Genomic DNA, 57,671 nt, shown 5'->3' with positions numbered 1-57,671 from the left:
AAAAAATAGTTTTGTTAAAAAGCAAGCAGCGCTATACGGAAGAAGAAATTGAAGCGGCGTATGCGTATATCAAGAAATTGCGCGGCTATGTGTACAGCCGGGCTTAAATGGTCGAGAGTGTCCGAAAAAGGACACTCTCGATCACTAAACACGTGGAGAGGAGGAACGTTTAGCTTCGAGAGCTAGACAGTCGCCTCCGCTTTTCGTGTCTAGCTGCGGCTTCTAGCCCCTCGGGACGTTTCGATCCTGCTGCGGCGGCGACAGCCTCCTCGCAGGCCCTCCAACGCCTTTCGGGGCTGAACAGTCGCCTCCGCTTTTCGTGTCTAGCTGCGAACTAACATCCTCCTCCGCGGCCCGCTTTCTCCGTCGACGTGCAACGCACGTCTCGTCGAAAGCTTGCGCTTCCGTCGGATGTTTCCTTGGCTACGCCAAGGACCGTTCTCCGCTTTTCTTATTTTATTCGTCGCTTAGCCGTTTTCCGCCGACGGCATAATGGTTTTTCGACATTTCTTCAATAAACACGACAATTTTTTCTTTCGGCGCGCCGGTTGTTTCTGCCACTGCTTCTGTCACTTTTTCGACGAGCGCTTTTTTCTGTTCCTCTGTCCGTCCTTCGAGCATCTTGACCGTTACGTAAGGCATGTCCATTCCTCCTTGTTTGACGTTTCACTGTTATTGTACCACGAAACGAATAGGAGAGTTCTACTTTTTCAGGCGAATCGTGGTATACTGAGTAATAAAGATGAAAAAAAGGGGTTTGTAGCGTGGATCAATTGTTACCGTATTCACTGAGTGAAATTCCATATGTGTTTATGGCGCTGGCGATTGCTTTTTCTGTCCATGAATTTGCCCATGCGTATGTCGCCTATAAGTTCGGTGACCCGACGGCGAAAAATCAAGGGCGTTTGACATTATCGCCGTTTGCTCATTTAGACGTGTTAGGAACGTTACTTATTTTTTTGGCTGGCTTTGGTTGGGCAAAACCGGTGCCTGTCAATCCGTATCATTTCAAAAATCCGCGTTTAGCGGGGATTCTTGTATCAGCGGCTGGGCCGCTCAGCAATCTTCTCTTGACTGCCATCGGCTTTCTCGCTTGGTACAGCATGGTTCGCTTTGGCGTCATGGACATCATTCCGGACTGGTTCGCGGCGGGGTTTGATTTGTTCTTTCAAATTTTTATTGGATTAAATGCGCTATTGTTTGTGTTTAACTTGTTGCCGTTTCCGCCGCTCGATGGCTATCGAATTATCGAAGATTTGGCGCCGCGTCATTTGCGGGCGAAAATGACGCAGTGGGAAAATTACGGTGCGCTTATTTTTCTCATTCTCGTATTGACGCCGCTTGATCGGTATACGATTCATCCGATTTTTAACGTGGCGGTGCCGTTTGTGCTTGACCGGATGCAATCGTTCTTTTCAACAATCTTTTTTTAGAGGGGTGGTTCGATGGAGCAAAAAAAGAAACCGATTGGGTTTAATATTATTAAAAGCGATCCGACGGCTGGACACGGTGGATTCGGCACCGGCGTTCTTAGCTTAGACAACGTATCACCAGTCATTATCGATGTGGATGCCGGCGAAGCGTTCGTTGATGTTGGCGCAATGCATGCGCGGAGCGCCGTTGAAAAAGGCATTAAATTTACGCCAAACCGCGACGAAGTACCAAATGGGAAACCATATTGGCTCGTCTGGGTGACGATCGACCGCAACGAAGAAGGACCTTATTATGCCGGCGTGACGGCGTGCGAAATGACGGTCGACCGCGAAGCGCGCCGCGGATATAAATTACTCCCAGATCATGTAAACAAACTCGATAAATCGTTGAAACGGCGCATTATCGTCGATCATATGGACGAAAAATCGAAACGGGTGTTGGCGTCGTTTTTACAGAAACATGATATCGGGATGTGGAACCGCTCGAGCGCAGAACTAAAGGCAGGTTTGGGAGAATAGGGATATTTATCCATAAGTGTGACGGTTTTGTGAACGTATACGAGTGGGGACTTGAGCTTTTTTTGGAAACGGAGTAAACTAAACCTACATGCATAACACAATAAAACTAGGACGGGAAAACCCTCAAGCGTTCATCGCTTGAGGGTTTTCCTTATTCCCATATTCAAAACCATTCAAAAAGTTTTTCGAACCAGTTGTTCGGCTTGTCTTTAGGCGGTTTCTTTTTCTTCTTTTTCTGTATGTGATCGGTGCAATATTCGGTCGGTTCGGTGCCAGCGATGTAGTAAGTGAACCGTTTGACGGGACATGCTTCAGTGGCAAGTTTTCCGTTGTCGGGATTAATGTACACGCCGACGACGCCTTTTGTTGGTTTAAACATTTTTACCGGTTCGTTTTGCAAGCTTTTCTCCATGAACTGCACCCAAATTTTTTTCGCATATTGTTTTTCCGCCATTTTCGTGATTTTTTCGCCGCGATCGTAACCAGTCCAGACGCCGGCAACAAGCTGTGGAGCATAGCCGATCATCCAACTATCCGTTTCTGTCGTTCCTGATTTGCCGGCATAAGGGCGAGTGATGTCATTTGCGATCGTTTGCCCAGTGACGGTTGTGTAGTCGTTCAGTTTCGGGTCGAACATGCCTGTCATCAACTCGGTTGTCACAAAAGCAGCGTCTGGATCGAGCACTTGCTCCTCGCTTTGTTTCGCTTCATAAATCGTTTCGCCGCGATAGTTGACAATTTTTTTAATAAAGACGGGTTCGACTTTTTTGCCGCCGTTGGCGAGAATGCTGTAGGCGTTGACCATTTCGATCACTTTGACAGGCGACGTTCCGAGCGCGAGCGACGGTACTTTTTTTAGCTTGCTTGTAATTCCGAGTTTTTTTGCCGTTTGTACAAGCTGCTCTTCACCGATAAATAAATGCGTTTTGACGGCAAACACGTTGTCGGATAAAGCGATCGCTTGCGCCAACGTAATTGTATCATTGGCGTAGTAGTTGTTATAGTTACGCGGTGTATAGGTCGAGCCGTCATCAAGCGTAAACGTCGTCAGTTCGCTGCGCATTTCGGTTGACGGTGTAAACCCTTGTTTAATTGCTGCATAATAAAGAAACGGCTTGAACGTTGACCCTGGCTGCCGCTCGGCTTGCACGGCTCGGTTATATTGACTTTTGTGATAGTCTCGTCCACCGACGAGCGCCTTTACTTCTCCTGTACGCGGATTCATCGCAACTAACGCCGCTTGAATCGCCGATGATGGGTCAATGATTTGCTGGATTTGTTGCTCAGCGATCGTTTGCATCTTCGGGTCTAGTGATGTATAGACGCGCAATCCGCCCATTTCAATCGTTCGTTCATCCAGCCCGACTTTTGTCCGCAATACGTATTTCACGGCCTCTTGAAAATAAGGAGCGATTGGTTTTTGAACGATTTCGTGATGGCGCGAGTACACAAGCGGTGTTTGGTATGCCCTTTCCGCTTCTTTTTGGCTAATATAGCCGCTTTCGACCATCGCTTGTAACACCATTTTTTGTCGCTGTTTCGCTCGCGTTTCATTGACGAATGGCGAGTAATACGAGGGACCTTTCGGAATGCCAGCTAACATGCTCGCTTCGCTTAACGTCAGCTGTTTCGCTGGTTTTCCAAAATAATAACGGGCAGCGGCTTCCACTCCATATGCTCCGTGACCGTAATAAATGGTATTTAAATAGCCTTCTAAAATGTCTTGCTTGCTGTAGTTCACTTCGAGGCGGATCGTATATAATGCTTCTTGTAGCTTCCTTAGCCACGTTTTATCTAACGTTAAAAAGAGATTGCGCGCATATTGTTGGGTGATCGTGCTCGCCCCTTGCACTTTTCGCATCGCTTTGACATCGGCAATGATCGCTGCGACGATACGTTTCATATCAAAGCCGTGATGCGAAAAAAACTTTCGATCTTCTACTGCGACCGTCGCGTCGATGACGACAGGGGACATGTCGTGTAGGCTCACCCAATAGCGCGTTTGTCCGTTATCGCTTTCGCCGATTTTCGTGCCGTCATCGGCATAAAACACGGTTGTTTGCGGCACTGCTAATGGCGGCGCGCCTTCCCATTTTGCTAGCGCGATGATGGCGGTAATACAGACGGCAAATAAAACGGCGAGGATGAGGCTAATAAAAATGAACGCCCGAATATATTTGACTGTTCCGCGAAACCGGCTACCTGGAATGAGCTCCAACGTCCTCACCTCATCAATCGTTGTTTATATTAGTATGAAAAGATTTTTCCCATTTTAAACATTTTTCTAGCAACTTTTACTTGAAATTTTGCTAGATTGCTCTATACTTTTTCATGTTTAGTTTTTCTTTGTAAGGCTAAAATAAAGGCATGTGAATGAATAAAAGAAAGGGTGTTCGAACGATGGAATTATGGTTTACCGAGAAGCAAACAGAACATTTTGGAATTACAGCACGAATTAAACGCACTTTACATACAGAACAGACAGAATTCCAAAAACTTGACATGGTGGAAACAGAAGAATTTGGAAATATGCTTATTTTAGATGGCATGGTCATGACGACGCAAAAAGACGAGTTCGTCTATCACGAAATGGTTGCCCATGTGCCGCTCTTTACACATCCGAATCCGGAAAACGTGCTTGTCGTTGGCGGCGGGGACGGCGGCGTGATTCGCGAAGTGTTGAAACATCCGAGTGTAAAAAAAGCGACGCTAGTCGAAATTGACGGAAAAGTGATCGAGTATTCGAAAAAATACCTTCCAGAAATCGCTGGGAAGCTAGACGACCCGCGCGTCGAAGTAAAAGTCGATGACGGATTTATGCACATTGCCCAAAGCGAAAACGAATACGATGTCATCATGGTCGATTCGACAGAGCCAGTCGGCCCAGCTGTGAATTTGTTTACGAAAGGCTTTTATGCGGGCATTGCGAAAGCGCTAAAAGGGGACGGCATTTTCGTGGCACAAACAGACAACCCTTGGTTTAAAGCGGATTTAATTCGTAAGGTGCAGCGCGATGTACGTGAAATTTTCCCGATTACGCGCCTTTATATCGCGAACATCCCGACATACCCGAGCGGCATGTGGACGTTTACGATGGGGTCGAAAAAATACGATCCGCTTGCGGTAAGCGATGAGCGCTTCCATGATATCGACACGAAATATTACACGAAAGAGCTGCATAAAGCGTGCTTTGTGTTGCCGAAATTTGTCGCTGATTTAGTGAAATAAGGGGGATTTTGCATGCGATTCGATGAAGCGTATTCTGGCAACGTCTTTATTAAAAGCCATCCAAACTTTGAAGAAAGCGAAGCGGTCATTTACGGCATGCCGATGGATTGGACGGTGAGCTATCGCCCAGGTTCTCGCTTCGGTCCGGCGCGCATTCGCGAAGTATCGATCGGTCTCGAAGAGTACAGCCCGTATTTAGACCGCGAACTTGAGGAAGTGAAATATTTTGATGCCGGCGATATCCCGCTTCCGTTCGGCAACGCGCAACGCAGTTTAGACATGATTGAGGAGTTCGTGGACCGCATTTTAGCGGCAGGTAAATTTCCGCTTGGTCTTGGCGGCGAGCATTTAGTGTCGTGGCCGGTGATGAAGGCGGTATATAAAAAATATCCGGATTTAGCGATCATTCATATGGATGCGCACACCGATTTGCGCGAGCATTACGAAGGCGAGCCGTTGTCGCACTCGACGCCGATTCGGAAAATTGCCGAGTTGATCGGGCCGCAAAACGTATACTCGTTTGGCATTCGTTCCGGTATGAAAGAAGAGTTTCAGTGGGCGAAAGAAAACGGCATGTATATTGCAAAATTTGAAGTATTAGAACCGTTAAAAGAAGTGTTGCCGACGTTAGCCGGCCGTCCGGTCTACGTCACGATTGATATTGACGTGTTAGATCCAGCGCATGCGCCGGGAACTGGGACGGTAGACGCTGGCGGCATTACGTCAAAAGAATTGCTCGCAGCAATTCACGAAATCGCCCGCTCAGGGGTCCACGTCGTCGGCGCGGACTTAGTCGAAGTCGCTCCGGTATACGACCATTCTGAGCAAACGGCGAACACCGCAAGCAAACTCGTTCGTGAAATGATTCTCGGTTGGGTACAAAAACGGAAATAACCGCGATCCCCGTCTTATAGGCGGGGATATTTCTTTGACATAGGACAAGGAACGTGCTCAAAAACTTAAAAGCATAAGTAAATAGGCGGTCTCTTTCTAGAGGCCGCCTATTGCATGTGTTGCAGGCTTTTCTTATACTTAATGAGAGTTCATATAGCAAGGTGTGAAACGATGGAGAGAACGAACGGAACGCCGATTTTGCTGAAGCAAGTGACGGAAATTCGCGACGGTTTGCGAAAAGAAACTGTTGTCATTGAAACAAATGGTTTATACTACATAAAAGGGGATACGGTCTATTTAACATTTGACGAGCAATATGAAGGTCGAACGGTAAAAAATGTGCTAAAAATCCACGAAGACGAAGTCGTTGTCCTTCGTTCTGGCGCGGTGCAAATGCGCCATACGTTCCGAAAGCATAAAGAAACAGTCGGGACGTATGAAAACGACATGGCGCGGTGGTCGTTGAAAACAAAAACAGATGAAGTGCGGTACGAATACAATGAAAAAGCGAAAAAAGGCCAACTATTTTTTTCTTACATATTGCAGCTAGCAGAACGCGATGCTGGCCGGTATAAAGTAACGATTTTATTTAGGGAGGAACGAAAAAGATGAATATTGTCGAACAAATGAAAGAAAAGATGAAGGAAGAAATTAAGCAAGCCGTCATCAAAGCAGGACTTGCGGCAGAAGCAGACATACCGAACGTCATTTTAGAAGTGCCGCGCGAAAAAGCGCACGGTGACTATTCGACGAATATGGCGATGCAATTGGCGCGGGTGGCGAAAAAAGCGCCGCGCATGATCGCGGAAGAAATCGTCCGCCATTTCAACCGCGAAGCTGTTTCGGTGGAAAAAATCGACATTGCCGGACCGGGCTTTATTAATTTTTACATGGACAATCGCTATTTAACGAACCTCATTCCGACGATTTTGCAGGCAGGGGCGTCATACGGCGAAACGAACGTCGGCAACGGACAAAAAGTGCAAGTTGAGTTCGTGTCCGCCAATCCAACGGGGAGCTTGCATTTAGGCCATGCTCGCGGCGCAGCGGTCGGTGACTCGTTGTGCAATATTCTAGAAAAAGCCGGATTTGACGTGACGCGCGAATATTATATTAACGATGCCGGCAACCAAATTGCCAACTTGGCGAAGTCGGTTGAAGCTCGCTATTTCCAAGCGCTCGGTATCGAGAAAGAGATGCCGGAAGACGGCTATTACGGCGAAGATATTATCGAGTTAGGGAAAAAGCTAGCGGCAGAACATGGCGATAAGTTCGTTGGAATGGAGGAAACGGAGCGGTTGCAGCAGTTCCGTGAATACGGACTCGCCTATGAAATGGAAAAAATTAAAAAAGATTTAGCCGATTTCCGCGTAAACTTTGACGTATGGTATTCCGAAACGTCGCTGTACCATAACGGAAAAATCGAAAAAGCGTTACAAGCATTGCGCGAAAAAGGACACATTTACGAACAAGACGGGGCGACATGGTTCCGCTCGACGACGTTTGGCGACGATAAAGATCGCGTATTGATTAAACAAGACGGCACGTATACGTATTTATTGCCGGATATTGCGTACCATCAAGACAAGCTGGAGCGCGGATTTACAAAGCTGATTAACATTTGGGGTGCGGACCATCACGGCTACATTCCGCGCATGAAAGCAGCGATTGCCGCGCTTGGCTATGACCCAGATATCTTAGAAGTAGAAATTATTCAGCTCGTTAGCTTGTATCAAAACGGCGAAAAAGTGAAAATGAGCAAACGGACCGGCAAAGCCGTGACGATGCGCGATTTGATGGAGGAAGTCGGATTAGACGCCACTCGCTATTTCTTTGCGATGCGTTCAAGCGATACGCATTTAGATTTTGATATGGATTTAGCGGTTTCGCAATCGAACGAAAACCCAGTGTATTATGCGCAATATGCACATGCGCGCGTGTGCAGCATTCTTCGCCAAGGAGAGGAGCAAAATCTATCTTATGAAGGCGAATTGCAGCTAGAGTATATCCAGTCGGAAAAAGAAATCGAGCTGTTGAAAAAACTTGGCGAATTTCCAGCAGCGGTAGCGGAAGCTGCGCTTAAGCGCACCCCTCATCGCGTGACAAACTATATTTTTGAGCTGGCGTCGGCGTTGCATAGCTTCTACAATGCGGAGAAAGTCATCGACCAAGAAAACGTGGCAAAAAGCCAAGCACGCCTAGCGTTAGTGAAAGCGGTGCAAATCACGCTGCAAAACGCCCTTGCATTAATCGGTGTTTCTGCACCGGAAAAAATGTAGGCACACAGTTATTTTTAAGATATAATAATAAACAGGGGAAGTGGGTATATTTGTTTTAGGCAAATATATCCACTTTTTTTGCCTCCCCATTTGAAAAAGAGTATGATAAGATGGGTAATGGCTGTCGATAGGAGTAGATATTTGTCGAAAAAGTGTGACAGCGGAAAAAATGGAGGAGATGCTTTCACATGAAAGAAATTATTTTATCATTATTGACCGGTATGGTCGTTGGCTTTTTGTTTACTTTATTCCGCTTGCCGATTCCGGCGCCGCCAGCGCTTGCAGGCATTTCCGGCATCGTCGGCGTCTATTTAGGAATGAAAGCGTTTGAATGGATTAGCACGTTATGGAAGTAAAATGTTGGGGAGAGTCCCCAACATTTTTCTATAGCCATTGCGAAAGAAGACTAGAGAGCGATTGTTTTCCCCGCTCCCATATGGACCGCTTTTTCCACCAGTCGAGCGTCAATGGCTCGGAGCGCGATAATTCATGGCGAATGACATGTTTCATTTGTTGGGTAAATGCACGATCGTAAATGAAACAGTTCATTTCCCCGTTAAGAAAAAAACTCCGTTTGTCAAAATTCGCCGTGCCGATATCGCATACATCGTTGTCAATAATAATCGTTTTGGCATGATAAAATCCTTGGTAAAACCGATAAATGCGCGCGCCATGTTTCAACAATCGATAGAAGTACGGAAACGCCGCTTCTTTTACAAACGGATGGTCCGCTTTTAACGGAACGAGAATCGTCACTGTTACTTGGCGTTTCAGTGCATCTAGCAGCGCATCCATCACGTTTTTCCCGGGAATAAAATAAGGAGAGCCGATCATAATTTCTCGCTGCGCTTGGCGAATGAGGCGAGAAAAATCTTCCTCCAGTCCATCGCCGTTTGTTGCGATGAACCGATGAGCGATCGCGCCGTTTGGCAATGGCGGAAAATATCGTTCCTCATTTTGCACAGTTTCTCTTGTTGTGGCTTTCCAATCCTCCAAAAATTGCGCCTGCAAATCCGCCACTCCTTCCCCGCTTACTTTTAAATGGTAATCGCGCCAATCGCCAAAATCGGTATCTTGCCCAATATATTCTTTCCCAATATTAAATCCGCCGATATAGCCAACTTTGCCGTCAATGACCGTAATTTTTCGGTGATTTCTACGATTGAGTTGATAAAAAAAATACGGGAATGACGGTTTTTGACTGAACGCAAACCGCACGCCGCTTTTCTTTAATGAGCGAATCGTTTTCCGCGGCAGCCCGAAACTGCCGATCCAATCGACAAGAAGCCGCACCTCCACTCCTTCTTTTGCCTTTTGCTGTAAAATCGACAAAAACTGTTGACTAATGTCATCCGTTTTGACAATATAGAACAAAACGTGAATATGGTGCGTTGCCTGCTTCATCGCTTGGAAATAATCGGCGAATAAATGCCTGCCGTTTGTAAACAACGTCATGTCGCTTTGCCGCATCGGATATTCCTTTTTTGGATCAGGCCGCTTTCGTTTGCGACCAAGCCGCTCATCGAGAACGATAAGCAACAACAAAATGGCAACCACCCCTATCACCATACGTCCCTCCTGCATCGTAAGTCATTATGTAGTTAATGTACCCGTTATGAAAAAAATTAACATGCTCTCCAGCAAAAACGTTGTTGACTGAATGCTCATTCATACTTAAAATAAAAACAAGGGGTATAATTCTGAAAATTTATTTTGTTATTAATATTTTTTCTTTATCGTCATAAAGGGGGAAAGGGGAGTTAGATGGTGAATTCGTTACTCGTTCTTAATTTTCTTGCATTTTTGTTTGTAACCGCTTACGCAGTTCATTTGTTTGTGTATTTGGTGAAAACGCGCATCGCCTATATTAAGCTAGGCAAAAAAGTCGAGTTTGACCAAAAAGTAAAAGAGCGCCTCGAAAAAATTTGGGTGAATGTATTTGGCCAGAAGAAACTGTTGAAAGACAAAAAAAGCGGCTTGATTCACGTCATCTTTTTTTACGGGTTTATTCTCGTTCAGTTCGGCGCGATTGATTTTATTATTAAAGGACTCGTTCCGGGCGGCCATCTTCCACTAGGATCGCTTTATCCGGGCTTTACGTTTTTTCAAGAAATTGTGACATTACTTATTTTGATCGCTGTCTTTTGGGCGTTTTACCGCCGCTACATCGAAAAGCTCGTCCGCTTAAAACGCGATTTTAAAGCAGGGCTTGTGTTAATTTTTATCGGCGGATTGATGCTTTCCGTGTTATTCGGAAACGGCATGAGCATGATTTGGCATGGCGAAGACGCGACATGGAGCGAGCCAGTTGCTTCCCTTGTTGCCGGGGCATTTTCATGGGTCGGAAAAACAGGAGCGGCTGTTCTCTTTTACGTCGCTTGGTGGGTACACTTATTAATTTTGCTTACTTTCTTAGTGTACGTTCCACAATCGAAGCACGCACATTTAATTGCTGGTCCGGTGAACGTCTTCTTCAGCCGTTTGTCGCGACCAAAGCTTGAAAAAATCAATTTTGAAGATGAAACGCAAGAGTCGTTTGGTGTGGGTAGAATTGAAGACTTTAAACAAACGCAGCTCATTGATTTATATGCCTGTGTCGAGTGCGGTCGCTGTACAAGCATGTGTCCGGCGACGGGAACAGGAAAAATGTTATCGCCAATGGACTTAATTTTAAAAATGCGTGACCACTTAACAGAAAAAGGGGCAGCGGTCACGTCAAAAGCGCCTTGGGTACCAGTATTTGCGTTTAAACATACAAAAGGCAACCAGCTTGCCTTTGCGGGATATGGAGAGCAAGCAGCTACGGTGGAAATGCCAAGCTTAATTGGCGATGTCATCACAGAAGAAGAAATTTGGGCCTGTACGACATGCCGCAACTGCGAAGACCAATGTCCGGTCATGAATGAACATGTCGATAAAATTATCGACCTTCGCCGCTACCTCGTGTTAACGGAAGGAAAAATGAACCCAGATGCGCAACGGGCGATGACCAATATCGAACGCCAAGGCAACCCATGGGGACTCAACCGAAAAGAAAAAGAAAATTGGCGTGAATTGCGCGAAGACGTGCATATTCCAACGGTAAAAGAAATGCAAAAGGCTGGCGAAGAATTCGAATACTTATTCTGGGTTGGCTCGATGGGGTCGTTTGATAACCGCAGCCAAAAAATTGCCTTAGCTTTTGCCCGTTTGTTAAACGAAGCAGGCGTCAAATTTGCGATTTTAGGCAATAAAGAGAAAAACTCTGGCGATACGCCGCGCCGTTTAGGGAACGAATTTTTATTCCAAGAATTAGTGACGAATAACATCGCCGAATTCGAAAAAGCCGGCGTGAAAAAAATCGTCACGATCGACCCGCATGCATACAACACGTTTAAAAACGAATATCCGGATTTCGGATTTGAAGCAGAAGTGTACCATCATACCGAATTGTTAGCAAAGCTTGTCGAAGAAGGACGGTTAGTGCCGAAATACGAAGTAAACGAAACGATTACTTTCCACGATTCTTGTTATCTTGGCCGCTACAACGAAGTGTACGAGCAGCCGCGCAACATTTTGCGAGCGATTCCTGGAGTGAAACTTGTGGAGATGGAACGCAACCGCGAAAAAGGAATGTGCTGCGGTGCGGGTGGTGGCTTAATGTGGATGGAAGAAACGACAGGTACGCGCATTAACGTCGCACGCACGGAGCAGGCGTTAGCGGTCAACCCAACCGTCATCAGTTCCGGCTGTCCGTACTGCTTAACGATGTTAAGCGATGGAACGAAAGCGAAAGAAGTCGAGGACAAAGTCGCGACGTATGACATTGCGGAACTGCTTGAAAAAGCCGTGTTTGGGGACAAAAAAGAAGTTGCTTCATAAAAAAATTGCATAAATAATTCGTATTTTTTAAAATAGTTGGTATAATAGAAAGGAAGGTGTGCAAAACACCTTCCTCCTAAACGACATACACTGAGCGAACGTTCAGTCGGTGATTTGTAATCGCTTTCTTTCGCTCACGCCGTTGCCGTTTTGGTAGCGCTTGGGCATCTATATATTTTTTAAGGGGGAGAGGACGATGGGGAAAACGGTCATTTTAAGCGGAGTACGCACACCATTTGGGAAATTTGGTGGAGGTTTAAGCACGTTTACTGCTGCTCAGTTAGGAGGAATCGCAGTAAAAGAAGCGTTAGCGCGCGCAAATGTAAGCGCTGAACAAGTAGACGAAGTCATTTTAGGCACGGTGTTACAAGGAGGGCAAGGGCAGCTTCCTTCGCGGCAAGCGGCTCGTTATGCAGGGATTCCGTGGGAAGTGCGCACCGAAACGATTAACAAAGTATGCGCTTCTGGCATGCGCAGTGTCACCTTAGCAGATCAAATTATTCGTGCAGGCGACGGCGAAGTAATCGTCGCTGGTGGGATGGAGTCGATGAGCAACGCACCGTATGTGTTACCGAAAGCGCGTTGGGGATTGCGCATGGGTGATTCGACGGTGAAAGATTTAATGATATATGACGGATTAACGTGCAGCTTTACTGGGGTGCATATGGGCATATACGGCGGAGAAACAGCAAAAGAACTAGAAATTTCTCGTGAAGCGCAAGATGCGTGGGCATATCGGAGCCACCAACGGGCTATCGCGGCAATGGAGGCAGGCGTATTTGCCGAAGAAATCGTCCCAGTCGAAATTCCGCAACGAAAAGGCGAATCGCTCGTTGTCGCAGACGATGAATCGCCGCGCAAAGACACATCGCTTGAAAAATTAGCGAAGCTCTCTCCAGTATTCGACCCGACAGGAACAATTACTGCCGGAAACGCCCCAGGCGTCAACGACGGAGCTGCTGCGCTTGTGTTAATGAGCGAAGAACGGGCGCTGCGTGAAGGGAGAACGCCGCTAGCAACGATTGTCGCCCATGCATCGATCGCTGTCGAAGCGAAAGATTTCCCGAAAACGCCAGGGCTTGTCATTAACGAGCTATTACGAAAAACAGGCAAAACAGCGGCAGAGATTGACTTATTTGAAATTAATGAAGCGTTCGCCGCAGTCGCATTAGCGAGCATCCAAATCGCTGGGCTCGACCCAGAGAAAGTGAACGTCAACGGCGGAGCCGTTGCGCTAGGACACCCAATCGGCGCAAGCGGTGCACGCATCATTATCACGCTCATTCACGAATTAAAACGCCGCGGCGGCGGTCTTGGCATTGCAGCAATTTGTAGCGGTGGCGGCCAAGGCGATGCCGTCATGGTTCAAGTCGATTAACGAATACAACAGGAGATGGGGGATTTGCGGATGGACGTTCAAAAAGTAATGGTAGTCGGTGCCGGTCAAATGGGATCCGGCATTGCCCAAGTATGTGCGATGGCAGGGTATGATGTGTTTCTACACGATTTACAAGAAACATATGTCGAGCGTGGACTGTCGACGATTACGAAAAACTTAACACGCCAAGTCGAAAAAGGAAAAATGACAGAGGAAGAAAAAGCAACCGTTTTACAACGTATTACGCCATCGGTCGATTTACACAATGCACGCGCCGTCGATTTAGTCATTGAAGCGGTTGTCGAAAACATGGAAGTAAAAACATCGTTGTTTGCGCAACTCGATGAAATCACACCGCCGCATGCGATTTTAGCGACAAACACGTCATCGCTGCCGATTACAGAAATTGCCGCTGCGACGAAGCGGCCGGAAAAAGTCATCGGCATGCACTTTATGAACCCGGTTCCAGTGATGAAGCTTGTCGAAATTATTCGCGGGCTTGCGACAGCGCCGGAAGTGTATGAAACAATCGAAGCGATGACGCGCAAGTTAAATAAAGTGCCAGTCGAAGTGAACGATTTTCCAGGCTTTATTTCGAACCGCATTTTAATGCCGATGATTAACGAAGCCATTTACGCGTTATACGAAGGAGTAGCGACGAAAGAAGCGATTGACGAAGTGATGAAGCTCGGCATGAATCATCCGATGGGGCCGCTGACGCTTGCGGATTTTATCGGGCTTGATACGTGTTTATATATTATGGAAACGCTTCATGAAGGATTTGGCGACGACAAATATCGCCCGTGCCCATTGTTGCGTAAATACGTGAAAGCCGGCTGGCTAGGCAGAAAAACAGGCAAAGGATTTTATACGTACGAATAAACGGACAGCAAAGAAGGTGACATAGATGAACTTACGTTTCACAGAAGAGCAAGAAATGATGCGCAACATGGTGCGTGAGTTTGCGGCGAGCGAAATCGCCCCGTTTGTCGAGCGGATGGAAAAGGGAGAGTTTCCGCGGCCAGTTTTAAAAAAAATGGCGGAACTCGGGTTAATGGGAATTACGATTCCAGAAGAATACGGCGGCGCCGGCATGGACTTTACGTCATACATTATTGCCATTCATGAAATTTCCAAAGTCAGTGCAACCGTCGGCGTCATTTTATCGGTGCATACGTCCGTTGGTACAAACCCAATCCTCTATTTCGGAACAGAAGAGCAAAAACGGAAATACGTGCCGAAGCTTGCGAGCGGAGAATATCTTGGCGCCTTTTGCCTCACCGAGCCAAGTGCTGGATCGGATGCGAAAAGTTTGAAAACGAAAGCTGTTCGCCAAGGCGACTATTACATTTTAAACGGCTCGAAAGTGTTTATTACAAACGGCGGAGAAGCGGATACGTACATCGTATTTGCCCGCACGAATCCAGACGAAACAGGAAGCCGCGGCATTTCTGCCTTTATCGTCGAAAAAGATACGCCAGGATTTATTATCGGCAAAGACGAAAAGAAAATGGGCTTGCACGGTTCACGAACAGTACAAATTTCGTTTGAAGATGCAAAAGTGCCAGCAGAAAATTTATTAGGCGAAGAAGGGCAAGGATTTAAAATTGCGATGGCAAACCTTGACGTCGGCCGCATCGGCATCGCTGCCCAGTCGCTTGGCATTGCCGAAGCCGCATTGGAATACGCGACCGCCTATGCGAAAGAGCGGATTCAGTTTGGCAAACCAATCGCCGAGCAGCAAGGAATTGCATTTAAACTAGCCGATATGGCGACAGCGGTTGAAGCTGCGAAACTATTAGTGTATCGCGCTGCCTTTTTGCGAACGAAAGGACTTTCCTGCAGCAAAGAAGCATCGATGGCGAAATTGTTCGCATCAAGAGCAGCGATGGAAAATGCGATTGAAGCGGTGCAAATTTTCGGTGGCAACGGCTACACCGAAGACTATCCGGTGGAGCGCTTATTCCGCGATGCGAAAATTTGTGAAATTTACGAAGGAACGAGCGAAATCCAGCGCTTAGTCATTAGCAAGCAACTATAAAAGAAACGGGGGAGAGGACGATGAATTTTCAATTAACCGAAGAGCATGAAATGATACGAAAAATGGTGCGCGAATTTGCGAAAAACGAAGTAGCACCGACAGCGGCAGAGCGTGACGAAGAAGAGCGGTTTGACCGCGAAATTTTCGATAAAATGGCGGAACTCGGGCTAACCGGTATTCCATGGCCGGAAGAATATGGCGGCATCGGTAGCGATTATTTAGCGTATGTCATCGCTGTAGAAGAACTATCGAAAGTATGCGCATCGACAGGGGTAACGTTATCGGCGCACATTTCCCTTGCGAGCTGGCCGATTTATAAGTTTGGCACAGAGGAACAAAAACAAACGTATTTACGGGCGCTAGCGACAGGAGAAAAGCTTGGTGCATACGGTCTTTCGGAACCGGGCGCAGGGTCAGACGTTTCCTCGATGAAAACAAGAGCGGTATTAGACGGCGATCATTACGTCATTAACGGCTCGAAAGTATGGATTACAAACGGTGGCGAAGCGGACATTTACGTTGTCTTTGCTGTGACAGACCCGGAAAAAAAACATAGAGGCATTAGCGCCTTCATTATTGAAAAAGGCACACCAGGCTTTTCGATCGGCAAAAAAGAGAAAAAACTAGGCATTCGTTCGTCACCGACAACGGAGCTCATTTTCGAAGATTGCCGTGTTCCGAAAGAAAACTTGCTTGGGCAAGAAGGGGAAGGATTTAAAATTGCGATGATGACATTAGACGGCGGCCGCAACGGCATCGCGGCGCAAGCGGTCGGCATCGCTCAAGGGGCGCTCGATGCAGCCGTCGAATACGCGAAAGGGCGCGTGCAATTTGGCAAACCGATCGCGGAACAACAAGGGGTAGGATTTAAATTAGCGGACATGGCAACGGCAGTCGAAGCGGCGCGGCTATTGACATACCAAGCAGCATGGCTCGAATCGAACAACCTTCCATACGGAAAAGCGTCGGCGATGGCGAAGTTGTTTGCAGGAGATACGGCAATGAAAGTCACGGTCGATGCGGTACAAATTTTTGGCGGATATGGCTATACGAAAGATTATCCAGTAGAGCGGTTTATGCGCGACGCGAAAATTACGCAAATTTATGAAGGAACGCAAGAAATTCAGCGGCTTGTCATTTCACGGATGTTAACGAAAGAGTAATGGAGCGGTTGACGATGAATATGAAAAAGCGGGAAGTGCCGGCTTCGGTCAAAGACGAACGGCTCGTCAAAAAGCGACGCAACGAAATGATTAAAGGCGCGATCGCTCTGTTTAAACAAAAAGGGTTTCATCGGACGACAACGCGGGAAATTGCCAAAGCATCAGGGTTTAGCATCGGCACGCTGTATGAATATATCCGCCAAAAAGAAGATGTACTTTACTTAGTGTGCGACCGCATTTACGATGAAGTATACGAACGGCTCGAAAAAGATATCGGTACGCACCATGGCACGATTGAAAGCTTAAAGCTTGCCATCGCTCGCTACTTCAAAGTCATTGACGATTTGCAAGACGAAGTGCTCGTCATGTACCAAGAAGTAAAGTCATTAACGAAAGATTCGCTGCCGTACGTCTTGAACAAAGAGTTACAAATGGTGAAGATTTTTGAAAACATTTTGCGAGAATGTGTCGAAAACGGAGCGTTCTGCCTAACCGAGCGGGAAATTCAGCTGTTTGCTCACGATATTTTCGTACTCGGACAAATGTGGGCGTTCCGCCGCTGGGCGCTTCATAAAATGTATACGTTAGAGGAATACATCGAACTGCAAACGCAATTGTTGTTAAGGGGTATTTTGGAGAAACGGTCATAACGACAAAGGGGGAGAGAGAGGATGGCACACATTTATCGGCCGAAACATCATGTTCGTTTTGTGACAGCCTCCAGCTTATTCGATGGCCACGATGCCTCGATCAATATTATGCGCCGCATTTTGCAAGCAAGCGGCGCAGAAGTTATTCATTTAGGACATAACCGTTCGGCAGAGGAGATTGTCAATGCCGCCATCCAAGAGGATGTGCAAGGCATTGCCGTCTCTTCTTACCAAGGCGGCCATATGGAATTTTTTAAATATATGTACGACTTATTAAAAGAACGCGGCGCCTCCCATATCCGCATTTACGGCGGCGGGGGCGGCGTCATCATTCCAAAAGAGATCAAAGAATTGCACGACTACGGCATCGCCCGCATTTTTTCACCGGAAGACGGGCGCGTGCTCGGGTTGCAAGGCATGATTAACGTCATGTTAGAAGAGTGTGATTTCCCGACGGTAAAGCAGTTGACGGACGAACTCGACCGCCTGCCGAACGGCGATGTGCAAGCGGTCGCTCGGCTTATTACCGTTTGTGAAAACTTGCTAGATGCAGACGATGAAGCAGCCGCAACTATTGAACGCGTCCTTGGGAAAGTAAAAGAAATGGCAAAACACGTGCCAGTCGTCGGCATTACCGGAACGGGCGGCGCAGGAAAAAGCTCGTTAACCGATGAACTCGTCCGCCGCTTTTTAAACGAAATTCCGGAGAAAAAAGTGGCAATTTTATCGGTTGACCCGACAAAGCAAAAAACAGGTGGTGCGCTACTTGGCGACCGCATTCGCATGAACTCCATCAACTCGCCGCGCGTCTACATGCGCAGCTTAGCGACGCGCCATTCGCGCTCGGAGTTGTCGCTCGCGATTAAAGAAGCGATTCAAGTCGTGAAAGCGGGTGGATTTGACTTAATCATCGTGGAAACAAGCGGCATCGGTCAAGGCGATGCGGCGATTACCGAAGTGAGCGACATTTCTATGTATGTCATGACGAGCGAGTTCGGGGCGCCGACACAGCTAGAGAAAATCGACATGATTGACTATGCCGACCTTATCGTCATTAATAAATTTGAACGAAAAGGCTCAGAAGATGCCAAACGGCAAGTACAAAAACAATATCAACGCAGCCACCAACTATTTGATAAAGAGTTATCAGAAATGCCGGTGTACGGAACGATTGCAAGCCAATTTAACGACCCGGGCACGAATACGCTTTTTGTCGCTTTGATTGATTTAATTAATAAAAAAGCAGGTACGAACTGGACGACGACGCTCGAAACCGTCGCAGACGTGCAAAAACAAAATGTCATTATTCCGAACGAACGCCGCCATTATTTGCGCGAAATTGCCGATACGGTGCGCAATTACCATAAATATGTGGAAAAACAAAGCGAACTTGCTCGCCGTTTGTTCCAAATCGAAGGGGCGATTGCGGCAGCGAAAGAGCGCGGGCAAGAAGAAGTGATTGCGTCGCTAGAGACGTTAAAACAGCATTACGAAAACGAGTTAACTGCGGAATCGAAGCGAATTCTCGGGTCGTGGGAAGACGTGAAAGCGAAATATCGCGCGAAACAATTTGTTACAAAAATTCGCGACAAAGAAATCGTCACCGAATTGACGACGAAAAGCCTTGCGGGGCTAGACATTCCGAAAGTCGCGCTGCCGAAATTTAAAGACTACGGGGAAATTTTGCGCTGGGTGTATAAAGAAAACGTTCCTGGCTTTTTCCCATACACCGCCGGCGTCTTCCCATTTAAGCGGCAAGGGGAAGATCCGAAACGGCAATTCGCTGGGGAAGGAACGCCAGAGCGAACGAACCGCCGCTTCCACTATTTATGTAAAGACGATCCGGCGAAGCGTTTAAGTACAGCGTTTGACTCGGTAACGTTATACGGCGAAGACCCACAATACCGTCCAGACATTTTCGGAAAAGTCGGCGAAAGCGGCGTCAGCGTCTGTACGCTCGACGATATGAAACGATTGTATAAAGGCTTTGACTTATGTCATCCATCGACGTCTGTGTCGATGACGATTAACGGACCAGCGCCGATTATTTTAGCGATGTTTATGAATACCGCCATCGAGCAACAAGTCGAAAAACGCGAACAAGAGCTTGGCCGCCCGCTGACGAAAGAAGAATATGAAGAAGTGAAAGCATGGACGCTACAAACGGTGCGCGGCACGGTGCAAGCCGATATTTTAAAAGAAGACCAGGGACAAAATACGTGCATTTTCTCAACGGAATTTGCGCTGAAAATGATGGGGGACATTCAAGAGTACTTTATTCAACATAAAGTACGCAACTATTACTCTGTCTCGATTTCCGGCTACCATATTGCCGAAGCGGGGGCAAACCCGATTACGCAGCTAGCGTTTACATTAGCGAACGGCTTTACGTATGTCGAATATTATTTAAGCCGGGGCATGCATATTGATGATTTTGCGCCAAACTTATCGTTTTTCTTTAGCAACGGCTTAGACCCAGAGTACTCGGTCATCGGCCGCGTCGCTCGCCGCATTTGGGCGGTTGTCATGCGCGAAAAATACGGGGCAAATGAGCGGAGCCAAAAATTAAAATATCACGTGCAAACGTCCGGCCGCTCGCTCCATGCGCAAGAAATTGACTTTAACGACATCCGGACGACGCTACAAGCGTTAATGGCGTTGCATGATAACTGTAACTCGCTGCATACAAACGCCTACGACGAAGCGATTACGACACCAACCGAAGAGTCGGTCCGTCGGGCGATGGCGATTCAGCTGATCATTACAAAAGAGCACGGGTTAACGAAAAACGAAAATCCGCTGCAAGGCTCGTTTATTATTGAAGAGTTGACGGACTTAGTCGAAGAAGCGGTATTGCAAGAATTTGAGCGGCTCAACGACCGCGGCGGCGTATTAGGCGCGATGGAAATGCAATATCAGCGCGGCAAAATTCAAGACGAATCGATGTATTATGAAATGAAAAAGCATAGCGGTGAACTGCCGATCATCGGCGTCAATACGTATTTAAACCCAAATCCGCCGTCGGAAGAAGAGTTAAACAACATTCAATTAGCGCGCGCTTCTTACGAAGAAAAAGAATTGCAAATTACGAATTTACGAGCGTTCCAAGAGCGAAACAAGGACAAAGCCGACGAAGCATTGAAGCGATTGAAACATGTCGCGGTGAGCGGCGGCAACATTTTCGCAGAATTGATGGAAACGGTTAAAGTAGCGAGCCTCGGGCAAATTACAAAAGCGTTATACGAAGTCGGCGGGCAATACCGCCGCAATATGTAAGGCTGGTCGATTATCGATCAGCCCCTTTTTCACGAAAAAGCAACAATTTTTTATGAAACGCTCGTCGAAGACCTAGCATAAACAAAGGGAAATTGTTTATAATGAATGGTATGTATTTCATGCATTCATTTATTTATTCGGAATATTACATAGAAAGGGAGTGCCGGATGTGAGTTTGCAGCAATACTCTCCAGAAGAATTGCAAGAAATGTCGCTTGTGGAACTCGCTTATTTAGTCATGAGCGATAAAAAAGAAGCGATGCCTTTTCCACAGCTCGTCCAAGAAATTGCTGCTTTGGCGAATTTGACGGAGGACCAAGTGCAAGCGCGCCTTGCGCAATTTTATACAGATTTAAATATTGATGGCCGTTTTATTTGTGTGAGCGAGGATCGTTGGGGGTTACGTTCGTGGTATCCGTACGACCAAACAGAAGATGAAAACGTCACAACGTTCAAGCCGAAGAAGAAGAAAAAGTTGGATGATGAGTATGAAGATTACGATGAAATTATCGATGAAGAAGAGTTGGATTACGACGTTCTTGACGACTATGACGATGTCGAAGATGTTTTAGATGATGAATTGCTCGATGAAGAGGAATTTGATCTCGATGATGCCGATGAGCTTGAGGACGAACTGCTTGATGAAGAATTTGATCTAGGGGAAGAAGAATTAGAAGAAGAGCTAGACGACGAGCTAATCGACGATTTTGAAGAAACAGAGGAAGAAGAATAACAATCCCCTTGACTTTGTCAGTTTAGCTATGTAGAATCTTATTTGGGCTCTTTCAAAATAGAACCGATAAAAAATATCGCTCCCTTACACCGGTAAGCGGAGCGTTTTTTATTTGTATTTTGCACAAACTTTAACTGTCTATATTCAGCAGGGGGGAAGAAGATGACGAAGTATATTTTTGTAACGGGTGGCGTCGTTTCATCGCTAGGGAAAGGAATTACTGCAGCATCATTAGGTCGGTTGTTAAAAAACCGCGGCTTAAACGTGACGATTCAAAAATTTGATCCATACATTAACGTTGACCCAGGCACGATGAGTCCATACCAACACGGGGAAGTATTTGTCACAGACGACGGAGCGGAAACCGACTTAGATTTAGGTCACTACGAGCGTTTTATCGACATTAACTTAAACAAATATAGCAACGTGACGACCGGGAAAATTTATTCTACCGTCTTGAAAAAAGAGCGCCGCGGCGATTATTTAGGCGGCACCGTGCAAGTCATTCCGCACATTACAAACGAAATTAAAGAGCGCGTCTTCCGCGCAGGACGGGAAACGAACGCGGACGTCGTGATTACCGAAATCGGTGGCACGGTCGGCGATATTGAGTCACTGCCATTTTTAGAAGCGATTCGCCAAATAAAAAGCGACATCGGCCGTGAAAACGTCATGTACATTCATTGTACGCTCGTTCCGTACATTAAAGCAGCGGGGGAAATGAAAACGAAGCCGACGCAACATAGCGTCAAAGAATTGCGAAGCCTCGGGATTCAGCCAAACGTCATCGTCGTTCGTACCGAAATGCCGATGTCCCAAGACATGAAAGATAAAATCGCTCTTTTCTGCGATATTGATCCGAAAGCGGTCATTGAAGCGCGCGATGCGGATACGCTTTATGCGGTACCGTTAATGTTGCAAGAACAAAAATTGGACCAAATCGTTTGCGAGCATTTAAAACTGAATTGCCAAGAAGCAGATATGACCGAATGGAAAGCGCTCGTCGAAAAAGTGCGCAATCTTTCACGGAAAACAAAAATTGCGCTTGTCGGCAAATATGTCGAATTGCAAGATGCGTATATTTCCGTCGTCGAAGCACTTCGCCATGCAGGGTATGCGTTTGATGCCGAAGTGGAAATTCAATGGATCAACTCCGAACAGGTGAACAATGACAATGTTGCGACCCTTTTACAAGAAGCGGACGGCATTCTCGTCCCAGGCGGATTTGGTGACCGCGGCATTGAAGGGAAAATTGCAGCGATTCGCTATGCGCGCGAACAACGCATCCCGTTCCTCGGCATTTGCCTTGGCATGCAGCTAGCGTCTGTGGAGTTTGCCCGCCATGTCGTTGGGTTAGAAGGTGCACATTCGTCCGAAATCGATCCAACGACGCCGCATCCGATTATTGACTTATTGCCGGAACAAAAAGATGTTGAAGACTTAGGCGGCACGCTTCGCTTAGGGCTATATCCGTGCAAATTAGTCGAGGGCACGCGCGCGTACGAAGCGTACGACGATGAAGTCATTTATGAACGCCATCGCCATCGCTATGAATTTAACAACCAATATCGTCAAGTGATGGAGCAGCACGGCTTCATCTTTTCTGGGACAAGTCCAGACGGTCGCTTAGTGGAAATTATTGAATTAAAAGACCATCCGTGGTTTGTCGCTGCGCAATTCCATCCGGAATTTACGTCGCGCCCGACAAGACCACAGCCGCTGTTCCGCGACTTTATTAAAGCTTCGTTACAATAAGAAAAGCGCCCGCCTATCGGCGAAGATCGCTCAAGCCCAAGAGGAAACGATGTCGCTAGAAGCTAGACGCTTTATCCAATCGCAAAAGTTTATAAATAAAAAGACGATCCCACGCGGATCGTCTTTTTACTCATACTCCTCTAAAATTTCATGTACCGTAAACAATAAGCAATAATAGGCAAATAGCGCTGTAATCGTTGCTGGGAAACCGAAGCGCGTCCCGTCTTCACGCGGAAGGAGCGGTTTTGTAAGCTTGCTGTCGATATAAACATCGACGAGATCGGCAAGCGAACGTTCTCCGTCGGTGGCCGCCGCAATAGCAACAATCGGCACTTTTCCGCTCAACTGCTCTGCTAAACGTATCGCTTCCTCATCGTTGGCAAATGGTGCGATAAGTAGTAGACGGTCGGTTTCATCGATGTCGTCGCAAATGGCGCCGTTTTCAACCAATCGTGCGACTTTCGGCAAGGCGTCTCTCCCTTTTATCGCGTCTATGACGACCGCTTCCATTTCCTCCACCCCGTGCACGAAAATGCGCCCTTCTCCTACCACTGCTTGCGCAAGCAAACGAGCGCCATCTTCAATTGCCATTTCCTCTTCTGTGAGTTTTTTTAAATAGCCGTGTAATTGTGTTAGAAAAATTTTGAGCATTTTTTCACCTTCCTTCTCATCATTACAGTATACTTGTTTTAGGGAAGAACACAACTTTTCCAGGATATACCCTACTTTTGCAGTAACTTTCCTCATACTTTTGGGTCGTTTATTCCAAAACGGCAGGAAAATAACAAAAGAAGGCGAAATATACAAGCAGGAAACGAAAGAATAGAGGTGCGTAAACATGGGAAATAAGCTTCTAATCGTCGATGACCAATACGGTATTCGCATTTTGTTGAACGAAGTATTTCAGCGGGAAGGGTATACGACGTTTCAAGCATCGAACGGCGTACAAGCGCTAGACATTGTGCAAAAGCATCAGCCGGACTTAGTATTGCTTGATATGAAAATCCCTGGCATGGACGGAATTGAAATACTAAAGCGCATTAAAGAAATTAACCGCGACATTAAGGTGATTATTATGACAGCGTACGGCGAACTTGATATGATCCAAGAAACGAGAGAACTAGGGGCAGTCATGCATTTTGCGAAACCGTTTGATATCGACGATATGCGTGATGCGGTGCGAAAATATATTTCGTTGTAATGCGCTTTCGACAAATTATTGTTAAATTCACGCCCCTCCTGAAGGTTGCTGTTTTCATTGTAAGTTGGTATGCTTATAACGTAGGAAGCGCGCCTTTCATACATATTTTTACATAAAATGGTGATGCTACGCATAGCCCCTTGTTAGCGAAAGGCGAAGTTTAACGATTAAGGAGGATCTCGATCATGCCTTTAGTGTCAATGAAGGAAATGCTCGATAAAGCGTTAGCCGAAAAATATGCGGTCGGGCAATTTAACATCAACAACCTCGAATGGACGCAAGCGATTTTAGCGGCAGCGGAAGAAGAAAAGTCTCCAGTCATTCTTGGTGTATCCGAAGGTGCAGCTCGTTACATGGGCGGCTTCAAAACAGTCGTCCACATGGTCAAAGGCTTAATGGAAGATATGAACATTACGGTGCCAGTGGCCATCCACCTCGATCACGGTTCTAGCTTTGAAAAATGTAAAGCAGCGATTGATGCTGGATTTACCTCGGTCATGATTGACGCTTCTCACCATCCATTTGAAGAAAATGTGCAAATTACGTCACAAGTTGTCGAATATGCCCATGCACGCGGCGTATCGGTTGAAGCAGAACTTGGCACAGTCGGTGGACAAGAAGACGATGTCGTAGCGGACGGTGTCATTTATGCAGACCCGAAAGAGTGCGAAGAATTAGTGAAGCGGACAGGCATTGACTGTTTAGCACCTGCGCTCGGTTCGGTTCACGGCCCTTATAAAGGGGAGCCGAAACTTGGATTTAAAGAAATGGAAATCATCCGTGATTTGACGCGTATTCCGCTTGTATTGCACGGCGGTACAGGCATTCCGACAGAACAAATTCAACGTGCGATTTCGCTCGGTACGTCGAAAATTAACGTAAACACAGAAAACCAAATCGCTTTCACAAAAGTCGTTCGCGAAATTTTAGCGAAAGACGAAAAAGTGTATGACCCACGCAAATTTATCGGTCCTGGCCGTGATGCGATTAAAGCAACGGTCATCGGCAAAATGCGTGAATTCGGTTCCTCAGGAAAAGCATTGTAATGATTAGCCGCATCGTTCCGGCAAAGCCGGAGCGAGCGGTTTTGTTTCATATTTAAGGTAGCTGCTAGGCAAAGGAAAAAAGCTACCTTTTTTTAGAAAAAGGAGGAGGAAAACGTGAAGTTTTTTATTGATACCGCCAATTTGGAAGAAATTAAAAAAGCGAATGAATTGGGTGTATTAGCAGGTGTCACGACAAACCCAAGCCTTGTAGCGAAAGAAAACGTGTCGTTTCACGACCGTCTTCGCGAAATTACCGACATCGTATCAGGGTCTGTCAGCGCGGAAGTCATTTCGACCGATGCAGAAGGCATGATTAAAGAAGGCGAAGAGCTGGCGAAAATCGCACCAAACATTACAATTAAAGTGCCGATGACACCGGAAGGGCTAAAAGCGGTGAAAGTGTTCAGCGAAAAAGGAATTAAAACGAACGTGACGCTCATTTTCAATGCGAACCAAGCACTGCTAGCAGCACGTGCAGGCGCGACGTATGTTTCTCCATTCCTCGGTCGGTTAGACGACATCGGCCATAACGGATTGGAGCTCATCTCAACAATTGCCAACATTTTTGATATTCACGGCATTGAAACAGAAATTATCGCCGCATCGATTCGCCATCCGTTGCATGTCACAGAGGCGGCGTTGCGTGGGGCGCATATCGCGACCGTTCCTTATAAAGTGTTAATCCAACTATGCCAACATCCGTTAACAGACCAAGGAATCGAAAAATTTTTAGCGGATTGGAATAGCCAACAGCGATAAAAATCGGTCTTTTTTGTCTAAACTGTAACTGTTTCCTTGTAAGTTGCGCAAACATCAGTCATCTTCGCTGGAAGGGAGACTATAATGGAAAAGTTAAAAATCATCGGTGGCGACCGATTAAACGGAACGGTGCGAATTAGCGGGGCAAAAAATAGCGCCGTCGCGCTCATCCCAGCAACGATTCTTGCCGAATCGCCCGTAACGATTGAAGGTTTGCCGGATATTTCAGATGTTCGTGTATTAGGTGAGTTAATCGAAGAAATTGGCGGCACGTTTTATTTTGATGGCAAGGAAGCAACGATTGACCCGACGAACATCGTGTCAATGCCTCTTCCAAACGGAAAAGTGAAAAAATTACGCGCTTCTTACTACTTGATGGGGGCGATGGTCGGACGGTTCAAAAAGGCAGTCATCGGGCTACCGGGCGGCTGCCATTTAGGCCCGCGCCCAATCGACCAGCATATTAAAGGGTTTGAAGCGTTAGGAGTTAAGGTGACAAACGAACAAGGAGCGATTTATTTACGCGCCGATGAACTGCGCGGTGCGCGCATTTATTTGGACGTGGTCAGCGTCGGGGCAACGATTAACATTATGTTGGCGGCCGTTCGCGCCAAAGGGCGCACGATTATCGAAAACGCGGCGAAAGAGCCGGAAATTATTGATGTCGCGACATTGTTATCGAACATGGGCGCCAAAATTAAGGGAGCAGGAACGGATGTGATTCGGATTGAAGGAGTGGACAAACTTTCCGGCTGCCGCCACTCGATTATTCCCGACCGAATTGAAGCGGGAACATTTATGATTGCTGCGGCGGCGATGGGAAACGAAGTCATTGTCGACAACGTCATTCCGCAGCACGTTGAGTCATTGACGGCGAAGCTGCGCGAGATGGGCGTGCACGTCGAAGCGAGCGATGACCAACTACTCGTGAAAAGCGTCCCATCGATGAAGGCGGTCGACGTCAAGACGCTCGTCTACCCAGGATTTCCGACCGATCTCCAGCAGCCGTTTACGACGTTGTTAACGAAAGCAACTGGGACGAGCGTGGTGACAGATACGATTTATAGCTCAAGGTTTAAGCATATTGATGAATTGCGCCGCATGAATGCGAATATTAAAGTCGAAGGTCGTTCGGCAATTGTGACTGGACCTGTTCAGCTGCAAGGCGCAAAAGTAAAAGCGAGCGATTTACGAGCAGGCGCATCGCTTGTTATCGCAGGGCTGATGGCCGAAGGGGTAACGGAAATTACCGGCCTTGAGCATATTGACCGCGGGTATAGCAACCTTGTCGAAAAATTAGCTGGTTTAGGGGCAACCATTTGGCGCGAAAAAATGACCGATCAAGAAATTGAACAAATGCAAAATTCGTAAGCAACGAAGGGGAGAGGGAGAAGTTACGATGGAAAGAAGTTTATCGATGGAGCTCGTTCGCGTCACCGAAGCAGCCGCGCTAGCCGCGGCGCGCTGGATGGGACGCGGCAGAAAAGATGAGGCAGATGGAGCAGCGACGTCTGCGATGCGAGATGTGTTCGATACGATTCCGATGAAAGGAACGGTCGTCATCGGCGAAGGGGAAATGGATGAGGCGCCGATGTTATATATCGGCGAAAAGCTTGGAAACGGCTACGGTCCACGTGTCGATGTAGCCGTCGATCCGTTAGAAGGGACGAACATCGTCGCGTCAGGAGGTTGGAACGCCCTAGCGGTAGTGGCGGTAGCGGATCACGGGAATTTGCTTCATGCCCCGGATATGTATATGGACAAAATCGCCGTTGGGCCGGAAGCGGTCGGCATGATCGACATTAACGCACCGATTATCGACAATTTGAAAGCGGTTGCGAAAGCGAAAAATAAAGATGTCGAAGATGTGGTGGCAATTGTGCTAAACCGTCCGCGCCATGAACGAATTATCGCTGAGTTGCGCGAAGCAGGCGCACGCATTAAGCTCATTAACGACGGCGACGTCGCCGCAGCGATTAATACCGCATTTGACCATACAGGCGTCGATATTTTATTTGGTTCTGGCGGGGCGCCAGAGGGCGTGTTGGCGGCAGTGGCGCTTAAATGTTTAGGCGGAGAAATTCAAGGAAAGCTCCTTCCGCAAAACGATGCGGAACTTGAACGCTGCAAAAAAATGGGGCTTGACGTCAACAAAGTGTTGCGTATGGAGGATTTAGTAAAAGGTGACGATGCCATTTTTGCAGCTACAGGAGTGACCGATGGCGAATTGTTGCGCGGCGTGCAATTTAAAGGCTCTTACGGGGAGACACACTCGGTCGTTATGCGTGCGAAATCGGGAACGGTTCGTTTTATCGACGGACGCCATAGCTTGAAGAAAAAACCGCATTTAGTCATTAAGCCATAAAATGGCAAGCGAGGGCTACTCCCACCATCGCCCTCGCTTGTTTTTCACTTTTTCGCCGATTTAGTAGAATGCGAAAAAAAATATATTGATTAAAAAATACGAAAAAGGGTAAAATAATCGTGCTGTGTGTGCACAAAATAAGCTCTGCGATTTGTTGCTTCTTAAAAATGAGTAAACCTTCATGATCTTCTTTATCCCATCATTTTATGTGATCCATTTGGTAGACATGGGACAGAAAAATAGTAAAAGCGTGGTGTTGAAATGGAATTAACGATTTCCGTATTAGAAAATATGAAACTAAAAGAGTTGTACGAGCTTGCTCGGCAATATAAAATTTCGTACTACAGCAAACTAACGAAAAAAGAGCTTATTTTCGCGATTTTAAAAGCACGGGCAGAACAAGATGGACTCATGTTTATGGAAGGCGTCCTCGAAATTATCCAATCGGAAGGATTCGGTTTTTTACGTCCAATTAACTACTCACCAAGCACGGAAGATATTTATATTTCCGCATCGCAAATTCGCCGCTTTGATTTGCGTAACGGCGATAAAGTATCAGGAAAAGTACGTCCTCCGAAAGAAAACGAGCGTTATTATGGCTTATTGCATGTAGAAGCAGTGAACGGAGAAGACCCAGAAATTGCGAAAGAACGCGTGCATTTCCCAGCGTTGACCCCGCTTTACCCAAGCCGGCAAATGAAGCTAGAAACGACGTCGGACAAATTATCGACGCGCATTATTGATTTAATTGCCCCAGTTGGGTTTGGGCAGCGCGGCTTAATCGTCGCACCGCCAAAAGCAGGAAAGACGATGCTGTTAAAAGAAATTGCCAATAGCATTACGACGAACCATCCAGATGTAGAACTGATTGTGCTATTAATTGACGAACGTCCGGAGGAAGTGACAGACATTGAGCGTTCGGTTAAAGGCGATGTCGTCAGCTCGACGTTTGACGAAGTGCCGGAAAACCATATTAAAGTCGCAGAACTTGTATTAGAGCGGGCGATGCGCCTTGTCGAGCATAAGCGCGATGTCGTGATTTTGATGGATAGCATTACGCGCTTAGCGCGGGCGTACAACTTAGTCATCCCGCCGAGCGGTCGCACTCTTTCCGGGGGGATTGACCCCGCTGCGTTTCACCGTCCGAAACGGTTTTTCGGTGCTGCGCGCAACATTGAAGAAGGCGGCAGCTTAACGATTTTAGCGACCGCGCTTGTCGATACAGGCTCGCGCATGGACGATGTCATTTACGAAGAGTTTAAAGGAACGGGCAACATGGAGTTGCACCTCGACCGTTCGCTCGCAGAACGTCGTATTTTTCCAGCGATCGATATTCGCCGCTCCGGCACGCGGAAAGAAGAGTTGCTCATTCCGCGCGAACATTTGGAAAAATTATGGGCGATTCGCAAAACGATGTCCGATACCCCAGACTTTATCGACCGATTTTTAAACAAACTGCGGCAAACAAAATCCAACGAAGAATTTTTTGCGCTGTTGGATGAGGAATGGAAAAGTATGGGGAATAGAAAATAACTAGTTGCAAAACCCCTTTGCCCTTGTTATAATTTTGTCATGTGTGTTTAAACGATGAAGCTACTTACAACGATAGAAAAACTCTGTTTCGAAACGATTCAGGGCGGAAGGAGATGAAAGAGAATGAAAGCAGGAATCCATCCAGATTACAAAAAAGTGACCGTAAAATGTGCTTGTGGAAACGAGTTCGAAAGCGGCTCTGTGAAAAATGAAGTGCGCGTAGAGATTTGCTCAGAGTGCCATCCATTCTACACAGGACGTCAAAAATTCGCTTCTGCGGCAGGACGTGTTGATAAATTCAACAAAAAATATGGCCTTAAGTAAGCAAAAAACAGGCAAGCGAACATGTTCCCTTGCCTGTTTTTTCACTGTTTACGAATATAGCGTCCATCGGGACGATGCGCTTTTTATGGAATGTTGGGAAGAAAGGGGACGCCCTCATGTATGTCATGACACAATCAGGCTGGTTGGAAGTGATTTGCGGAAGCATGTTTTCCGGCAAATCGGAAGAACTCATTCGCCGTGTGCGCCGTGCGACGTTTGCCAAGCAAGACGTGAAAGTATTTAAACCGGCAATTGATAACCGGTATAGCGAGGAAGCAGTCGTTTCCCATAACGGAACGTCTGTGATTGCGATTCCGGTGCATTCAGCGAAAGAAATTTTTACGTACATATCGGAACAAACCGATGTCATTGCCATCGACGAAATCCAATTTTTTGATGAACAAATTGTCGATGTCGTACAAACGTTAGCTGATCGCGGTTATCGCGTCATTGTGGCCGGACTCGACCAAGATTTTCGCGGAGAGCCGTTCGGACCGGTGCCGACGTTAATGGCGATTGCCGAATCAGTGACGAAATTGCAAGCGGTGTGCACAGTTTGCGGTTCGCCGGCAAGCCGGACGCAGCGGTTGATTAACGGCCAGCCAGCTTCTTACCATGACCCGATTATTTTAGTCGGCGCAAGTGAATCGTATGAGCCGCGTTGCCGCCATCACCACGAAGTGCCAGATAAACCAACCGAACATCACCTTCAGAAAAACGGACAAACGACTTGTTGATGGCACGTGTTAAATGAAAAACGAATTCCCTTTTTGACGGAACCGAACACGGCTGCTTGCCGACAAACAGGCAAAGCAGCTAGCTGTTCGGTTTTTTGGCATGCGAAAAAACAACTGTCATATTCTTCTGCCGATATTTTTTTGCCTAACGGGAAAACTAGCAGCGAGGAGGCGATCAACATGAAGCGCTTATTTCTAGTTTTTCCGTTATTTCTCGCTGCGTGTACATTAAACCCGACCGATTCGCAATACCATGCGCAAAACGAAGACCGCAACGGAAGAAAGCTAATGACCGCAAACGAAGCGCGTCCGGATGTCGACCGTATCTATAACCATTTCGACGACCCAGAGAAGACAAACCAAAATCCGAACTTCATTAGTTTAACGGACGGCAGTGCCAACGACCGCGCAGTCGTCCAAAAAGCGGTGCAAGTTGTCGAACAATATAAAAACTATCGTGCCCAATCGGTATGGATGAACGGAAGCGACATGTGGGTGACCGTCGATGCCCCGCCGAATCGCTCGTCCCACCAAAGACAAACCGACCGAACGAAGCTGTACGAACTATTAACAAAAGCGATCCCGACGTACAACATTCACGTCCGCCTCGACTAATCACGCCCTGTGTAAAGGGCGTTTTTATTTGCTTCGTTCACAATAAAATAGACAAAAATTTCTTAATAGTTATACAATAAAAGAAAGATTATTGGTAAGGGGCGTACATATGAACATTCATAAATTTGTCATGCCGGAAGTGATTTTCGGAAAAGGTTCGATTCAGCAAGTAGGGGAAAGTTGTTTGCGGCTTGGTGCAACGAACGTACTTATCGTTAGCGACCCGGGCGTCATCGCTGCTGGTTGGCTTGATGTAGTCGTAGAAAGTTGCCGGCAAGCGGGGCTACAGTATACGACATTTTATGACGTTACGATTAACCCGAAAGATAGCGAAGTAGAAAAAGGGTGCCGCATCTATATCGAAAACGAATGCGATGCGATTATCGGAATCGGTGGAGGAAGTCCGATTGATGTGGCAAAAGCGATAGCTATTTTAGCGACTAATGGCGGGCGAATTCATGATTATGAAGGAGTCGACAAAATTCATCATCCGCTCCCGCCGCAAGTGATGGTTTCGACAACGGCAGGGTCAGGCTCGGAAGTTTCGCAATTTTCCGTCATCGTTGATATGAAGGAGAAGAAAAAGATGACGATCATTTCCCGTTCACTTATTCCTGATATTGCCATCATTGATCCGGAAACGTTATCGACAAAAAGCGCCCATTTAACGGCTTCGACAGGGCTTGACGTATTAACACACGGCATTGAAGCGTACGTCAGCTTAGCGGCGACACCGTTAACGGACGTACAAGCGAAAAACGCCATTTCCCTCGTCGCTGAATATTTACGCCCTTCCGTAGCGTCGAAAATGAACGAAGAAGCGAAAACAAATATGGCGATGGCTAGCTTGCAGGCAGGGTTAGCTTTTTCCAACGCTATTTTAGGTGCGGTTCATGCAATGTCGCATGCTGTAGGCGGAAAATATAACCTTCTTCACGGAGATGTGAATTCCATTTTGCTGCCGTACGTCATGGAATACAACTTGTTAGCCAATCCAAAAAAATTTGCCGATATTGCCCTTTTTCTTGGCATTGATACTCGCGGGCTTTCCGCGATGGCAGCAGGCAAAAAAGCGATTGACTACGTAAAGCAGCTCGCCATCGACATCGGTGCACCGCAACGGTTAGCCGATATCGGCGTCGAACAAGACGAACTACGGCAAATGAGCGTTGTTGCTTTTCATGATGCGTGCATGATTACGAACCCACGGGACGTCACAGTCGAAGACATTGAGGAACTATTCAGAAAGGCATGGTAAAGATGAACGAGCGGCAACAACTGATCAACATGTTAACCGGTGTACAATCTTCGAAGCGCAGCTATTATACGGAACTAAAAAAAATGGTCACGGAATTAAAAAAGAAAAATATGCAGCTAGAAATTATTAACGACATCACGAAAAGCTTTAATATCAATATGTCGATGGACGATATGCTCAAAAACACGTTCGACAAACTAAAAGAAATTTTTCCGCTCGCAAGAATAAGTTTATCACTATACGAACAAGAGCAGCTTATTTTAACGAACGTCTATCCAGCACATGCCCTCTATTTTCCCGTAGGGTTTGTGCTGCCGAAAGAACGTTCACTGTATTGGAAAGCGATTCAATCGCTTGAAAAAATTTTTTATGAAGTACAAAAAGAACCGGCGTTTATTGAAACAACTGTGTACGAAGCACTAGGCATTCAGAGCGTGCTGTTTATTCCGCTCATGCGTAAAACCCAAGTGATTGGCGTCTTAAGCATCGGAAGCAAAGAAATCGTTGCATATGACGAAGCAGACCTTTCGTTTTTTCAACAGTTCGGCGACCAACTAGCTGTTTGCATCGAAAATGCTCGCCTTTACAATGAAGTATTAACGAGCAAAAAAGAATGGGAAGAAACGTTTCGCGCCGTTTCGGAGATGATTTTCGTCGTTGACTTAGACGGAAATATTTTGCGGTACAACGACGCAGTGAAAACGTTTTTTTCTGATGTACAACAAACAAACATTTGCCAACTGCTAGGGATTGAACCGAGTGAAAGCCCGATTATCGAAAATATAGAAACGAAAAAACCAGTGCACCGACACCTGCATATTCAGCAACGCGTCTGCGAACTGCACTCGTATCCTGTATGGAACGAACAGCAAAAGATGTATGCGGTTATTATGTATATTAATGACATTACCGAAAGGCTGCAAATCGAAGCCCAGCTCGTTCAATCCGGGAAACTTGCCGCCATTGGGGAAATGGCAGCGGGCATTGCGCATGAACTGAACAATCCGCTGACGGCGATTCTTGGAAATACCCAGCTGTTGTTGCGAACGATGAAAGATGAACGCTCTTACAAGCTGCTATCGGACATCTACTCGTGCGGAAAGCGGTGCAAAACGATCATTCAAAATTTATTGACGTTTTCGCGACAAGATGAATACATGTTTGAAGAATGTTCCATTAACGAGGCGGTTGAGCAAGTATTAGGGTTCATCGGCGATCAAATTCAAAAACAAAATATTACGATTCAAAAGCAACTAGATGATTCGCTCGAACTAATCGAAGGAAACATTCAACAAATCGGGCAAATTATTTTAAACCTTTTAATTAACGCAAAAGATGCGCTAGAAGAAATAGAGGACGAAAAGAAAACGATTACTATTGAAACAAAACTAGTCACCGAGGCAGAAAAGCGATGGGTCGTTTTATGCGTTAAAGATAACGGAAAAGGAATTAGCGAGCAGCATTTACAAGAAATTTTTCACCCGTTTTTTACGACAAAGCGGCCAGGGAAAGGAACCGGACTTGGGTTGTCCGTCAGTTTAGGAATCGCACAAGCCCACGGCGGAACGATTGAAGTCAGTAGCGAGCTCGGCGAAGGAAGCGAATTTCGGTTAAAATTGCCGGCGAAAGAAGAAAGGAGAGGTTAGATGTACGATATTTTAGTTATCGACGACGAGCGTGAAGTCGGCACTTTTTTTCGCCACCTACTAGAAGAAAAAGGATATCACGTGACGCTTGGGTTTAGCGGAAGAGATTTTTCCAACCTCATTCGCCAGCATCGCTTTGACTTGGCGTTAATCGACGTGAAATTGCCGGATACGAACGGGTTAGATTTGTTAAAACAGCTAAAGCTTTCCCTTCCTGCTTGCAAAGCGGTCGTGATGACAGGTTATAGCACGGTAAAAACGGCGGTAGAAGCGATTAAATATGGGGCGAGCGACTATGTCGAAAAGCCGTTTGATGACATTGACCAACTAGAGCAATTGATTGACGGGCTGTTGCAAAGCGGTGCTACTTCTGCCCAAAACGACATGTACAAGCTAGCGGAAACGCTCGGGTTTATCGTCGGAACAAATAAAGAAATGAATGACTTGTTAAAGCTTGCCTATAAAATTGCGAAAAAAAACGTGAACGTGCTTATCGAAGGGGAAACAGGGACAGGGAAAGAAGTGCTTGCCCATTTTATTCATAGTGCGAGCATGCGCTACGACCAGCCGTTTATCGGCATCAATTGCGGGGCTGTTTCAGAAACGTTGTTGGAGAGCGAATTGTTCGGCCATGAAAAGGGGGCGTTTACAGGGGCGGTAAAAGAAAAAAAGGGCATGTTCGAAATCGCCAATCGCGGCACACTGTTTTTAGATGAAATCGGGGAAGCCTCTCTAGCAACGCAAGTGAAGCTGTTGCGCGTGCTAGAAACGGGAGAGTATATTCGTGTTGGCGGCGAAGCAGTGCGCAAAACGAATACGCGTATTATTGCCGCATCGCATGTGAATTTGGCAAAAGCCGTAGAAGAAAAAACGTTTCGCGAAGATTTGCTTTATCGATTGGATGTCGTAAAACTAACGATCCCACCGCTTCGTGAACGGCTAGAAGATTTGCCGCTGCTTGTCGACTATTTCTTAAAAAAATTACACTCGCCGCTATCGTTTTCAGAAGAAAGCCTTGCTTATATGGGCCAATACCATTGGCCAGGCAATGTAAGAGAGTTATTTAACGTCATCAAGCGAGCGGTGACATTAGCGGAAGGGGAAACAGCGATTATTACCCCGCCATACCTTCCGGAAAAGCTGAAAACTTCGCACACTTCGATGCCGATAGTCGGAAAAAAGACGAGCGACACAGATTTGGAGACGTATTTGCACGAATGGATAAATGATATTTTATCGTTATGGAAAAAAAATGAATCTGTAGATTTAGAATATGTGCTGTCGTTAGTAAAGGAGTTAGAAACAACGATCGGACGTGCCTTTGTCATGAAAACGTTAAAAGAAACGATTGGCAACCGAAAAGAAACAGCCGAGCGGCTCAACATTACGGTGCGGAAATTGAGGTATTTATTAAAAGAAAAAGGGGCTGACCAAAAATAAGGCCAGTCCCTTGCGCTTTAGAAGAAGCCCAATGCTTTCGGATTGTAGCTAACGAGTATATTTTTCGTTTGTTGATAGTGTGTTAGCATCATATGATGTGTTTCACGGCCGATGCCGGACATTTTATAGCCGCCAAACGCCGCGTGCGCTGGATATGAATGATAGCAGTTCGTCCAGACGCGGCCTGCTTGAATGCCTCGTCCGAATCGGTACGCACGGTTAATGTTGCGCGTCCATACGCCTGCGCCGAGCCCGTATAACGTATCATTAGCAATGTCGAGCGCTTCGGCTTCGTCTTTGAACGTCGTCACCGATACGACCGGACCGAAAATTTCTTCTTGGAAAATCCGCATTTTATTATGGCCTTTAAAGACCGTCGGTTGAATATAGTAGCCATTTTCCAAGCCGGCGATCACATTTCTTTCCCCGCCGATGAGGCATTGCGCCCCTTCTTGTTTTCCGATATCGATATACGAAAGAATTTTCTCCATTTGCTCCGATGAAGCTTGCGCCCCCATCATCGTAGTCGTGTCGAGCGGGTTTCCTGTTTTAATGTTTTGAACGCGCTCGAGCGCCCGTTCCATAAACGCCTCATAAATCGATTCGTGAATTAACGCTCTAGAAGGGCATGTGCACACTTCCCCTTGGTTTAAGGCGAACATGACAAATCCTTCAATCGCTTTATCGAAAAAGTCGTCGTCTGCTTCCATAACGTCTGGGAAGAAAATATTCGGCGATTTTCCCCCTAACTCAAGCGTCACTGGGATAATATTTTGCGACGCATATTGCATAATTAAACGACCGGTCGTCGTTTCGCCGGTAAAGGCGATTTTGGCGATGCGCGGGCTGGAGGCTAACGGCTTTCCGGCTTCAAGCCCAAAGCCATTGACGACGTTAAGCACGCCAGGCGGCAGCAAGTCGCCAATCAACTCCAGCAGCACCATAATCGATGCGGGCGTTTGTTCGGCTGGTTTTAGCACGATGCAGTTTCCAGCAGCGAGCGCAGGGGCAATTTTCCACGCCGCCATTAATAACGGGAAGTTCCATGGGATAATTTGCCCGACAACGCCAAGCGGCTCGTGGAAATGGTAGGCGACGGTATCATCGTCCAATTGGCTAATCGTTCCTTCTTGAGCACGAATCGCGCCAGCAAAGTAACGGAAATGGTCGATGGCCAGCGGCAAATCGGCGTTTAACGTTTCGCGAATTGGTTTGCCATTATCCCACGTTTCTGCGACGGCTAGCATTTCTAAATTTTCTTCCATGCGGTCTGCAATTTTGTTTAAAATGAACGCTCTTTCTGCCGGCGATGTTTTTCCCCACGCCTCTTTTGCTGCATGAGCGGCATCGAGCGCTAGTTCGATGTCTTCGGCTTGCGAGCGGGCGACTTCGCAAAATACTTCTCCGGTTACAGGCGTAATATTTGCAAAATATTGCCCGGAAATAGGCGGCACCCATTCCCCGTTAATATAGTTATCGTATCGCTTTTTAAATTGGACTTTTGCGTCTTTTTCTCCCGGTTGGCTGTAAATCACGTAAACTCCCCCTTGTTTTTTCGCTAGGATGTCCCGAAGAGGGACACCCTAAATTGTTACATCGTTAAAACGATGCGGCCGTTAATTTGTCCCTTTTCCATTTTCTCGAACACATCATTAATTTTTTCTAATGGAACCGCTTCCACGATTGGGCGAACTTTTCCGCGCGCGGCAAAATCTAACGCTTCTTGCATATCTTTTCTTGTGCCAACGATTGACCCTTTCACCGTCACACCATTTAAGACTGTATCGAAAATTGGAATTGGCAATTCATCGTGCGGCAAGCCGACAACGACGAGGCATCCACCGCGTTTAATGGAGCGATAGGCTTGTTCGAACGCTTTTTTCGTTACAGCGACGCTAATGGCAGCTTGGACACCGCCTACTTTTTCTTGAATCGCTGCGACTGGGTCTTCTTTTAACCCGTTGATAGCGATATCTGCTCCCAGTTTCGTGGCTAGCTCTGCTTTGTCATCGCTAATATCGACAGCAACGACGTTGAATCCCATCGCTTTAGCGTATTGCAGTGCGATATGCCCTAACCCGCCGATGCCGTAAATCGCAACCCAGTCGCCTGGTTTGGCATTCGATACTTTCAATGCTTTATATGTCGTAACCCCCGCGCAAAGAATCGGTGCGACTTCGACTGGATCGAGGTTTTCTGGAATGCGTGCTACATAATCAGCTGGCGCTTTGCAATATTCGGCATAGCCGCCGTCGACGGAATACCCACCGTTTAATTGGTGTGGACAAAGCGTTTCTTGTCCGCTTAAACAATATTCACATTCGCCGCACGCCGAATATAGCCACGGAATGCCAACGCGATCGCCAACTTTTAGCGATTTTACCCCTTCGCCCACTTCCACTACAACTCCTACCCCTTCATGCCCAGGAATGAGCGGAAGTTTCGGTTTGACCGGCCAGTCCCCATGGGCAGCGTGCAAATCGGTATGGCAGACGCCGCAAGCTTCGATTTTGACAAGCACCTCGCCATACTCTAGTGTCGGCTTTTCGACCTCCTCGATTCGAAGCTTTTGTTTGAACTCGTGAACAACTGCTGCTTTCATTCTCCCTATCCCCTTTCAAAAAATTTGTCGGTTCACCTATTTTAAAATGCAAAAAGTGTGCCAATTCAAAAAAATAAAAAAATAAAAGGCTTGGTAGAAAAAGATGCCGAAATTTCGGCACTTTTGTCCGAATGAACGGCATTTTTTTCACAAAATTGTCACAAACGATTCCGACCTTTCTCCTTTCCTTAAATTGTAGTATAATTAGAAATTAGACTGTGCATGGACAAAGGTAGAGGTGAATGAGTGTGTTTGACCGTCTTCAAGCAGTAGAAGAGCGTTATGAAAAGTTGAACCAGTTGTTAATGGATCCAGAAGTGATTAACGATCCAAAAAAACTTCGGGACTATTCGAAAGAGCAGTCCGATTTAGAAGAAACGGTGCTTACGTATCGGGAATATAAATCTGTTCGCGAGCAGCTTCTTGATGCAAAAGCGATGTTAGAGGAAAAATTGGACGCAGAGATGCGCGAGATGGTGAAAGAGGAAATTAGCGAACTAGAAGAGCGGGAAGAAGCGCTTGTCGAAAAACTAAAAGTACTCTTGCTTCCAAAAGACCCGAACGATGACAAAAACGTTATTATGGAAATTCGCGGGGCGGCTGGCGGTGAAGAGGCGGCATTGTTCGCCGGTGACTTGTACCGCATGTATACGCGCTATGCCGAATCGCAAGGATGGAAAACAGAAGTCATCGAGGCAAGCCCGACAGGATTGGGCGGCTATAAAGAAATTATTTTTATGGTGCAAGGAAAGGGAGCGTATTCGAAACTGAAGTTTGAAAACGGCGCCCATCGCGTCCAGCGCGTGCCAGAAACGGAATCGGGCGGCCGCATTCATACATCGACAGCGACCGTTGCTTGCTTGCCGGAAATGGAAGAAGTCGAAGTCGAAATTCACGAAAAAGATATTCGCGTCGATACGTTCGCATCAAGCGGACCGGGTGGACAAAGCGTTAACACGACGATGTCAGCCGTTCGTTTGACACACATTCCAACCGGCATCGTCGTTTCATGCCAAGACGAAAAATCGCAAATTAAAAACAAAGAAAAAGCGATGAAAGTATTGCGCGCCCGCATTTACGACAAATACCAGCAAGAAGCGCGTGCCGAATACGACCAAACACGCAAGCAAGCCGTCGGCACGGGCGACCGCTCCGAGCGCATTCGCACGTACAACTTCCCGCAAAACCGCGTCACCGACCACCGTATCGGGTTGACGTTGCAAAAGCTCGACCAAATATTAGAAGGAAAGCTCGACGAAATTATCGATGCGCTCATTTTAGACGACCAATCGAAAAAGCTGGAGCAAGCGAATGAAGCGTAACTACGAAGTCCTTCACTGGGCTTCTTCTTTTTTAAAAGCGCATGAAAAAGAAGAGCGTGTCGCCGAGCTATTATTGTGCCATCATTTGCGTATGACGCGGGCGCAACTATTCGCCAATTTGCGCGAGGAACTGGACGAAAAAATCGAACGAGCGGTCATTGCCGACTTAAAAAAGCATGTATATGAGCATATTCCCGTCCAATATTTAATCGGCTCTGAAACGTTTTACGGGCGGGAATTTCTCGTCACTCCTGCCGTTCTTATCCCACGGCCGGAAACCGAAGAACTAGTCGAAGGAGTGCTCCAACGAATCGCCCGTCTTTTTCCTAAGTCGCAAACCCTCGATGTCGTTGATGTCGGAACAGGAAGCGGCGCGATTGCGGTGACGCTTGCGTTAGAAAACGAATCGCTATATGTTCGTGCGATTGATATTTCGAACGACGCGCTTCTCGTTGCTAGCGAAAACGCGCGCCGTTTGGGGGCGCCCGTCCAATGTTTGTGCGGCGATTTATTGCAGCCACTCATCGAAGCGAACTGCCGCGTCGATGTTGTCGTATCGAATCCGCCATATATTCCAGAACAGGACATCGCTTCACTTTCCCCAATTGTGCAAAAAGAGCCGCGGCAAGCGCTTGTCGGTGGGGCGGATGGGCTTTTCTTTTACCGCCGTTTCATGGACGAATTGCCGCTTGTGCTAAAGGAAAGGGCGCTCGTTGCGTTTGAAATCGGCGCTGGTCAAGGAGAGGCAGTCGCCCGCTTGCTTTCACAGACGTTCCCTTATGCTGTGGTGGATATCGCTTACGACATTAACGGAAAAGACCGGATGGTGTTTGCGGAAATAACGCCATAACTTCTAAAATTTTTTTAGATTGCTAGTTTAAAAAGATGTTGCGCTGTCCACACTGACATAGTGAAAGGACGGTGCAACGATATGAACAAAAATAAAATTGGTATTATTTTATATATCGTATTGTTAATGACTGGCGTGTTTGTCAATGTGTACGGTCAGCAAACGGAAGCAGGGGCGAATGCGCAAGTGATGATTCCAAACGAAGCGATTCGGCTCCGCATTTTAGCCAATAGCGACTCTGCCAAAGACCAAGCGCTGAAACGAAAAGTGCGCGATGCGGTTAATGCGCAAATTAACGAATGGGTCGAAAACTTAACGTCATTTGCCGAAGCAAAACAAGTCATCCAAGCCCATTTGCCAGCGATTGAACAAACGGTAGCGGAAGTGTTGCAAAAAGAAAAAAGCAACCAATCGTTCCACGTCGAATTTGGCAACGTTCATTTTCCAACAAAAATTTACGGGAACTACATTTATCCTGCGGGGCAATATGAGGCCGTATTAATTACGCTTGGTGACGGAAAAGGGGCAAATTGGTGGTGCGTGTTGTTTCCGCCGTTGTGCTTTCTTGATTTTTCTAACGGAGAAGCGGTGGCGAAAAACGAACCAAACGAGCCGCAACCGGTATCGACGGCCGTTTCCGCACCAACTCCGGAATCATCACCTTTAGTAGTTAACGAGGAACAAGAACGAGCCGTACATGTGAAGTTTTTGTGGAAAGAACTATGGGATAAACTTATGGAATAGTGGATATTGTGGACAAAATCAATCGTATCCACAAAGTTATAAACAAAAAATTGATAGTTATCAACAAAATGTGGATAATTTTGCTTGCGTGAAGCGAGTGCTTTGTTATATCCCGTCATATCGAGCGTAATGGAGGTGAACAAAATGGAAACGAAACAATGGCGTGTGGATAATTTTGTGGACATAAATGATAGTTGTCCACAAATTTCACAGGCAGCGGCGCTACTGCGCGCGGGCGAAGTCGTTGCTTTTCCGACCGAAACGGTGTATGGGCTGGGAGCGAACGCGTTATCCACAGCGGCGGTGAAAAAAATTTTTGACGCAAAAGGCCGTCCGAGCGACAATCCGCTCATTGTGCATATTGCAGAATTTGCCCAGCTAGAAGCCATCGCATCTATTCCACCCGTCGCTAAGACGCTTATCGAGCGGTTTTGGCCAGGACCATTGACGCTTGTGTTAAAAAAGAAAGGCAATATTTCTGATGCGGTAACCGCAGGACTTCCGACGGTAGCGGTGCGGATGCCAGCCCATCCAGTGGCGCTTTCGCTCATTCGCGAAAGCGGCTTGCCGATTGCGGCACCGAGCGCCAATCGTTCTGGGAGACCGAGCCCGACGAGCGCCAAGCACGTATGGGATGATTTGCACGGCAAAATTGCCGGCATTGTCGATGGCGGAGAAACAGGAGTTGGCGTCGAATCGACGGTGCTTGATTGCACGACCGACATCCCGACGATTTTACGTCCAGGTGGAGTCACAAAAGAACAATTAGAACAAGTCATTGGTCGTGTCGCCGCAGATGCAGCGCTCACCGATGAAAAGCAGCCACCGAAATCGCCAGGAATGAAATATACGCACTACGCGCCAAACGCTCCGTTAGTCATCGTGGACGGCTCGCCTGCATTTTTCCAGCAACTTATTGACAACGCGCGTGCGCAAGGAAAAAAAGTTGGGGTGCTCACGACGAGCGATCGGCAAACGATGTATCGTGCCGATGTTGTCTTCGCGTGTGGCAATCGTTCTGATTTGTCTACCGTTGCTCGTCAATTGTACGACACGTTGCGGGCGTTTGACGAAACGGATGTCAATCTCATTTATAGCGAAAGCTTCCCGACCATCGGCATTGGGGAGGCAATAATGAACCGGCTAAAGAAAGCAGCAGGACAACGGGTCATTACGGAAAGCTAACAGATCCTATTCTAAATCGCTCCGGACGTGCATATGGTACAAATAAGGCAAGTCCGGGGAGGGAATGCGATGATTGGGGAATTGATGACGCTATGCATGATGGCGTTTGCGCTAGGGATGGACGCCTTTTCCGTCGGGTTAGGCATGGGCTTTTTTCGTTTGCGCCTGAAGCAAATGTTTTATATCGGCTTTACGATTGGCGTTTTTCATATTGTCATGCCGCTATTAGGCATGATGGTCGGCCGATTTTTATCCGAACAGTTTAGCGGCATCGCTTCCTACATTGGTGGTGCGCTCTTACTTATATTAGGTGTGCAAATGATCGTGACTTCCTTCAAACGTGAAAGCGACCCGCTCATCTCCCCGGTCGGAATCGGACTCCTTTTTTTTGCCTTAAGCGTCAGCCTTGATAGCTTTTCCGTTGGGTTGAGCCTTGGGATTTATGGGGCGCGTACGTTGGTGACGATTTTTTTGTTCGGGTTTTTTAGCATGTGGCTTACGTGGCTTGGACTGCTTTTAGGCCGCCGCTTCCAAAAATGGCTCGGCATTTACGGGGAAATGCTCGGCGGCAGCATTTTATTTATGTTCGGCATAAAGCTACTATTTCCGATCTAAAGGCAGCGAGGTGTGGTCACAAATATTTATTATCCATTATTTTACTGAAAGCATAGAATACTATGGGTAAACAAAAGCTTTTCTGCCTCTTTCCTCGAACAAGAACGCCAGTCGGCAAATGTCATTTTCCTACAAAGCGTTCCTTGTTGGAGGAGGACAAGCGAACTGCTTGCTGACTACGGCAGAAAAGCTAGGAATCAGGCGATATCTACTTGTTTTTAATGGTTAATCAACACGCCTAAGGCGCTGCCTTTTTTCCACTATACTTTCCCCCTCGATTTCCATATAATAATGGTATGAATCTTTGACGGACAAGGAGGAGACTATGCCGGTTCGCATTTTGTTTGTTTGCACAGGAAACACATGCCGCAGTCCGATGGCGGAAGCGCTATTAAAAAGCAAGCAGCTGCCGCATGTAGAAGTGAAATCAGCCGGCGTCTTTGCGATGGACGGTGGCGATGCTTCGGAACATGCGAAAACGGTGCTAGCGGAAAAAGGGATTGACACGTCGCACCGCTCATCGTTATTGACGGAAGACGATATCGAATGGGCAACGTACGTGTTAACGATGACCGTTGGGCATAAGCAGCACGTTATTAGCCGCTTTCCGGAAGCAAAAGGGAAAACGTTTACACTAAAAGAATTTGCAATAGGACAAGAAGGGGATGTGCTTGATCCGTTCGGCGGTTCGGTCGATGTGTATCGGCAAACACGAGAAGAGTTGGAGCAGCTGATCGGGCAGTTGATTCCACAGCTACAGGGGGAGAAGGGAAATGAAGGAGAAACACAAGTTTAGTTTGCGGCTAAAGCTCGTTATTTTCACGACGATTTTAGCACTCATTACGTACTCAACGAGCGCGTTGTTTATTTATGTATTTTATGATTTATTTTTCAGCACATTTAACAAAAGCTTATTTACGGTCATCATTTTATTTCTTGGCATTTTTTGGTCAGGGGTACTCGCTTACGTCGCCGCCGGGTTTATTACGCGCCCGCTAAAGCAGCTGGAGCAAGCGGCGATGAAGGCGGCGAACGGACAAATCGACGAAGACGTCCCTCTTTCGAAATCGGATGATGAAATTCGCGCGGTCGGCTTGGCGTTTAACGACATGTTAAAGAACTTGCGGACGATGGTGCGAAACATCGAGGAAAACTTTGCGTTAACGAATGAAAAAGTAGTCGAAATTACGAGCGCTTCAAGCATAGCGGTCGAACGCTCGCAAAGCATCGCGCAAACGATTGAAGAAATTTCAAAAGGGGCGAACGACTCGGCAGTGTCGATGCAAACGACGGCGGAGTCGGTCGAAGATGTGCTCCATATCGCCAACGAAGTGCAGAAAAAAGCCGAGCAATCCGAGCAATTAGCGACTGATATGGTCGAAACACTTCATACAAGCAAAGAAGTCATCGACTCGCTCGTCAATGGCATTCAGCAACTCGCGAAAGACAACCAAGCGTCATTAAGCGCGGTGCGCCGCTTAGAACAACATGCCAAAGAAGTCGAAAACATCATTTCGCTCGTCGGCGACATCGCTGGACAGACGAACCTTTTGGCGCTCAATGCGTCAATTGAAGCAGCACGCGCAGGCGAACACGGCAAAGGATTTGCCGTCGTTGCCGAAGAAGTGCGGAAACTCGCGGATGAAAGTGCGCGAGCGGTGCAAGGGATTTCTGAATTAATTCAAAATATTCAAAAAGAAGTCGTGCACGTCGTTGCGCAAATTAACGCCCAAGTAAAAGCAGCAAACGAAGAGGCGGCAAAAGGAAACGATACGAACGAAGCCATTATCGAAATGACAAATTCGATTCATGAAGTTGCTGCTTCCGTTCACCAAATAGCGGAATTAGTGAAAGAACAAATGAAGCATATCGAAAAAACATCGATTCAGTCGCAAGAAGTAGCAGCCATCGCCGAAGAAACATCGGCAGGAGCGCTTCAAGTCACTGCTGCCACACAAGAGCAGACCGAAATGATTCACCACGTCAACGAACTAGCAGGACAATTAGCCGAACAAGCAAAAAAACTAAAAAATACAATCGATAGTTTTTGCACAAAATGATGAAAAAGCCGCCTTTTCCCATTACAATAAAAAGAAAGGCGGCTTTTATTTTATCGAACAAGGAGGAACAAACGGTGAAAGTAGCGATTGCATCTGATCATGGCGGTATTCGAATTCGCCAAGAGATTAAACAACTCATGGAGGAAATGGGGGTCGAGTACATCGACCTCGGCTGTGAATGCGAAGGATCGGTCGATTACCCGGATTACGCGATTCCGGTGGCAGAAAAAGTCGCAAGTGGAGAAGTTGACCGCGGCATTTTAATTTGCGGCACAGGAATTGGCATGTCGATCGCCGCTAATAAAGTGAAAGGCGTGCGCTGTGCGCTCGTTCATGACGTATACAGCGCTCGATTGACGCGCGAACATAACGACAGCAACGTCTTAGCGATGGGTGAGCGTGTCATCGGTCCAGGCTTGGCGCGGGAAATTGCGAAAGTATGGCTGACGACACAATTTGAAGGCGGCCGCCATGCCAACCGCGTCAACAAAATTCATCAGTACGAACAAAAATAGGGGGAATCGCAATGCTCTCCGAGTGGAAGCAACAATGGCAGACAATTTTGGCGGAATTTAAACAGCAGGCTCCCCTTTCTGCTGAGCATTTGCTCGTCATCGGCTGTAGCACGAGCGAAGTGATCGGAAAAAAAATCGGCACGGCTGGCTCAACCGACGTGGCGGAAATGATTTTTTCCGAATTAAAAAAATGGCGCGATGACACCGGTGTTCAGCTGGCGTTTCAATGTTGCGAGCATTTAAACCGCGCGCTTGTCGTGGAAAAAGAAACCGCGCTGGCGAAACAGTTGGAGATCGTTTCCGTCATTCCGGTGCGTTCCGCCGGAGGGGCGATGGCAGAGTATGCCTACAACGAAATGAACGATCCGGTTGTCGTCGAATTTGTGAAAGCGGATGCTGGCATTGACATTGGAGATACGTTGATTGGCATGCATTTAAAGCATGTGGCGGTGCCTGTTCGCACATCGATCCGACAAATCGGGCACGCTCATGTAACGCTAGCGAAAACGCGGCCGAAGCTGATCGGCGGCGCTCGGGCCGTGTATTCAAAGGAAAATCCGAATGCTTCATGTACTTTTTCGTGATTTTGTTCACTTTTTCTTTGAATCATTCACCGAAATGTTGGTAAAATAGAAAAGAATATTCTCATATTTCGAAAAAGGGGGAGCTCGTGATGAACTACTTGCCACAGCAAGATCCGCAAGTGTTTCAAGCCATTCAAGAGGAATTAAAAAGACAGCAAACGAAAATTGAATTGATTGCGTCGGAAAACTTTGTTAGCCGGGCGGTGATGGAGGCGCAAGGCTCGGTGTTAACGAACAAATATGCGGAAGGATATCCAGGTCGCCGCTATTATGGAGGTTGCGAACATGTGGACGTCGTGGAAGATTTGGCGCGCGAGCGGGCGAAGCAACTGTTTGGCGCAGAGCATGTGAACGTTCAGCCGCATTCCGGTGCGCAAGCGAACATGGCGGTATACTTTACGATTTTAAACCATGGCGATACAGTGCTCGGCATGAATTTATCGCACGGAGGACACCTAACGCACGGCAGTCCAGTCAACTTTAGCGGCATGCAGTACAATTTTGTGGAGTATGGCGTCGATCCTGAAACGCACCAAATCAACTATGACGACGTATTAGAGAAAGCGCGCCTACATAAACCGAAGCTCATCGTTGCCGGTGCAAGCGCCTATCCGCGTGTCATTGATTTTGCCCGGTTCCGTGCAATTGCCGATGAAGTCGGTGCGTATTTAATGGTAGACATGGCGCACATCGCAGGTCTTGTTGCGGCAGGTCTTCATCCGAATCCAGTGCCGTATGCGCACTTTGTAACGACGACGACGCATAAAACGTTGCGCGGTCCGCGCGGCGGCATGATTCTTTGCAAAGAAGAATTCGCCAAACAAATCGACAAAGCGATTTTCCCGGGCATTCAAGGTGGTCCGCTCATGCACGTCATCGCAGCGAAAGCAGTGGCATTAGGTGAAGCGTTGGGCGACAGCTTTAAAACGTATGCGCAAAACATCGTGAACAACGCCAAACGTTTAGCGGAAGCGCTCGTCAAAGAAGGATTTACGCTCGTATCCGGTGGAACGGACAACCATCTGTTGCTCGTCGATTTGCGTTCGTTGCAACTAACCGGAAAAATAGCGGAAAAAGTGCTTGACGACATCGGTATTACTGTAAATAAAAACACGATTCCATACGACCCAGAAAGCCCGTTTGTAACAAGCGGTATTCGCATTGGTACGGCCGCTGTGACAAGCCGCGGCTTCGGTCTTGAGGAAATGGATGAAATTGCTAGCATCATCGCGCTCGCGTTAAAACATAGCGACGATTCAGAAAAGCTGGAAGAAGCGCGCCGTCGCGTTGCTGCGCTAACGGCCAAATTCCCGCTTTACGCATAATAAAGCGCGCCTCGTATCCGTTGATACGAGGCCATTTTTTGACAAATACCCACTGTTATTGAACAGATATTGTTTTTTCGGTAAAATGTAAAGAAATGAAGCATGTGAAAAGAGGAGAGAAAAGATGGGTAAAGTATACGTATTTGATCATCCGCTCATTCAGCATAAACTTACATACATTCGCGACAAACAAACAGGTACGAAAGAATTTCGCGAACTTGTCGAAGAAGTCGCGACATTAATGGCGTTTGAAATTACGCGCGACCTTCCGTTGGCTGAAGTCGAGATCGAAACACCGGTGAGCAAAGCGAAATCAAAAGTGATCGCCGGCAAAAAGCTTGGCATCATTCCGATTTTGCGTGCCGGCATCGGCATGGTCGATGGCATTTTAAAGCTGATCCCAGCGGCGAAAGTCGGTCATATTGGGCTATACCGCGACCCAGAAACGTTAAAGCCAGTGGAATATTACGTGAAGTTGCCAACAGATGTCGAAGAACGCGATTTCATTGTCGTCGATCCGATGTTAGCGACAGGTGGCTCCGCGGTCGAAGCGATTACTTCTTTGAAAAAGCGCGGTGCGAAAAACATTAAATTTATGTGCTTAATCGCTGCCCCAGAAGGAGTAGAGGCGGTGAAGCAGGCGCATCCAGATGTCGACATTTATATCGCAGCGCTCGATGAAAAATTAAACGACCATGGCTATATCGTTCCAGGGCTTGGCGACGCAGGGGACCGTCTGTTTGGGACGAAATAATAAAATGATGCAAGCGCCAGGCATTCTTTCCACGATGTTTGGCGTTTTTGCATGAAAAACGCGAAAAAGTAAATATTATATTATACAACAATTACATAAAAAATAAATGAACAAATGTCACAAATTCTTAATAATTTGTTTTAATTTATTGTCTAAACACGTTGACATTGACCGGTGCCTATTGTATGCTTACAGGGGATATAATGATAAGGTTTTCATGAGGATTAAAGTAAAAAATTTTTCAGACAAGGATGGATGTGTATGCCTCCGAAACAACGCCATCCTTTTCAGGCGATCGGCTTAATGTCGGCGATCGTTTCGCAATTGGTAGGCTCCGTTTTAATTGGAATTTTCGGTGGGAAATGGATGGACAAAAAATTTGGCACCGATCCGCTTTTTCTCATTATCGGTCTGTTCATTGGCCTTGCAGCGGGCGTGTACGCGATGTTTCGCTTAATCCGTCAGTATTTCCCAGAGGAGTAACGACATGCAGCAAATGGTGCAAAGGCAGCAAAAATACATATTGTACTTGTTGTCGTTATATACGTTAGGTTGGGGGTTTACGAGTTATAAAACCCTTTTCGCGAGCCTGATGCTCGGAACGGGGATCAGTCTGTTTTTACTATGGAGTCTGGTTCGAAAGGTCGCAAAATTCGGACGAGCGGTCGCTCAAGGAAAAAAAGTTCGTTCCCTCGGAACGTTTTCCCGCTTAGCGGCGGCTGTTTTAGCGGCGGCGATCGCGGTTCAATACCCGCAATACTTCTCCATTATCCCGGTTGTGATAGGATTAATGACATCCTATGCTGTCATTATAATAGATTTTCTTTTGCACAAAAATAAACACCCTTCATGAAAGAGAGGTGAGAACGGTTGGAGCACAAAGCACCGCTTTATGAGTTTCTTGGACTAACCTTTAACTTGTCCAACGTTTTAATGATTACGGTCACCAGCGTGATCGTCTTCATCATTGCCATCGCTGCGACGAGATCTTTGCAACTCCGTCCGACAGGAATGCAAAACTTCTTGGAATGGGTGCTTGATTTTGTCAAAGGGATCATCAACAGCACGATGGACTGGCATACGGGCGGCCGCTTTTTAACGCTCGGTGCGACGCTCATTATGTACATTTTCGTTGCCAACATGCTTGGTCTGCCGTTTTCCGTCCGCGTCGGGGATACCCTTTGGTGGAAGTCGCCAACGGCTGATCCGACCATTACGTTGACGCTGGCCGTCATGATTGTTGGATTAACGCATTACTACGGCATCAAGCTGAAAGGGGTCAAGGAGTACAGCCTTGATTACTTTAAGCCGATGGCATTTTTGTTCCCGCTCAAACTCGTTGAGGAATTTGCCAATACGTTAACGTTAGGGTTGCGTCTTTACGGGAACATTTTCGCAGGCGAAATTTTGTTAGGCTTATTAGCCGGGCTTGGGACAAGCGGAGTGTTCGGCGCAGTCGGCGCGGCCATTCCGATGATGGTCTGGCAGGCATTTAGTATTTTCGTTGGCTCTATCCAAGCATTTATCTTTACAATGTTAACAATGGTTTACATGGCGCATAAAGTCAGCCAAGACCATTAAACACTATAAAAATATGGAATGAATGACGAAGGAGGATTTTTACAATGAATTTAATTGCAGCTGCCATTGCAGTAGGTTTAGCAGCACTTGGTGCTGGTATCGGTAACGGTTTAATCGTAGGTCGTACAGTAGAAGGGATTGCTCGTCAACCAGAATTGCGCCCTGTGCTTCAAACAACGATGTTCATCGGGGTAGCGTTAGTCGAAGCATTACCGATCATCGGCGTAGTTATCTCATTCATCGTCATGAACAGATAATGAAATAACTTATGTATAATGGCGAAGTTCGTGCAGACGATCACCTTCGCCATTCCTTTATGCACATGGAAAGCGGCTTTGAACATAGCGGCTGAAGGGAGTGAAAAGCGGTGTTAATAAGTATGAATATGTTTTTACTAGGCGCTGTCGAGCAACATGCTGGAATTAACAGCGGGGATATTATTTTCCAATTACTTATGTTCGTAATCTTATTAGCATTGCTCCGTAAATATGCGTTCGGTCCATTAATGGGCATTATGAAACAACGCGAAGAGCATATTGCTAATGAAATTGAACAAGCAGAAAAGCATCATCAAGAAGCGAAAAAGCTAGCGGAAGAGCAACGGGCGTTATTGAAGCAATCGCGTCAAGAAGCGCAAGCGCTCATCGAAAATGCCCGCAAGCTTGGCGAAGAGCAAAAAGAACAAATCATTGCGGCTGCCCGCGCCGAAGCGGAGCGCTTAAAAGAAACAGCGAAAAAAGAAATCGAGCGCGAAAAAGAGCAAGCAGTCGCTGCTTTGCGTGAGCAAGTGGCTTCTTTATCCGTACTCATTGCATCGAAAGTGATTGAAAAAGAATTGACAGAGCAAGATCAAGCGAAGCTGATCCAAGAGTATATTCATGAGGTAGGAGAAGGGCGATGAACAAAGAAGTCGTAGCGAAACGGTATGCATTGGCTCTTTTTCAAATCGCTCAACAGCAGCAGCTCCTTGATCAGTTCGAATCAGAAATTCGCGTCGTCCAGCAAGTGTTTGCGGATCAACCAGACTTTTTCGCCGTGTTGACCCATCCGAAGCTATCGCTTGAAAAGAAAAAAGCGTTAATAAAAGAAACGTTCGCAGCGCTGTCAGCACCTGTGCAAAATACGTTGCTTTTGTTGCTTGACCGCCATCGCATCGGCATCGTTCAAGAGCTTGCCGACGAATTTATCGCCCTTGCGAACGAAGCGCGCGGCGTAGCGGAAGCGACCGTTTACTCGGCTCGTCCGTTGAGCGAGGAGGAAAAACAGGCGCTTGCCGACGTGTTCGCGAAAAAAGTAGGTAAAACAACGCTTCATATCGATAACATCGTCGATCCAGCGTTAATCGGCGGCGTGAAGCTGCGCATTGGCAACCGCATTTACGACGGTAGCGTCAGCGGTAAACTAGAACGACTCAAACGTCAACTTATTGGCTGAAGATTTATAGATAGGGGTGAAATACATGAGCATCAGAGCTGAAGAAATTAGCGCGCTGATAAAAAAACAAATTGAAAACTATCAGTCCGAAATCAAAGTGAGCGATGTAGGTACAGTAATCCAAGTCGGTGACGGTATCGCGCGCGCTCATGGCCTTGATAACGTCATGTCAGGGGAGCTCGTGGAATTTGCAAACGGTGTCATGGGAATGGCACTAAACCTGGAAGAAAACAACGTCGGTATCGTTATTTTAGGTCCGTACACAGGCATTAAAGAAGGCGACGAAGTGCGTCGTACAGGCCGTATCATGGAAGTGCCTGTTGGTGAAGCGTTAATCGGTCGCGTCGTGAACCCATTAGGTCAACCAGTTGATGGTCTTGGCCCAATTGCAACGACAGAAACTCGTCCGATTGAAAGCCCAGCGCCGGGCGTTATGGATCGTAAATCGGTACACGAGCCATTACAAACAGGGATTAAAGCGATTGACGCCCTTGTACCGATCGGTCGCGGACAACGTGAGTTGATCATCGGTGACCGCCAAACAGGGAAAACATCGGTTGCGATTGACACGATCTTAAACCAAAAAGACCAAAACATGATTTGTATTTATGTCGCGATCGGCCAAAAAGAATCAACGGTTCGTAACGTCGTCGAAACGTTGCGCAAACATGGCGCGCTTGATTACACTATCGTCGTCACAGCGTCTGCATCACAACCAGCGCCACTATTATTCTTAGCGCCATATGCGGGCGTAACGATGGGCGAATATTTCATGTACAACGGAAAACACGTGCTTGTCGTATACGACGACTTATCGAAACAAGCGGCTGCGTACCGCGAACTTTCGCTTCTACTACGTCGTCCGCCAGGCCGTGAAGCATATCCAGGGGACGTCTTCTATTTACACTCTCGTCTCTTAGAGCGCGCGGCAAAATTGAGCGACGCAAAAGGTGCGGGTTCCTTAACGGCGTTACCATTCGTTGAAACGCAAGCAGGCGACATCTCTGCTTACATTCCAACGAACGTTATCTCGATTACAGACGGGCAAATTTTCTTGCAATCAGACTTGTTCTTCGCCGGCGTTCGTCCAGCGATTAACGCAGGTCTTTCCGTATCGCGCGTCGGTGGTGCGGCGCAAATTAAAGCGATGAAAAAAGTATCGGGTACGCTTCGTCTTGACTTAGCAGCATACCGTGAACTTGAAGCGTTCGCGCAATTCGGTTCCGACTTGGATAAAGCAACGCAAGCAAAACTTGCCCGCGGTGCACGCACGGTTGAAGTGCTAAAACAAGGATTGCACGAGCCGCTTCCAGTCGAAAAACAAGTAGCGATTATTTACGCATTAACGCGCGGATTCCTAGATGATATTCCGGTAGAAGACATTCGCCGCTTTGAAAAAGAATTTTTCGCATGGCTCGATCAAAACGGTCAGCATATCCTTGAGCACATTCGCACGACGAAAGATCTTCCAAGCGAAGAAGATTTCAATAAAGCGATCGAAGACTTCAAGAAAACGTTTGTCGTTTCTGAGTAAACAGGCAGCGGAACAGAAGTCCTCTTCTGTTCCTTGTCTCTATCAATAGATTGAGCGCAAAAAAGGTGGTGAAAACCTTTGGCATCATTACGCGATATTAAGACGCGAATTAACTCGACGAAAAAAACGAGCCAAATTACAAAAGCGATGGAGATGGTTTCCGCTTCGAAATTGCACCGCGCGGAAACGAACGCGAAGTCGTTTGTTCCATATATGGAAAAAATTCAAGAGGTCGTGGCGAATATCGCCTTAGGCAGTTCGAGCAACCATCCGATGCTCGTGAAACGTCCGGTGAAAAAGACAGGCTATTTAGTCATTACGTCTGACCGTGGGCTTGCGGGTGCTTATAACAGCAACGTCTTACGCACCGTTTATCAAACGATTCAAGAGCGCCATAAATCCACGGATGAATACGCGATCATTGCGATTGGTCGCATCGGCTTAAGCTTTTTCAAAAAGCGGAACATCCCGGTTGCTTTGCATATTACAGGGTTGCCAGATCAGCCATCGTTTGCTGATATTAAAGCGATCGCGAATCAAACGGTCAACATGTTTGCGGACGGAACGTTTGATGAACTGTACATGTACTACAACCATTTCGTCAGCGCCATTCAGCAGGACGTAACAGAACGGAAATTGTTGCCGCTCACGGATTTGGCAGCGAACAAGAAATTGATATCGTACGAATTCGAGCCGTCGCAAGAAGAAATTTTAGAAGTGTTGTTGCCGCAATACGCGGAAAGCTTAATTTACGGTGCGTTGCTCGATGCGAAAGCGAGTGAGCATGCGGCGCGGATGACGGCGATGAAAAATGCAACCGACAATGCCAAAGAACTCATTCGCACGCTTACGCTTTCATACAACCGTGCCCGTCAGGCAGCGATTACGCAAGAAATTACGGAGATCGTGGCAGGAGCCAACGCCTTGCAATAAGTAGAGACGTTCAAGCAGTAAGTTAGGAGGGAAAACGATGACAAAAGGACGCGTTCTTCAAGTTATGGGTCCAGTTGTAGACGTGAAGTTCGAGAGCGGACATCTTCCTGCGATTTACAACGCCCTTAAAATTCAGCATAAAGCGCGTAACGAAAACGAAGTCGATGTGGACTTAACATTAGAAGTGGCCCTTCACCTCGGGGATGACACTGTTCGTACAATCGCGATGGCCTCAACAGACGGTCTTATTCGCGGAATGGAAGTCATCGATACGGGAGCGCCGATTTCTGTTCCGGTTGGAGACGTCACGCTTGGCCGCGTGTTTAACGTATTAGGGGAGCCGATCGATTTAGGCGAAGAAATTCCAGCGGAGGCGCGCCGCGATTCGATTCACCGACCAGCGCCAAAATTTGAACAACTTTCGACGCAAGTCGAAATTTTGGAAACAGGGATTAAAGTCGTTGACCTTCTTGCCCCGTACATTAAAGGTGGAAAAATCGGTCTGTTCGGTGGTGCGGGTGTAGGAAAAACAGTATTAATTCAAGAGCTTATTAACAACATCGCGCAAGAGCACGGCGGTATTTCCGTATTCGCAGGCGTTGGTGAACGTACGCGTGAAGGAAACGACTTGTACCACGAAATGAAAGATTCCGGCGTTATCAACAAAACAGCGATGGTGTTCGGTCAGATGAACGAGCCGCCTGGAGCGCGGATGCGCGTCGCATTGACAGGGTTAACGATGGCGGAATACTTCCGCGATGAGCAAGGACAAGACGTATTGTTCTTTATCGACAACATTTTCCGCTTCACGCAAGCGGGTTCGGAAGTTTCGGCGCTACTTGGCCGTATGCCATCAGCGGTAGGTTACCAACCGACGCTTGCGACAGAAATGGGTCAATTGCAAGAGCGGATTACATCGACAGCGGTTGGATCGGTTACATCGATTCAAGCGATTTACGTACCAGCGGACGACTATACAGACCCAGCTCCAGCAACGACGTTCGCGCACTTAGACGCGACGACAAACCTAGAGCGGAAATTGTCCGAGATGGGGATTTATCCAGCGGTAGACCCGCTTGCATCAACATCTCGTGCGCTTTCGCCAGAAATCGTTGGCGAAGAGCATTATCAAGTGGCGCGTAAAGTACAACAAACGTTGCAGCGCTATAAAGAATTGCAAGACATTATCGCGATTCTCGGTATGGATGAGCTTTCGGACGAAGACAAACTCGTCGTTCACCGCGCTCGTCGCATCCAGTTCTTCTTATCGCAAAACTTCCACGTTGCGGAGCAGTTCACAGGGCAACCAGGTTCTTACGTGCCAGTGAAAGAAACGGTCCGCGGCTTTAAAGAAATTTTAGAAGGAAAATACGACCATCTTCCGGAAGATGCTTTCCGTTTAGTGGGCCGCATTGAAGAAGTTGTGGAAAAAGCGAGAAAAATGGGCGTAGAAGTTTAAACAAGGGACATAGGAGGATTTTAGTATGAAGACGATTAAAGTCAGTGTCGTTACTCCTGATGGCCCGGTCTATGAAGCGGACGTCGAAATGGTCAGCACGAAGGCGAAAAGCGGCGAGCTCGGGATTTTGCCAGGGCATATTCCGCTTGTCGCTCCGCTCGAAATCGGAGCGGTGCGCCTGAAAAAAGACGGGAAGACGGAATTGATCGCCGTCAGCGGCGGCTTTTTAGAAGTTCGTCCGGATAAAGTGACCGTGTTGGCACAGGCGGCCGAACGAGCGGAAGATATCGATGTTGCCCGTGCGAAAGCCGCAAAAGAGCGCGCGGAACGGCGCTTGCAGGCGAAGCAGGACGACATTGATTTCAAACGGGCGGAACTCGCTTTACGACGTGCCCTCAACCGGTTGGATATTGCCGGAAAACAATAAAAGGCAGGGGAATGTTTCCCTGTCTTTTTTTATGCCTTCAAACCGTTGATGTTATGCGTTAACACTATAATGATATTTATTACGAGTAAAATTCGTCGCTCTGTCGACACCTCTGGATATAAATGTTATAATGATATCGGTTACAAGCCGAAATTGTGCGATATTTTTCACAATTTGCGGATACGAACGACAAAGGGGGCGGACATAACATTGCTTAACGTGTATTTGAATAACTACTTAATCGTTTTTGTCTTTTTATGTTTAGGAATTTTGCTTCCGGTTGTCGCGTTGACGGCAGGGCGCTTTTTGCGGCCGTATGCGCCGAATGCGGCAAAGGAAACGACGTATGAAAGCGGGATTGAGCCGTTTCATGATTCACGTGTTCAATTTAACGTGCGCTATTACATGTTTGCGCTGTTGTTTGTCATTTTTGATGTCGAAACGGTCTTTTTATACCCATGGGCGGTTGCTTATGACCGTCTCGGCTTGTTTGCCCTTATTGAAATGTTGATTTTTGTGGCAATGCTTGTCATTGGGCTCGTGTATGCTTGGAAGAAGAAGGTGTTAAAATGGATGTAAAGTTACTGAATGTGCCAGAGGAAGAGATGGAAGAATTACGGCGCAACGTATTTTTAACGACGCTCGAACAACTGAAGGCTTGGGCGAGAAGCAATTCGCTATGGCCACTGACGTTCGGGCTTGCTTGCTGTGCGATTGAAATGATGGGCGTCGGCTCTTCGCATTACGATTTAGACCGATTCGGTTCATTCTTCCGCACATCGCCGCGCCAGTCCGATGTGATGATCGTTTCCGGGACGGTGACGAAAAAAATGGCGCCAATCGTTCGCCGGTTGTACGATCAAATGCCGGAGCCGAAATGGGTGATTGCGATGGGTTCGTGTGCGACGGCGGGAGGACCGTATGTCAACTCGTATTGTGTTGTCAAAGGGGTCGACCAAATCGTACCGGTTGATGTATACATCCCAGGCTGTCCGCCAAACCCGGCTGCGTTAATTTATGGGATTAATAAATTAAAAGAGAAAATCCGCTATGAAGCGAAGACAGGAAAGAAGGTGCTGTAGTCGATGAGTGAGGAAAAAGATATACAGCAACTGAAAAAAGAAGCCGCCGAACGGGCAAAGCAGTTAGCGCGCGAACGTCTAGCTGCCAAACAGGCGGGCGGTCAAACTGAACAGGCGCTCGAAGCGAAAGCGGATGAAACGGATGATCTCGCGTTAGCAAAAGCGAAAGCGGCTGCGGCCGCGAAGGCGAAAGCGGCGGCACTCGCGAAGCAAAAAGCACAAGAAGCAGGACAAGCGGAAGGTGCCGATAGCGCGGCGGATGACGTAGAATTAGCGAAGAAAAAAGCCGCGGCGGCAGCGAAAGCCAAAGCGGCAGCGCTGGCAAAACAAAAGGCGCAAGAAGTCGGACAAACGGGCGGCGAAGAAAGCGCAGCGGACGATATGGAACTTGCGAAGAAAAAAGCCGCGGCGGCAGCGAAAGCCAAAGCGGCAGCATTGGCAAAACAAAAAGCAGCCGAACAAGCGGACGGCGGAGAAAGTGCGGCGGACGATATGGAACTTGCGAAGAAAAAAGCTGCGGCGGCAGCGAAA

Annotated in this window: 59 protein-coding genes (2 of these 59 cut by a window edge); 53 read left to right on the top strand and 6 right to left on the bottom strand. The window is 47.1% G+C overall.

What is annotated here, in order from left to right; genetic code table 11:
• Positions 1–107, top strand: partial view of a YwgA family protein gene (locus tag M4I42_RS00605; RefSeq protein WP_268850331.1) — the 3' end only. It extends 406 nt beyond the left edge of the window; only the last 107 of its 513 coding nucleotides appear in the window; its start codon lies off the left edge, out of view; it ends in the stop codon at positions 105–107.
• Positions 108–456: 349 nt separating this feature from the next.
• On the opposite strand, the gene M4I42_RS00600 is transcribed toward M4I42_RS00605, so the two are convergent.
• Positions 457–642: a 2-hydroxymuconate tautomerase gene (locus M4I42_RS00600; protein WP_243643016.1), complete on the bottom strand. Its 186-nt coding sequence runs from the start codon at positions 640–642 to the stop codon at positions 457–459.
• Positions 643–764: 122 nt separating this feature from the next.
• Here M4I42_RS00600 and M4I42_RS00595 point away from each other — a divergent pair, with 122 nt between their 5' ends.
• Both M4I42_RS00595 and M4I42_RS00590 read left to right on the top strand, forming a co-directional pair.
• Complete coding sequence (locus M4I42_RS00595; protein WP_268850330.1) at positions 765–1,433, top strand: site-2 protease family protein; 669 nt, start codon at positions 765–767, stop codon at positions 1,431–1,433.
• Between the two features lie 12 nt (positions 1,434–1,445).
• Positions 1,446–1,952 (top strand): YwhD family protein, encoded by a 507-nt coding sequence (locus tag M4I42_RS00590; RefSeq protein ID WP_268850329.1) that lies wholly within the window; start codon positions 1,446–1,448, stop codon positions 1,950–1,952.
• A gap of 163 nt (positions 1,953–2,115) precedes the next feature.
• Here M4I42_RS00590 and M4I42_RS00585 read toward each other — a convergent pair whose 3' ends face one another.
• Positions 2,116–4,170: a transglycosylase domain-containing protein gene (locus M4I42_RS00585; RefSeq protein ID WP_268850328.1), complete on the bottom strand. Its 2,055-nt coding sequence runs from the start codon at positions 4,168–4,170 to the stop codon at positions 2,116–2,118.
• 182 nt (positions 4,171–4,352) lie between these two features.
• On the opposite strand from M4I42_RS00585, the gene speE reads away from it, so the two are divergent.
• The 5 genes from speE to M4I42_RS00560 all read left to right on the top strand — a co-directional run bounded on the left by speE (position 4,353) and on the right by M4I42_RS00560 (position 8,709).
• Positions 4,353–5,180, top strand: a complete 828-nt coding sequence (gene speE, locus M4I42_RS00580; RefSeq protein WP_268850327.1) for a polyamine aminopropyltransferase — start codon at positions 4,353–4,355, stop codon at positions 5,178–5,180.
• Between the two features lie 12 nt (positions 5,181–5,192).
• On the top strand, positions 5,193–6,074 hold the full coding sequence (gene speB, locus M4I42_RS00575; RefSeq protein WP_268850326.1) for an agmatinase: 882 nt from the start codon (positions 5,193–5,195) through the stop codon (positions 6,072–6,074).
• Between the two features lie 171 nt (positions 6,075–6,245).
• A complete protein-coding gene (locus M4I42_RS00570; RefSeq protein ID WP_268850325.1) occupies positions 6,246–6,686 on the top strand; it encodes a DUF1934 domain-containing protein in 441 nt (146 codons plus the stop codon).
• A complete protein-coding gene (argS, locus tag M4I42_RS00565) occupies positions 6,683–8,353 on the top strand; it encodes an arginine--tRNA ligase (RefSeq protein ID WP_268850324.1) in 1,671 nt (556 codons plus the stop codon). Before M4I42_RS00570 ends, argS begins: the two co-directional genes overlap by 4 nt.
• Positions 8,354–8,541: 188 nt before the next feature.
• Complete coding sequence (locus tag M4I42_RS00560) at positions 8,542–8,709, top strand: XapX domain-containing protein (RefSeq protein ID WP_066322550.1); 168 nt, start codon at positions 8,542–8,544, stop codon at positions 8,707–8,709.
• Positions 8,710–8,737: 28 nt separating this feature from the next.
• Here the strand turns inward: M4I42_RS00560 and cls are convergent, their stop codons facing one another.
• Positions 8,738–9,922, bottom strand: coding sequence for a cardiolipin synthase (cls, locus tag M4I42_RS00555; protein WP_268850323.1), 1,185 nt, complete (start codon positions 9,920–9,922; stop codon positions 8,738–8,740).
• Between the two features lie 198 nt (positions 9,923–10,120).
• Between cls and M4I42_RS00550 the strand changes: the two genes are divergently transcribed.
• From M4I42_RS00550 to M4I42_RS00510, 9 genes are all read left to right on the top strand, one after another.
• Complete coding sequence (locus M4I42_RS00550) at positions 10,121–12,214, top strand: (Fe-S)-binding protein (RefSeq protein WP_268850359.1); 2,094 nt, start codon at positions 10,121–10,123, stop codon at positions 12,212–12,214.
• A gap of 196 nt (positions 12,215–12,410) precedes the next feature.
• Complete coding sequence (locus M4I42_RS00545; RefSeq protein ID WP_268850322.1) at positions 12,411–13,592, top strand: acetyl-CoA C-acetyltransferase; 1,182 nt, start codon at positions 12,411–12,413, stop codon at positions 13,590–13,592.
• A 30-nt stretch (positions 13,593–13,622) separates the two neighbouring features.
• Positions 13,623–14,474 (top strand): 3-hydroxybutyryl-CoA dehydrogenase, encoded by an 852-nt coding sequence (locus M4I42_RS00540; RefSeq protein ID WP_268850321.1) that lies wholly within the window; start codon positions 13,623–13,625, stop codon positions 14,472–14,474.
• A gap of 25 nt (positions 14,475–14,499) precedes the next feature.
• Positions 14,500–15,633, top strand: a complete 1,134-nt coding sequence (locus M4I42_RS00535) for an acyl-CoA dehydrogenase (RefSeq protein ID WP_268850320.1) — start codon at positions 14,500–14,502, stop codon at positions 15,631–15,633.
• Positions 15,634–15,653: 20 nt separating this feature from the next.
• Positions 15,654–16,796 carry an acyl-CoA dehydrogenase gene (locus tag M4I42_RS00530; RefSeq protein ID WP_183183254.1) on the top strand — a complete coding sequence of 381 codons (1,143 nt, stop codon included), beginning with the start codon at positions 15,654–15,656 and terminating at the stop codon, positions 16,794–16,796.
• 20 nt (positions 16,797–16,816) lie between these two features.
• On the top strand, positions 16,817–17,446 hold the full coding sequence (locus tag M4I42_RS00525; RefSeq protein WP_268850358.1) for a TetR/AcrR family transcriptional regulator: 630 nt from the start codon (positions 16,817–16,819) through the stop codon (positions 17,444–17,446).
• Between the two features lie 21 nt (positions 17,447–17,467).
• Positions 17,468–20,722, top strand: coding sequence for a fused isobutyryl-CoA mutase/GTPase IcmF (gene icmF, locus M4I42_RS00520; RefSeq protein ID WP_268850319.1), 3,255 nt, complete (start codon positions 17,468–17,470; stop codon positions 20,720–20,722).
• Positions 20,723–20,891: 169 nt separating this feature from the next.
• Positions 20,892–21,455 (top strand): DNA-directed RNA polymerase subunit delta, encoded by a 564-nt coding sequence (gene rpoE, locus M4I42_RS00515; RefSeq protein WP_268850318.1) that lies wholly within the window; start codon positions 20,892–20,894, stop codon positions 21,453–21,455.
• A gap of 162 nt (positions 21,456–21,617) precedes the next feature.
• Positions 21,618–23,210: a CTP synthase gene (locus M4I42_RS00510; protein WP_268850317.1), complete on the top strand. Its 1,593-nt coding sequence runs from the start codon at positions 21,618–21,620 to the stop codon at positions 23,208–23,210.
• Positions 23,211–23,336: 126 nt separating this feature from the next.
• On the opposite strand, the gene M4I42_RS00505 is transcribed toward M4I42_RS00510, so the two are convergent.
• Positions 23,337–23,861, bottom strand: coding sequence for a DUF2529 domain-containing protein (locus tag M4I42_RS00505; protein WP_268850316.1), 525 nt, complete (start codon positions 23,859–23,861; stop codon positions 23,337–23,339).
• A 187-nt stretch (positions 23,862–24,048) separates the two neighbouring features.
• On the opposite strand from M4I42_RS00505, the gene M4I42_RS00500 reads away from it, so the two are divergent.
• The 12 genes from M4I42_RS00500 to M4I42_RS00445 all read left to right on the top strand — a co-directional run bounded on the left by M4I42_RS00500 (position 24,049) and on the right by M4I42_RS00445 (position 36,134).
• Positions 24,049–24,411, top strand: coding sequence for a response regulator (locus M4I42_RS00500; RefSeq protein WP_268850315.1), 363 nt, complete (start codon positions 24,049–24,051; stop codon positions 24,409–24,411).
• A 185-nt stretch (positions 24,412–24,596) separates the two neighbouring features.
• Positions 24,597–25,457, top strand: a complete 861-nt coding sequence (locus tag M4I42_RS00495) for a class II fructose-bisphosphate aldolase (protein WP_268850314.1) — start codon at positions 24,597–24,599, stop codon at positions 25,455–25,457.
• Positions 25,458–25,571: 114 nt separating this feature from the next.
• Positions 25,572–26,216: a fructose-6-phosphate aldolase gene (gene fsa, locus M4I42_RS00490; protein WP_268850313.1), complete on the top strand. Its 645-nt coding sequence runs from the start codon at positions 25,572–25,574 to the stop codon at positions 26,214–26,216.
• 84 nt (positions 26,217–26,300) lie between these two features.
• Entirely contained in the window at positions 26,301–27,587 is a 1,287-nt protein-coding gene (locus M4I42_RS00485; protein ID WP_268850312.1) for a UDP-N-acetylglucosamine 1-carboxyvinyltransferase, read from the top strand.
• A gap of 28 nt (positions 27,588–27,615) precedes the next feature.
• Positions 27,616–28,581, top strand: coding sequence for a class II fructose-bisphosphatase (glpX, locus tag M4I42_RS00480; RefSeq protein WP_183183267.1), 966 nt, complete (start codon positions 27,616–27,618; stop codon positions 28,579–28,581).
• Positions 28,582–28,842: 261 nt separating this feature from the next.
• The gene (gene rho, locus M4I42_RS00475) at positions 28,843–30,114 is read left to right on the top strand and encodes a transcription termination factor Rho (RefSeq protein ID WP_183183268.1); all 1,272 of its coding nucleotides are present in this window, start codon (positions 28,843–28,845) and stop codon (positions 30,112–30,114) included.
• Between the two features lie 123 nt (positions 30,115–30,237).
• Entirely contained in the window at positions 30,238–30,438 is a 201-nt protein-coding gene (rpmE, locus tag M4I42_RS00470; RefSeq protein WP_183183269.1) for a 50S ribosomal protein L31, read from the top strand.
• Between the two features lie 116 nt (positions 30,439–30,554).
• Positions 30,555–31,175 (top strand): thymidine kinase, encoded by a 621-nt coding sequence (locus tag M4I42_RS00465; RefSeq protein ID WP_268850311.1) that lies wholly within the window; start codon positions 30,555–30,557, stop codon positions 31,173–31,175.
• A gap of 180 nt (positions 31,176–31,355) precedes the next feature.
• Positions 31,356–31,790 (top strand): hypothetical protein, encoded by a 435-nt coding sequence (locus M4I42_RS00460; RefSeq protein ID WP_268850310.1) that lies wholly within the window; start codon positions 31,356–31,358, stop codon positions 31,788–31,790.
• 109 nt (positions 31,791–31,899) lie between these two features.
• On the top strand, positions 31,900–33,048 hold the full coding sequence (locus M4I42_RS00455; RefSeq protein WP_268850309.1) for an iron-containing alcohol dehydrogenase: 1,149 nt from the start codon (positions 31,900–31,902) through the stop codon (positions 33,046–33,048).
• Between the two features lie 2 nt (positions 33,049–33,050).
• Positions 33,051–34,694, top strand: a complete 1,644-nt coding sequence (locus M4I42_RS00450; protein WP_268850357.1) for a sensor histidine kinase — start codon at positions 33,051–33,053, stop codon at positions 34,692–34,694.
• Positions 34,695–36,134: a sigma-54-dependent transcriptional regulator gene (locus M4I42_RS00445; protein ID WP_268850308.1), complete on the top strand. Its 1,440-nt coding sequence runs from the start codon at positions 34,695–34,697 to the stop codon at positions 36,132–36,134.
• Positions 36,135–36,151: 17 nt separating this feature from the next.
• Here M4I42_RS00445 and adh read toward each other — a convergent pair whose 3' ends face one another.
• Complete coding sequence (gene adh / locus M4I42_RS00440; protein WP_268850307.1) at positions 36,152–37,669, bottom strand: aldehyde dehydrogenase; 1,518 nt, start codon at positions 37,667–37,669, stop codon at positions 36,152–36,154.
• A 56-nt stretch (positions 37,670–37,725) separates the two neighbouring features.
• Entirely contained in the window at positions 37,726–38,736 is a 1,011-nt protein-coding gene (gene adhP / locus M4I42_RS00435) for an alcohol dehydrogenase AdhP (protein ID WP_183183276.1), read from the bottom strand.
• A gap of 248 nt (positions 38,737–38,984) precedes the next feature.
• On the opposite strand from adhP, the gene prfA reads away from it, so the two are divergent.
• The 24 genes from prfA to M4I42_RS00315 form a co-directional block, all read left to right on the top strand.
• A complete protein-coding gene (prfA, locus tag M4I42_RS00430; RefSeq protein ID WP_268850356.1) occupies positions 38,985–40,058 on the top strand; it encodes a peptide chain release factor 1 in 1,074 nt (357 codons plus the stop codon).
• Positions 40,048–40,908, top strand: a complete 861-nt coding sequence (gene prmC / locus M4I42_RS00425) for a peptide chain release factor N(5)-glutamine methyltransferase (RefSeq protein ID WP_268850306.1) — start codon at positions 40,048–40,050, stop codon at positions 40,906–40,908. The genes prfA and prmC overlap by 11 nt, the downstream gene beginning before the upstream one ends.
• 81 nt (positions 40,909–40,989) lie before the next feature.
• Positions 40,990–41,652, top strand: a complete 663-nt coding sequence (gene spoIIR / locus M4I42_RS00420) for a stage II sporulation protein R (RefSeq protein WP_268850305.1) — start codon at positions 40,990–40,992, stop codon at positions 41,650–41,652.
• A gap of 144 nt (positions 41,653–41,796) precedes the next feature.
• Complete coding sequence (locus M4I42_RS00415; protein WP_268850304.1) at positions 41,797–42,837, top strand: L-threonylcarbamoyladenylate synthase; 1,041 nt, start codon at positions 41,797–41,799, stop codon at positions 42,835–42,837.
• Between the two features lie 69 nt (positions 42,838–42,906).
• Positions 42,907–43,452: a manganese efflux pump MntP gene (locus M4I42_RS00410; protein ID WP_268850303.1), complete on the top strand. Its 546-nt coding sequence runs from the start codon at positions 42,907–42,909 to the stop codon at positions 43,450–43,452.
• 325 nt (positions 43,453–43,777) lie between these two features.
• Positions 43,778–44,248 (top strand): low molecular weight protein arginine phosphatase, encoded by a 471-nt coding sequence (locus M4I42_RS00405; RefSeq protein WP_268850302.1) that lies wholly within the window; start codon positions 43,778–43,780, stop codon positions 44,246–44,248.
• Entirely contained in the window at positions 44,226–45,512 is a 1,287-nt protein-coding gene (locus M4I42_RS00400; RefSeq protein WP_268850301.1) for a methyl-accepting chemotaxis protein, read from the top strand. Before M4I42_RS00405 ends, M4I42_RS00400 begins: the two co-directional genes overlap by 23 nt.
• 74 nt (positions 45,513–45,586) lie before the next feature.
• Positions 45,587–46,027 (top strand): ribose 5-phosphate isomerase B, encoded by a 441-nt coding sequence (gene rpiB, locus M4I42_RS00395; protein WP_268850300.1) that lies wholly within the window; start codon positions 45,587–45,589, stop codon positions 46,025–46,027.
• Positions 46,028–46,038: 11 nt separating this feature from the next.
• Positions 46,039–46,611 (top strand): TIGR01440 family protein, encoded by a 573-nt coding sequence (locus M4I42_RS00390; protein ID WP_268850299.1) that lies wholly within the window; start codon positions 46,039–46,041, stop codon positions 46,609–46,611.
• 89 nt (positions 46,612–46,700) lie between these two features.
• Complete coding sequence (gene glyA / locus M4I42_RS00385) at positions 46,701–47,936, top strand: serine hydroxymethyltransferase (RefSeq protein ID WP_268850298.1); 1,236 nt, start codon at positions 46,701–46,703, stop codon at positions 47,934–47,936.
• Positions 47,937–48,060: 124 nt separating this feature from the next.
• Positions 48,061–48,690, top strand: coding sequence for a uracil phosphoribosyltransferase (upp, locus tag M4I42_RS00380; RefSeq protein WP_268850297.1), 630 nt, complete (start codon positions 48,061–48,063; stop codon positions 48,688–48,690).
• Positions 48,691–48,951: 261 nt separating this feature from the next.
• The gene (locus tag M4I42_RS00375; protein WP_268850296.1) at positions 48,952–49,173 is read left to right on the top strand and encodes an AtpZ/AtpI family protein; all 222 of its coding nucleotides are present in this window, start codon (positions 48,952–48,954) and stop codon (positions 49,171–49,173) included.
• A gap of 4 nt (positions 49,174–49,177) precedes the next feature.
• The gene (locus tag M4I42_RS00370) at positions 49,178–49,543 is read left to right on the top strand and encodes an ATP synthase subunit I (protein WP_268850295.1); all 366 of its coding nucleotides are present in this window, start codon (positions 49,178–49,180) and stop codon (positions 49,541–49,543) included.
• Positions 49,544–49,560: 17 nt separating this feature from the next.
• Positions 49,561–50,271: a F0F1 ATP synthase subunit A gene (gene atpB / locus M4I42_RS00365; RefSeq protein WP_268850294.1), complete on the top strand. Its 711-nt coding sequence runs from the start codon at positions 49,561–49,563 to the stop codon at positions 50,269–50,271.
• Positions 50,272–50,315: 44 nt separating this feature from the next.
• Positions 50,316–50,528 carry a F0F1 ATP synthase subunit C gene (gene atpE, locus M4I42_RS00360; protein ID WP_017436872.1) on the top strand — a complete coding sequence of 71 codons (213 nt, stop codon included), beginning with the start codon at positions 50,316–50,318 and terminating at the stop codon, positions 50,526–50,528.
• Positions 50,529–50,650: 122 nt separating this feature from the next.
• A complete protein-coding gene (gene atpF, locus M4I42_RS00355; RefSeq protein ID WP_442864057.1) occupies positions 50,651–51,172 on the top strand; it encodes a F0F1 ATP synthase subunit B in 522 nt (173 codons plus the stop codon).
• A complete protein-coding gene (locus M4I42_RS00350; protein ID WP_268850293.1) occupies positions 51,169–51,705 on the top strand; it encodes a F0F1 ATP synthase subunit delta in 537 nt (178 codons plus the stop codon). Before atpF ends, M4I42_RS00350 begins: the two co-directional genes overlap by 4 nt.
• Before the next feature lie 25 nt (positions 51,706–51,730).
• Complete coding sequence (gene atpA, locus M4I42_RS00345; RefSeq protein ID WP_183183291.1) at positions 51,731–53,239, top strand: F0F1 ATP synthase subunit alpha; 1,509 nt, start codon at positions 51,731–51,733, stop codon at positions 53,237–53,239.
• Between the two features lie 78 nt (positions 53,240–53,317).
• Positions 53,318–54,172, top strand: a complete 855-nt coding sequence (locus tag M4I42_RS00340; protein ID WP_268850292.1) for a F0F1 ATP synthase subunit gamma — start codon at positions 53,318–53,320, stop codon at positions 54,170–54,172.
• Between the two features lie 37 nt (positions 54,173–54,209).
• A complete protein-coding gene (gene atpD / locus M4I42_RS00335; protein ID WP_183183293.1) occupies positions 54,210–55,631 on the top strand; it encodes a F0F1 ATP synthase subunit beta in 1,422 nt (473 codons plus the stop codon).
• Positions 55,632–55,656: 25 nt separating this feature from the next.
• Positions 55,657–56,058 carry a F0F1 ATP synthase subunit epsilon gene (locus tag M4I42_RS00330; protein ID WP_268850291.1) on the top strand — a complete coding sequence of 134 codons (402 nt, stop codon included), beginning with the start codon at positions 55,657–55,659 and terminating at the stop codon, positions 56,056–56,058.
• Between the two features lie 204 nt (positions 56,059–56,262).
• A complete protein-coding gene (locus M4I42_RS00325; RefSeq protein WP_328284571.1) occupies positions 56,263–56,637 on the top strand; it encodes an NADH-quinone oxidoreductase subunit A in 375 nt (124 codons plus the stop codon).
• Positions 56,628–57,140 carry a NuoB/complex I 20 kDa subunit family protein gene (locus tag M4I42_RS00320; RefSeq protein ID WP_268850289.1) on the top strand — a complete coding sequence of 171 codons (513 nt, stop codon included), beginning with the start codon at positions 56,628–56,630 and terminating at the stop codon, positions 57,138–57,140. Before M4I42_RS00325 ends, M4I42_RS00320 begins: the two co-directional genes overlap by 10 nt.
• A gap of 3 nt (positions 57,141–57,143) precedes the next feature.
• Positions 57,144–57,671, top strand: the start of a protein-coding gene (locus M4I42_RS00315) for an NADH-quinone oxidoreductase subunit C (RefSeq protein WP_268850288.1). Its footprint extends 780 nt past the window's final position; only the first 528 of its 1,308 coding nucleotides appear in the window; its start codon is at positions 57,144–57,146; its stop codon lies beyond the right edge, outside the window.

Source organism: Anoxybacillus sp. J5B_2022 (assembly GCF_026847645.1).
Taxonomy (GTDB): Bacteria; Bacillota; Bacilli; order Bacillales; family Anoxybacillaceae; genus Anoxybacteroides.
This window is presented reverse-complemented; position numbering and strand designations above follow the sequence as displayed.

Excerpts from the sequence above, each read along its gene's own strand:
- M4I42_RS00560 (WP_066322550.1), top strand. The coding sequence starts at position 8,542 with ATGAAAGAAATTATTTTATCATTATTGACCGGTATGGTCGTTGGCTTT.
- cls (WP_268850323.1), bottom strand. The coding sequence starts at position 9,922 with ATGGTGATAGGGGTGGTTGCCATTTTGTTGTTGCTTATCGTTCTCGAT.
- adhP (WP_183183276.1), bottom strand. The coding sequence starts at position 38,736 with ATGAAAGCAGCAGTTGTTCACGAGTTCAAACAAAAGCTTCGAATCGAG.
- speB (WP_268850326.1), top strand. The coding sequence starts at position 5,193 with ATGCGATTCGATGAAGCGTATTCTGGCAACGTCTTTATTAAAAGCCAT.
- M4I42_RS00455 (WP_268850309.1), top strand. The coding sequence starts at position 31,900 with ATGAACATTCATAAATTTGTCATGCCGGAAGTGATTTTCGGAAAAGGT.
- glpX (WP_183183267.1), top strand. The coding sequence starts at position 27,616 with ATGGAAAGAAGTTTATCGATGGAGCTCGTTCGCGTCACCGAAGCAGCC.
- atpE (WP_017436872.1), top strand. The coding sequence starts at position 50,316 with ATGAATTTAATTGCAGCTGCCATTGCAGTAGGTTTAGCAGCACTTGGT.
- M4I42_RS00510 (WP_268850317.1), top strand. The coding sequence starts at position 21,618 with ATGACGAAGTATATTTTTGTAACGGGTGGCGTCGTTTCATCGCTAGGG.
- M4I42_RS00350 (WP_268850293.1), top strand. The coding sequence starts at position 51,169 with ATGAACAAAGAAGTCGTAGCGAAACGGTATGCATTGGCTCTTTTTCAA.
- M4I42_RS00375 (WP_268850296.1), top strand. The coding sequence starts at position 48,952 with ATGCCTCCGAAACAACGCCATCCTTTTCAGGCGATCGGCTTAATGTCG.
- M4I42_RS00600 (WP_243643016.1), bottom strand. The coding sequence starts at position 642 with ATGCCTTACGTAACGGTCAAGATGCTCGAAGGACGGACAGAGGAACAG.
- M4I42_RS00405 (WP_268850302.1), top strand. The coding sequence starts at position 43,778 with ATGCCGGTTCGCATTTTGTTTGTTTGCACAGGAAACACATGCCGCAGT.
- prmC (WP_268850306.1), top strand. The coding sequence starts at position 40,048 with ATGAAGCGTAACTACGAAGTCCTTCACTGGGCTTCTTCTTTTTTAAAA.
- M4I42_RS00545 (WP_268850322.1), top strand. The coding sequence starts at position 12,411 with ATGGGGAAAACGGTCATTTTAAGCGGAGTACGCACACCATTTGGGAAA.
- M4I42_RS00495 (WP_268850314.1), top strand. The coding sequence starts at position 24,597 with ATGCCTTTAGTGTCAATGAAGGAAATGCTCGATAAAGCGTTAGCCGAA.
- M4I42_RS00450 (WP_268850357.1), top strand. The coding sequence starts at position 33,051 with ATGAACGAGCGGCAACAACTGATCAACATGTTAACCGGTGTACAATCT.
- M4I42_RS00390 (WP_268850299.1), top strand. The coding sequence starts at position 46,039 with ATGCTCTCCGAGTGGAAGCAACAATGGCAGACAATTTTGGCGGAATTT.
- M4I42_RS00445 (WP_268850308.1), top strand. The coding sequence starts at position 34,695 with ATGTACGATATTTTAGTTATCGACGACGAGCGTGAAGTCGGCACTTTT.
- M4I42_RS00505 (WP_268850316.1), bottom strand. The coding sequence starts at position 23,861 with ATGCTCAAAATTTTTCTAACACAATTACACGGCTATTTAAAAAAACTC.
- M4I42_RS00410 (WP_268850303.1), top strand. The coding sequence starts at position 42,907 with ATGATTGGGGAATTGATGACGCTATGCATGATGGCGTTTGCGCTAGGG.
- rpmE (WP_183183269.1), top strand. The coding sequence starts at position 30,238 with ATGAAAGCAGGAATCCATCCAGATTACAAAAAAGTGACCGTAAAATGT.
- M4I42_RS00530 (WP_183183254.1), top strand. The coding sequence starts at position 15,654 with ATGAATTTTCAATTAACCGAAGAGCATGAAATGATACGAAAAATGGTG.
- M4I42_RS00330 (WP_268850291.1), top strand. The coding sequence starts at position 55,657 with ATGAAGACGATTAAAGTCAGTGTCGTTACTCCTGATGGCCCGGTCTAT.
- M4I42_RS00400 (WP_268850301.1), top strand. The coding sequence starts at position 44,226 with ATGAAGGAGAAACACAAGTTTAGTTTGCGGCTAAAGCTCGTTATTTTC.
- atpD (WP_183183293.1), top strand. The coding sequence starts at position 54,210 with ATGACAAAAGGACGCGTTCTTCAAGTTATGGGTCCAGTTGTAGACGTG.
- M4I42_RS00525 (WP_268850358.1), top strand. The coding sequence starts at position 16,817 with ATGAAAAAGCGGGAAGTGCCGGCTTCGGTCAAAGACGAACGGCTCGTC.
- upp (WP_268850297.1), top strand. The coding sequence starts at position 48,061 with ATGGGTAAAGTATACGTATTTGATCATCCGCTCATTCAGCATAAACTT.
- M4I42_RS00460 (WP_268850310.1), top strand. The coding sequence starts at position 31,356 with ATGAAGCGCTTATTTCTAGTTTTTCCGTTATTTCTCGCTGCGTGTACA.
- rho (WP_183183268.1), top strand. The coding sequence starts at position 28,843 with ATGGAATTAACGATTTCCGTATTAGAAAATATGAAACTAAAAGAGTTG.
- M4I42_RS00320 (WP_268850289.1), top strand. The coding sequence starts at position 56,628 with ATGGATGTAAAGTTACTGAATGTGCCAGAGGAAGAGATGGAAGAATTA.
- spoIIR (WP_268850305.1), top strand. The coding sequence starts at position 40,990 with ATGAACAAAAATAAAATTGGTATTATTTTATATATCGTATTGTTAATG.
- M4I42_RS00500 (WP_268850315.1), top strand. The coding sequence starts at position 24,049 with ATGGGAAATAAGCTTCTAATCGTCGATGACCAATACGGTATTCGCATT.
- M4I42_RS00540 (WP_268850321.1), top strand. The coding sequence starts at position 13,623 with ATGGACGTTCAAAAAGTAATGGTAGTCGGTGCCGGTCAAATGGGATCC.
- M4I42_RS00415 (WP_268850304.1), top strand. The coding sequence starts at position 41,797 with ATGGAAACGAAACAATGGCGTGTGGATAATTTTGTGGACATAAATGAT.
- M4I42_RS00570 (WP_268850325.1), top strand. The coding sequence starts at position 6,246 with ATGGAGAGAACGAACGGAACGCCGATTTTGCTGAAGCAAGTGACGGAA.
- atpA (WP_183183291.1), top strand. The coding sequence starts at position 51,731 with ATGAGCATCAGAGCTGAAGAAATTAGCGCGCTGATAAAAAAACAAATT.
- M4I42_RS00590 (WP_268850329.1), top strand. The coding sequence starts at position 1,446 with ATGGAGCAAAAAAAGAAACCGATTGGGTTTAATATTATTAAAAGCGAT.
- speE (WP_268850327.1), top strand. The coding sequence starts at position 4,353 with ATGGAATTATGGTTTACCGAGAAGCAAACAGAACATTTTGGAATTACA.
- argS (WP_268850324.1), top strand. The coding sequence starts at position 6,683 with ATGAATATTGTCGAACAAATGAAAGAAAAGATGAAGGAAGAAATTAAG.
- glyA (WP_268850298.1), top strand. The coding sequence starts at position 46,701 with ATGAACTACTTGCCACAGCAAGATCCGCAAGTGTTTCAAGCCATTCAA.
- M4I42_RS00485 (WP_268850312.1), top strand. The coding sequence starts at position 26,301 with ATGGAAAAGTTAAAAATCATCGGTGGCGACCGATTAAACGGAACGGTG.
- icmF (WP_268850319.1), top strand. The coding sequence starts at position 17,468 with ATGGCACACATTTATCGGCCGAAACATCATGTTCGTTTTGTGACAGCC.
- M4I42_RS00370 (WP_268850295.1), top strand. The coding sequence starts at position 49,178 with ATGCAGCAAATGGTGCAAAGGCAGCAAAAATACATATTGTACTTGTTG.
- atpF (WP_442864057.1), top strand. The coding sequence starts at position 50,651 with ATGAATATGTTTTTACTAGGCGCTGTCGAGCAACATGCTGGAATTAAC.
- M4I42_RS00535 (WP_268850320.1), top strand. The coding sequence starts at position 14,500 with ATGAACTTACGTTTCACAGAAGAGCAAGAAATGATGCGCAACATGGTG.
- M4I42_RS00465 (WP_268850311.1), top strand. The coding sequence starts at position 30,555 with ATGTATGTCATGACACAATCAGGCTGGTTGGAAGTGATTTGCGGAAGC.